46 protein-coding genes (1 of these 46 only partly in view) are annotated in these 57,671 nt (G+C 37.2%); 25 read left to right on the top strand and 21 right to left on the bottom strand.

What is annotated here, in order from left to right; genetic code table 11:
• Window position 1 precedes the first annotated feature (1 nt).
• On the top strand, window positions 2–472 hold the full coding sequence (locus tag RAH34_RS11595; RefSeq protein ID WP_306596253.1) for a hypothetical protein: 471 nt from the start codon (window positions 2–4) through the stop codon (window positions 470–472).
• 22 nt (window positions 473–494) lie between these two features.
• On the top strand, window positions 495–1,349 hold the full coding sequence (locus RAH34_RS11590; protein ID WP_114821902.1) for a nucleoside phosphorylase: 855 nt from the start codon (window positions 495–497) through the stop codon (window positions 1,347–1,349).
• Window positions 1,350–1,643: 294 nt separating this feature from the next.
• Here RAH34_RS11590 and RAH34_RS11585 read toward each other — a convergent pair whose 3' ends face one another.
• Window positions 1,644–2,405: an NAD-binding protein gene (locus tag RAH34_RS11585; RefSeq protein ID WP_306596252.1), complete on the bottom strand. Its 762-nt coding sequence runs from the start codon at window positions 2,403–2,405 to the stop codon at window positions 1,644–1,646.
• A 51-nt stretch (window positions 2,406–2,456) separates the two neighbouring features.
• Window positions 2,457–3,014, bottom strand: a complete 558-nt coding sequence (locus RAH34_RS11580) for a DNA-3-methyladenine glycosylase I (RefSeq protein ID WP_306596251.1) — start codon at window positions 3,012–3,014, stop codon at window positions 2,457–2,459.
• A 139-nt stretch (window positions 3,015–3,153) separates the two neighbouring features.
• Here RAH34_RS11580 and RAH34_RS11575 point away from each other — a divergent pair, with 139 nt between their 5' ends.
• Window positions 3,154–3,453, top strand: a complete 300-nt coding sequence (locus RAH34_RS11575; RefSeq protein WP_114821904.1) for a hypothetical protein — start codon at window positions 3,154–3,156, stop codon at window positions 3,451–3,453.
• A 120-nt stretch (window positions 3,454–3,573) separates the two neighbouring features.
• Window positions 3,574–4,383 (top strand): enoyl-ACP reductase, encoded by an 810-nt coding sequence (locus RAH34_RS11570; protein ID WP_062670284.1) that lies wholly within the window; start codon window positions 3,574–3,576, stop codon window positions 4,381–4,383.
• Window positions 4,384–4,559: 176 nt separating this feature from the next.
• Here the strand turns inward: RAH34_RS11570 and RAH34_RS11565 are convergent, their stop codons facing one another.
• The 6 genes from RAH34_RS11565 to RAH34_RS11540 all read right to left on the bottom strand — a co-directional run bounded on the left by RAH34_RS11565 (window position 4,560) and on the right by RAH34_RS11540 (window position 15,103).
• On the bottom strand, window positions 4,560–5,999 hold the full coding sequence (locus RAH34_RS11565; RefSeq protein ID WP_306596250.1) for a glycoside hydrolase family 30 protein: 1,440 nt from the start codon (window positions 5,997–5,999) through the stop codon (window positions 4,560–4,562).
• Window positions 6,000–6,041: 42 nt separating this feature from the next.
• On the bottom strand, window positions 6,042–6,851 hold the full coding sequence (locus tag RAH34_RS11560; protein ID WP_306596249.1) for a glycoside hydrolase family 16 protein: 810 nt from the start codon (window positions 6,849–6,851) through the stop codon (window positions 6,042–6,044).
• 99 nt (window positions 6,852–6,950) lie between these two features.
• Entirely contained in the window at window positions 6,951–9,173 is a 2,223-nt protein-coding gene (locus RAH34_RS11555; protein WP_306596248.1) for a glycoside hydrolase family 3 N-terminal domain-containing protein, read from the bottom strand.
• 9 nt (window positions 9,174–9,182) lie between these two features.
• The gene (locus RAH34_RS11550; RefSeq protein ID WP_306596247.1) at window positions 9,183–10,607 is read right to left on the bottom strand and encodes a glycoside hydrolase family 30 beta sandwich domain-containing protein; all 1,425 of its coding nucleotides are present in this window, start codon (window positions 10,605–10,607) and stop codon (window positions 9,183–9,185) included.
• Window positions 10,608–10,610: 3 nt separating this feature from the next.
• Window positions 10,611–12,170, bottom strand: coding sequence for a RagB/SusD family nutrient uptake outer membrane protein (locus RAH34_RS11545; RefSeq protein WP_306596246.1), 1,560 nt, complete (start codon window positions 12,168–12,170; stop codon window positions 10,611–10,613).
• Window positions 12,171–12,181: 11 nt separating this feature from the next.
• On the bottom strand, window positions 12,182–15,103 hold the full coding sequence (locus tag RAH34_RS11540; protein WP_306596245.1) for a TonB-dependent receptor: 2,922 nt from the start codon (window positions 15,101–15,103) through the stop codon (window positions 12,182–12,184).
• A gap of 176 nt (window positions 15,104–15,279) precedes the next feature.
• On the opposite strand from RAH34_RS11540, the gene RAH34_RS11535 reads away from it, so the two are divergent.
• From RAH34_RS11535 to RAH34_RS11500, 8 genes are all read left to right on the top strand, one after another.
• The gene (locus RAH34_RS11535) at window positions 15,280–16,464 is read left to right on the top strand and encodes a sugar MFS transporter (protein WP_373427984.1); all 1,185 of its coding nucleotides are present in this window, start codon (window positions 15,280–15,282) and stop codon (window positions 16,462–16,464) included.
• A 16-nt stretch (window positions 16,465–16,480) separates the two neighbouring features.
• Window positions 16,481–17,269, top strand: a complete 789-nt coding sequence (locus tag RAH34_RS11530; protein ID WP_114821911.1) for an NUDIX domain-containing protein — start codon at window positions 16,481–16,483, stop codon at window positions 17,267–17,269.
• 128 nt (window positions 17,270–17,397) lie between these two features.
• Window positions 17,398–18,576 carry an acyl-CoA dehydrogenase family protein gene (locus RAH34_RS11525; RefSeq protein WP_114821912.1) on the top strand — a complete coding sequence of 393 codons (1,179 nt, stop codon included), beginning with the start codon at window positions 17,398–17,400 and terminating at the stop codon, window positions 18,574–18,576.
• Window positions 18,577–18,735: 159 nt separating this feature from the next.
• Window positions 18,736–20,694, top strand: coding sequence for a T9SS type A sorting domain-containing protein (locus RAH34_RS11520; RefSeq protein WP_306596244.1), 1,959 nt, complete (start codon window positions 18,736–18,738; stop codon window positions 20,692–20,694).
• A 294-nt stretch (window positions 20,695–20,988) separates the two neighbouring features.
• Entirely contained in the window at window positions 20,989–23,784 is a 2,796-nt protein-coding gene (locus RAH34_RS11515) for a TonB-dependent siderophore receptor (protein WP_306596243.1), read from the top strand.
• Between the two features lie 21 nt (window positions 23,785–23,805).
• On the top strand, window positions 23,806–25,026 hold the full coding sequence (locus RAH34_RS11510; protein ID WP_306596242.1) for a DUF4876 domain-containing protein: 1,221 nt from the start codon (window positions 23,806–23,808) through the stop codon (window positions 25,024–25,026).
• 1 nt (window position 25,027) lies between these two features.
• The gene (locus tag RAH34_RS11505) at window positions 25,028–26,542 is read left to right on the top strand and encodes a DUF6850 family outer membrane beta-barrel protein (RefSeq protein WP_306596241.1); all 1,515 of its coding nucleotides are present in this window, start codon (window positions 25,028–25,030) and stop codon (window positions 26,540–26,542) included.
• Between the two features lie 7 nt (window positions 26,543–26,549).
• The gene (locus tag RAH34_RS11500; RefSeq protein ID WP_373427985.1) at window positions 26,550–27,698 is read left to right on the top strand and encodes a cytochrome-c peroxidase; all 1,149 of its coding nucleotides are present in this window, start codon (window positions 26,550–26,552) and stop codon (window positions 27,696–27,698) included.
• Window positions 27,699–27,786: 88 nt separating this feature from the next.
• Here RAH34_RS11500 and RAH34_RS11495 read toward each other — a convergent pair whose 3' ends face one another.
• The 6 genes from RAH34_RS11495 to RAH34_RS11470 form a co-directional block, all read right to left on the bottom strand.
• Window positions 27,787–30,150, bottom strand: a complete 2,364-nt coding sequence (locus RAH34_RS11495) for a patatin-like phospholipase family protein (protein WP_306596240.1) — start codon at window positions 30,148–30,150, stop codon at window positions 27,787–27,789.
• Window positions 30,151–30,319: 169 nt separating this feature from the next.
• The gene (locus tag RAH34_RS11490; RefSeq protein ID WP_306596239.1) at window positions 30,320–33,007 is read right to left on the bottom strand and encodes a PD-(D/E)XK nuclease family protein; all 2,688 of its coding nucleotides are present in this window, start codon (window positions 33,005–33,007) and stop codon (window positions 30,320–30,322) included.
• Window positions 33,004–33,540, bottom strand: a complete 537-nt coding sequence (locus RAH34_RS11485) for a DUF922 domain-containing protein (RefSeq protein WP_306596238.1) — start codon at window positions 33,538–33,540, stop codon at window positions 33,004–33,006. Before RAH34_RS11485 ends, RAH34_RS11490 begins: the two co-directional genes overlap by 4 nt.
• Window positions 33,540–33,944: a hypothetical protein gene (locus tag RAH34_RS11480; protein WP_306596237.1), complete on the bottom strand. Its 405-nt coding sequence runs from the start codon at window positions 33,942–33,944 to the stop codon at window positions 33,540–33,542. The genes RAH34_RS11485 and RAH34_RS11480 overlap by 1 nt, the downstream gene beginning before the upstream one ends.
• 62 nt (window positions 33,945–34,006) lie before the next feature.
• Window positions 34,007–34,642 (bottom strand): 16S rRNA (guanine(527)-N(7))-methyltransferase RsmG, encoded by a 636-nt coding sequence (gene rsmG, locus RAH34_RS11475; protein ID WP_306596236.1) that lies wholly within the window; start codon window positions 34,640–34,642, stop codon window positions 34,007–34,009.
• A 98-nt stretch (window positions 34,643–34,740) separates the two neighbouring features.
• Window positions 34,741–36,078 carry a M20/M25/M40 family metallo-hydrolase gene (locus RAH34_RS11470; RefSeq protein WP_306596235.1) on the bottom strand — a complete coding sequence of 446 codons (1,338 nt, stop codon included), beginning with the start codon at window positions 36,076–36,078 and terminating at the stop codon, window positions 34,741–34,743.
• Between the two features lie 312 nt (window positions 36,079–36,390).
• Between RAH34_RS11470 and RAH34_RS11465 the strand changes: the two genes are divergently transcribed.
• From RAH34_RS11465 to RAH34_RS11445, 5 genes are all read left to right on the top strand, one after another.
• Window positions 36,391–37,584, top strand: coding sequence for a pyridoxal phosphate-dependent aminotransferase (locus RAH34_RS11465; RefSeq protein ID WP_306596234.1), 1,194 nt, complete (start codon window positions 36,391–36,393; stop codon window positions 37,582–37,584).
• Window positions 37,585–37,617: 33 nt separating this feature from the next.
• Complete coding sequence (locus tag RAH34_RS11460) at window positions 37,618–40,557, top strand: pitrilysin family protein (protein ID WP_306596233.1); 2,940 nt, start codon at window positions 37,618–37,620, stop codon at window positions 40,555–40,557.
• Between the two features lie 148 nt (window positions 40,558–40,705).
• Window positions 40,706–41,338: a peroxiredoxin gene (locus RAH34_RS11455; RefSeq protein ID WP_034698496.1), complete on the top strand. Its 633-nt coding sequence runs from the start codon at window positions 40,706–40,708 to the stop codon at window positions 41,336–41,338.
• Window positions 41,339–41,450: 112 nt separating this feature from the next.
• Window positions 41,451–41,759, top strand: a complete 309-nt coding sequence (locus RAH34_RS11450; RefSeq protein WP_034698499.1) for a thioredoxin family protein — start codon at window positions 41,451–41,453, stop codon at window positions 41,757–41,759.
• The gene (locus RAH34_RS11445) at window positions 41,759–42,007 is read left to right on the top strand and encodes a hypothetical protein (RefSeq protein ID WP_002980002.1); all 249 of its coding nucleotides are present in this window, start codon (window positions 41,759–41,761) and stop codon (window positions 42,005–42,007) included. The genes RAH34_RS11450 and RAH34_RS11445 overlap by 1 nt, the downstream gene beginning before the upstream one ends.
• A gap of 1,366 nt (window positions 42,008–43,373) precedes the next feature.
• On the opposite strand, the gene RAH34_RS11440 is transcribed toward RAH34_RS11445, so the two are convergent.
• The 3 genes from RAH34_RS11440 to RAH34_RS11430 are packed head-to-tail and all read right to left on the bottom strand — an operon-like array spanning window position 43,374 to window position 45,620.
• Window positions 43,374–44,063, bottom strand: coding sequence for a Bax inhibitor-1 family protein (locus tag RAH34_RS11440; protein WP_306596232.1), 690 nt, complete (start codon window positions 44,061–44,063; stop codon window positions 43,374–43,376).
• A gap of 37 nt (window positions 44,064–44,100) precedes the next feature.
• Window positions 44,101–44,538, bottom strand: coding sequence for a peptidylprolyl isomerase (locus RAH34_RS11435; protein ID WP_306596231.1), 438 nt, complete (start codon window positions 44,536–44,538; stop codon window positions 44,101–44,103).
• Window positions 44,539–44,585: 47 nt separating this feature from the next.
• Entirely contained in the window at window positions 44,586–45,620 is a 1,035-nt protein-coding gene (locus tag RAH34_RS11430) for an acyl-CoA reductase (protein WP_306596230.1), read from the bottom strand.
• A 59-nt stretch (window positions 45,621–45,679) separates the two neighbouring features.
• Here RAH34_RS11430 and RAH34_RS11425 point away from each other — a divergent pair, with 59 nt between their 5' ends.
• The 8 genes from RAH34_RS11425 to RAH34_RS11390 all read left to right on the top strand — a co-directional run bounded on the left by RAH34_RS11425 (window position 45,680) and on the right by RAH34_RS11390 (window position 55,091).
• Window positions 45,680–46,030, top strand: a complete 351-nt coding sequence (locus RAH34_RS11425; protein WP_034698512.1) for a 4Fe-4S binding protein — start codon at window positions 45,680–45,682, stop codon at window positions 46,028–46,030.
• Window positions 46,031–46,137: 107 nt separating this feature from the next.
• Window positions 46,138–47,202: a 3-phosphoserine/phosphohydroxythreonine transaminase gene (gene serC / locus RAH34_RS11420; RefSeq protein ID WP_306596229.1), complete on the top strand. Its 1,065-nt coding sequence runs from the start codon at window positions 46,138–46,140 to the stop codon at window positions 47,200–47,202.
• Window positions 47,203–47,310: 108 nt separating this feature from the next.
• Window positions 47,311–48,276 carry a D-2-hydroxyacid dehydrogenase gene (locus tag RAH34_RS11415; RefSeq protein WP_306596228.1) on the top strand — a complete coding sequence of 322 codons (966 nt, stop codon included), beginning with the start codon at window positions 47,311–47,313 and terminating at the stop codon, window positions 48,274–48,276.
• 2 nt (window positions 48,277–48,278) lie between these two features.
• Window positions 48,279–49,523 (top strand): DUF1015 domain-containing protein, encoded by a 1,245-nt coding sequence (locus tag RAH34_RS11410; protein ID WP_114821931.1) that lies wholly within the window; start codon window positions 48,279–48,281, stop codon window positions 49,521–49,523.
• A 54-nt stretch (window positions 49,524–49,577) separates the two neighbouring features.
• On the top strand, window positions 49,578–50,981 hold the full coding sequence (locus RAH34_RS11405; protein WP_306596227.1) for a M28 family peptidase: 1,404 nt from the start codon (window positions 49,578–49,580) through the stop codon (window positions 50,979–50,981).
• 2 nt (window positions 50,982–50,983) lie between these two features.
• On the top strand, window positions 50,984–52,342 hold the full coding sequence (locus RAH34_RS11400) for a M28 family peptidase (RefSeq protein WP_114821933.1): 1,359 nt from the start codon (window positions 50,984–50,986) through the stop codon (window positions 52,340–52,342).
• A gap of 3 nt (window positions 52,343–52,345) precedes the next feature.
• A complete protein-coding gene (locus tag RAH34_RS11395) occupies window positions 52,346–53,704 on the top strand; it encodes a M28 family peptidase (protein WP_306596226.1) in 1,359 nt (452 codons plus the stop codon).
• Between the two features lie 1,156 nt (window positions 53,705–54,860).
• Window positions 54,861–55,091 (top strand): hypothetical protein, encoded by a 231-nt coding sequence (locus tag RAH34_RS11390; protein ID WP_147367550.1) that lies wholly within the window; start codon window positions 54,861–54,863, stop codon window positions 55,089–55,091.
• Window positions 55,092–55,261: 170 nt separating this feature from the next.
• On the opposite strand, the gene RAH34_RS11385 is transcribed toward RAH34_RS11390, so the two are convergent.
• From RAH34_RS11385 to RAH34_RS11370, 4 genes are all read right to left on the bottom strand, one after another.
• Window positions 55,262–55,483: a hypothetical protein gene (locus RAH34_RS11385; RefSeq protein ID WP_306596225.1), complete on the bottom strand. Its 222-nt coding sequence runs from the start codon at window positions 55,481–55,483 to the stop codon at window positions 55,262–55,264.
• 147 nt (window positions 55,484–55,630) lie between these two features.
• Window positions 55,631–56,206: a hypothetical protein gene (locus RAH34_RS11380; RefSeq protein WP_306596224.1), complete on the bottom strand. Its 576-nt coding sequence runs from the start codon at window positions 56,204–56,206 to the stop codon at window positions 55,631–55,633.
• A gap of 170 nt (window positions 56,207–56,376) precedes the next feature.
• Window positions 56,377–57,414: a peptidylprolyl isomerase gene (locus RAH34_RS11375; RefSeq protein WP_306596303.1), complete on the bottom strand. Its 1,038-nt coding sequence runs from the start codon at window positions 57,412–57,414 to the stop codon at window positions 56,377–56,379.
• An 81-nt stretch (window positions 57,415–57,495) separates the two neighbouring features.
• Window positions 57,496–57,671, bottom strand: the 3' portion of a protein-coding gene (locus RAH34_RS11370; RefSeq protein ID WP_306596223.1) for an FKBP-type peptidyl-prolyl cis-trans isomerase. It continues 337 nt past the right edge of the window; only the last 176 of its 513 coding nucleotides appear in the window; its start codon lies off the right edge, out of view; it ends in the stop codon at window positions 57,496–57,498.

The following is a 57,671-nucleotide window of genomic DNA, read 5'->3' as shown; positions in this document are numbered from 1 at the left end:
TATGGTTTGCTGTTATGGCAAGTTTCCTTTCTATGATGGCATTTTCCCAGAAAAAAAGCAGCCGGAAAAGACATCCGGAAAGCCTCAGGAAATGGCTGTATATGCAGAGAAAAGAGGATCTGATTATTATTTGGTCCGCCTGGAAAAAGATAAAAATATTCCCAATGTCTATGTACATTCCAATGGAGTAACCAAGCCTTATAAAAACTATTCTGATCTGAAAGATATTGTTACAGAGTTCCCCGGAATGATGACTTCCAACAATTCAACAAAGGAAGAACTGCTTTCTATTCTTAAAAAGGATGATCACTTCTACGAAATCACTTCACAGAGGAAAGACCCTAAAAACATTGAAAAGACAGTTATTACGGTGTATGAGGTAATGAACGGCCAGAAAAGAATTGTAAAAGAATACAATGACATTTACGGGGTGATGGCATCTCCTTATAAAGAAGCCATTATGATTAATTAAAAAAACAAAAAATATACATATTATGCTAAACAAACTTGCTGCCTCAGAACTTGTTCTGAATGAAGACGGAAGTGTATACCACCTGAATCTTTTACCTGAAGATATTGCTGACAAAATCATTCTTGTAGGTGATCCTGACAGAGTGGCAAAAGTTTCAAAATACTTTGATACTGTAGAAATCAAAAAAAATAAAAGAGAATTCTATACGCATACAGGAACACTTCGTGGAGAAAGAATCACCGTAATGTCTACCGGGATCGGAACTGAAAACATCGATATCGTGATGAACGAACTGGATGCTTTGGTGAACATTGATCTTCAAAACAAAGCATTCAAGACTGAGCACAAAGCGCTTGAGCTTTTCCGTATGGGAACTTGCGGAAGTGTAAACCCTGATGTACAGGTTGACAATATGCTGGTAACGCAGAATGTTGTAGGTTTAGACGGATTGATGCACTTCTACCAGGACTACAACTTCGAAAATGAGTTTTCTAAAAGCTTCATGGAAAAATTCCCTTACGAAAGAATCAAGCCGATGCTTTATTTCTCAGACTGGGCGGAAGAAATGGGAGCATACTACAAAGATGCCAAATACCACGGAAATACAGCTACATTCCCGGGATTCTATGCTCCACAGGGAAGACAGCTTCGTTTAAAAGCGGTAGATGATCAATTCCTTGAAACATTGAATGATCTTGGAATTACCAATTTCGAGATGGAAACTTCTGCCATCTATGCTCTTTCAAAATTATTAGGACACAAAGCCATTACGGTGAATAACGTGATTGCCAACAGAAGACGTGGAGAATTCTCTGCAGACCACCACGCTTCCGAGAAAAACCTTATTGAATGGGTATTGGAAAGAATTATTAAGTAATTATTTATTGATAATAAAGATAAAACCTCCGGAAGCAGATTCCGGAGGTTTTTTTATTAGATTTTGGCTGAAGCCGATGGAATTTTATCTTTTTTGAAAACGGGCTAAAGCCCGTTGCTATTGAATTGTATCTTGCTGAAAATATTGATTCTTTCACGATGAATAAACTTACCACTCACCTTTCTCATTCTGTAGAGATCCAAATATAGAAGTTGAAAAACAGTGTCGGGATTCCTACGGAATGACAAAGGTGGTAAAGGAAATTCTGTAATTAAAATGAAACAAATACCATAGTTATAAATGAAATGTTCTCGGATCCGGATACTGAAATACGTAATCCAGTTCTGAGACCAGCTTTGAAGACAGAACCTTCTTCCCTTTCACCTCAAATACTTCATCATCTTCAATATTTTTCTGTGCGTTAATCACCTGGCTTTTTGCCGGATGAATGGGGGCGGTAACATTATATAGTTTTGATTCACTTTTCTGTTCAATCATTTCTGAGATAATCCCGCTGATATCAGCATAATGAATATGATTTACAGCGTGATCCAGATTGCTCACATTATAGTTTTTCAGAAGTCTGTTATCTCCCATCAAACCGCCAAGTCTCAGAATATTGAGCTGCGGAAACTTATTTCTAAGCATTCTTTCCCCTGATACGTTCACTAATGGAACATCTTCCTCTGTAAATTCTTTGGCAATATCGGGGTAAACACCTGTAGAACTCATCAGAAACATCTGCCCTTTAAAATCACCGATAAAGGCTGACAAATTCTGAATTCTGTTATACAAAGAACTTACACAACAACTTTTTTCAGAAACAGGGATTGTAATAATCAAAGCGTCCATATTATTTATTTCTTCCCATTGAGAAAGAGGCTCTGCCAGCTGATAATCCGGAAAAGAAGCTATCACAGCATGTATTCCTTTTGCACTCAGCTGATTTACCTTGTTTTCGGTGGTTGTTGTCGCTGATAAAGTGTATTTTTCAGATAAGAAAGCAGCAAGTCTTTCTCCCAGCCAGCCATAACCTATGATTCCTATTTTCTTCATATTTCAACAGAGGTTTCATTTTTTTGATGATACAAAAATATCAATAAGTTATCATTTTCTGATAAAGCAGCTTTTTAAATGATCATTGACCATTCCTGTAGCCTGCATATGGGCATAAATAACTGTAGAACCAACAAATTTGAATCCTCTTTTTTTGAGGTCTTTGGAGATCAGATCAGAAATCTCTGTTGTCGCGGGAACGTCAGACAATTTTTCAGGTTTGTTATCGATGGGCTTTCCGTCTACAAAACCCCAGATATAGCTGGAAAAGCTTCCAAATTCTTTCTGAATATCTATAAATCTTTGAGCATTGGTAACTGCTGCCATAATTTTAAGTCTGTTTCTGATAATTCCCGGATTATCCATCAATTCCTCAATCTTTTTGTCAGAATATGCTGCTACTTTTTTATAATCAAAATGATCAAAAGCGTTTCTGAAATTTTCTCTTTTGGATAAAATCGTATACCAGCTTAATCCGGCCTGAAAACTCTCAAGAATCAGGAATTCAAATATTGTTTCATCATCATAAACAGGTGTTCCCCACTCTGTATCATGATACTTTCTATAGAGGTCATCTTTTTCACACCAGCCACAGCGGATAGTTTCCATAATTATCATATTTTATAGGTTAAAGTTACTACTGATTTTGAAAAATATAACAAAACATTATGAAAAGTTTAACAATGACCTTCAGTTTTAGGAATGGTTATTGTTTAATTACTTATACCAAATTAAAATTTATACTATTATGAACAATTCAGAGTACAACAAAGCGGAAAATGCAGTAAACAATGTAGAAAATTCTTTACAGAATGCAACGGACAAAGCCAAATGGAAAATCGATGAATTGGCAGATAAGGCTAAAGATTATATCAATGAGAAGAGGAATAATGATCAGGAAGCGAGCCAGGAAGACTGGCTGGACAGGGTAAAAGCTAATGTATCCGATGCCTGGGAGGATATTAAGGATAAAGCAGATGAAGCATGGGAAAAAACCAAAGATGCAGCGGAGGATGTAAAGGCAGAATGGAATAAGAAAACCAATTAGTAATTCAGTCATATAAATATTTTCAATAAAATGGAGTCTTAAATTGATAAGGCTCCATTTTTTATTATGCCATAAGCACAATTATTGTTACATTTGTAGTATAATAAACATTAAAAAATTATGTCATACGGTTTACTTAAAGGCAAAAAGGGAATTATTTTTGGAGCCCTTAATGAACAATCTATCGCATGGAAAGTTGCTGAAAGATGCCATGAGGAAGGTGCTGAATTCATTTTATCTAACGCTCCTATTGCTTTGAGAATGGGAGAACTTAATGGTTTAGCAGAAAAAACAGGTTCTGAAGTAATAGGTGCTGATGCTACTTCTATAGAAGATCTTGAAAAACTTTTTGATGCCGCTGTTGCAAAATTTGGAAAAATCGACTTTATCCTTCACTCTATCGGAATGTCTATCAACGTAAGAAAAGGAAAACACTATACAGAAATGAATTACGACTGGTTGGAAAAAGGCTGGGATATTTCCGCTGTTTCTTTCCATAAAGTAATGCGTGTAGCTTGGGAAAAAGACTGTATGAACGAATGGGGAAGTATTTTGGCCCTTACTTATATTGCAGCTCAGAGAACATTCCCGGACTACAATGATATGTCTGATAACAAAGCATATCTGGAAAGTATTGCAAGAACTTTCGGAAACTATTGGGGCGAAAGAAAAGTACGTGTAAATACAGTTTCTCAGTCTCCAACAATGACTACTGCCGGTAGTGGTGTGAAAGGTTTCGGAGGATTCCTTGGATATGCAGAAGATATGTCTCCACTAGGAAATGCTACAGCTCTTGAATGTGCAGACTACTGCGTAACTTTATTCTCTGATCTTACGAAGAAAGTAACGATGCAGAACCTTTTCCATGATGGAGGTTTCAGCAGCTCAGGAGTTACTCAGAGAGTAATCAGCAAGTATGATGCTGAATAATCATCATTCCTGAAAAAATAGCGAACCGACAAAGTTTCGCTCACAATAAATAAAACTCATGAAAAACTTCATGAGTTTTTTGTTTGTATCACCTTGATAATTATCCTTATAAATAAATCCGGCGGCCTCTTCGAGGCCGCCGGAACTGTCAAAAATAATATTAAATTAATATGAATTTATAAAATTACGGTCTGTATAGAGTGTGCGGGCGCATTCAGCTTGGCAGCCATTCCTTCTATCCATAGATTGGTTTCAATATCATTGTCTGAATCGTTCATGATAACGGTTACCAACTGTCCGTTTTCATTCATAAATGCGGAAGACGTCAAAGCTGCTCTGTTGGAAGAACTTCCAATTCTCTGGGCATTCGGCTTAATGTATTTAGAGACATGTCCTATATAATAGTATTCATACGTATAGAACACCTCTCCTGTTTTGGTGTCAGCAATAATTGGGGCAAAGCAGAAATTTCCTTTGTGATTAGGTCCTCCGGTTTCATCCAATAGAATATTCCAGTCAGTCCATAAAGCATTTCCTTTATTGAAGTCGTTCAGCATATTTTTGCTGTACAGTTCTCCGAGGCTTACATCATATATTTTATCCATATTGAACTGTTCTTTGCATCCTTCGGTAAAAGCCAGGAATTTATCCGGAAAAGCTCTGTGTGTTTCTGCTAAGTTGTCAAAAAGCTGGGTTTTGTTATTCCATGTTTCGTACCAGTGATAACCGATACCATGGGCGTATTTTGAGGTTTCCGGATCACTTAAAGTGGTGGTTGCTCTCTGATAGATCAAGTCTCTGTTGTGGTCCCAGATCATTACTTTTTTATCTTTATATCCGTTTTTCCAAAGCGTTGGGCCAAGGTTCTTTTTCAGGAACTCTCCTTCTTCTTCAGCAGTATAAATACATGATTCCCAGCTTTGGGTAGCCATAGGCTCGTTCTGAACGGTTAATCCCCAGATATTAATTCCTCTTTTTTCATATTCTTTGATGAATTTGATATAATAATCTGCCCAGGTCTGGTAGTATTGATTTTCCAATCTTCCGCCTTTATACAAGCTTTTATTTGATTTCATCCATGCTGGCGGGCTCCATGGAGAGAAATAAAAGGTAAAATTATTCCCAATGGCTTTCTGAGCTTCTTTAATCATCGGGATTTTATACTTTTCATCATGAGCAACATTAAAGGTCTTTAACGAAGTATCATTATCTTCTACATAAGTATAAGAATCACTGGAAAAGTCACATGAATTCATATTGGTACGAACAACAGTGTATCCCAATCCGTTTTTTCCGAAATAAGCATCCAGAATTTCTTTCTGCTTATTCTTTGGCATTTTATAAAAAGTCTCTGCTGAGGCATCTGTAATCGCCCCGCCAATTCCTATCAGTTTCTGATATTTAAAGTTGGGAGCTACAAAAATACAGGCATCCGTTTCTTTAGGCTGTCCGAATTGCACAAATTCAACCGCTCCTTTATCCACCATCTTCTCATTCACTTTCGAGTTGGTAAGGACCACTTTAGCTGTTTTTCCTGCATTTTTTTTCCAATAATTCTGAGCATTGATATTGATGGCAATGCCTACTACAAAACAACTTACAATTAGTTTTCTCATGATTTTTTTTCTGTTTCCGGACCCATTCGGTCCTCATTTTCATTATTTATTTTGATAAACTCTTACATAATCTATATAATACTTCTGTGGAAAAACCGTATCATCAATGCCTTCTTTTCCACCCCAAAATCCTCCTACGGCAAGATTTAAAATGATAAAGTAAGGTCTGTCGAAAGGCCATGCTTCATTCTTTCTCTCTTTATTTTCGTAGGTGAAAAATTTCTTATCATCTATATAAACATCTATTTTTTCCGGTGTCCAGTCTGCTTTATAGACATGGAACTTTTCGCTTGCATCCTTCACAAACAAGGTATCTGTTTTCTGCGTTCCCTGGATATGATTATATTTTTTGGTATGAACGGATGCATGAATATAGCCTTGGTGATAGCCCACATGTTCCATGATATCCAGTTCACCATCATCCGGCCATTTCTTCATATTTTCACTCATCATCCAGATAGCAGGCCAGGTTCCACGGCCTTTAGGAAGTTTTGCCCTGACTTCTACTGTACCATATTGAAAAGCAAATTTTCCTTTGGTTAAAAGTCTTGCAGAGGTATACTTATTGTTTTCCCAATTTTCTTTTTTAGCTTCAATAATGAGATTTCCTTTTTCCATTCTGGCATTCTCAAGTCTGTTTTTGGTATAAAACTGAGCTTCTTCATTTCCAAAACCGCTTCCTCCGGTATCATAATTCCATTTTAATGAATCCGGAAGTCCTTTGCCATTAAATTCATCATTCCAGATCAGTGTTCTGCGGGAATCTGGCTTGTTTGAAGCACAGTTGAAAGCAGAAAGAAAGAATATTCCTATTACACAGGTACTTATTGTATTTCTGAATTTGATTCTCATGTGTATTAAGTTTTGGCTAAAGCCGTTCTTTTTATATTTTCATAAGTGGGCTTCCTTCGTCCATACTCAGGATTATAACCCACTCCTATTGAATTTAATTTATTTCGTCCAGGTAATTCTTTTGGTCTGAACATGTTGAGAATCCGTACCGATCATAATATCAAATTCCCCGCCTTCCCAGTCAAAATTCAAGTTATCATCAAAGAATTTCAAATCTTCCGGTGTTAATTTAAAATCGATCTTCTTACTTTCTCCTTTTTTGATGAATATTTTCTGGAAGCCTTTCAGTTCTTTTACGGGTCTTACTACTTTTCCAAACAAATCTCTGATATACAGCTGTACCACTTCTTCCCCGTCATATTTTCCTGCATTGGAAACAGTAACACTGATGTTCAGCGTCTGATTTCCTGTAAGGTTTGTGGAACTTAGAACCATATCAGAATATTTAAAATCAGTATAGCTTAAGCCATATCCAAACGGATATTTCGGATCATTATCAAGATCTATATAGGCTGAAACATAGTTTCTGTCTGTATTATTTTTTGCCGGTCTTCCTGTATTATAATGATTGTAATAGACAGGAATCTGACCTTCAGTTCTCGGAAACGTCATTGGAAGTTTCCCTCCTGGATTCACCGTGCCGAACATAACATCTGCAATAGAGTTCCCCGCTTCTGTTCCCAGCCACCATGTATACATAATGGCAGGAATATTATCTGATGCCCAGTTGAAAATTAAAGGTCTTCCTGCATTGATCATAAGAATGATGGGTTTACCTGTTTTGGCAATTTCTTTTAACAAATCTTCCTGAACACCTGTAAATCCGATATTACTTCTGCTTTTTGCTTCTCCGCTCATCGCATGGCCTTCTCCCAGCGTCATGATGACAACATCTGCTTTTTTTGCCGTTTCTATGGCTTCAGCAAACTGGCCTTTATCCTGATCATCCACATTGCAGCCTTTTGCATATAATAAGGTAGAATTTTTATCCAGCTGGTTTTTAATTCCGTCAAATTGCGAAACAATTCTTTGATTATCATCTTTGAAAGCAACAGACCAGAAACCGTGATTAGCTACTGTTTCTTTACCAAAAGGGCCAATCAGAGCCACTGTTTTTGTCGTTTTTGAAAGCGGGAGAATATTTCCCTGGTTTTTAAGAAGAACGATACTTTTTGATCCGAATTCTCTCCCAAATTTTCTGTTTTCCTGATTATCGGTCTGTTCTTTCTGTCTTTTCTCATTACTGAACCTGTAAGGATCATCGAAAAGACCCATTTCGAATTTCTTGGTTAAAATTCTTCCCGTTGCGTCATCTACGAGTTTAGGATCTACTTTTCCTTCTTTAACCAATTTGGGAAGTTCTGCCATATAAACACGGCTTTCCATATCCATATCGCTTCCGCCCTGTATTGCTTTTTCAGCAGCTTCGGCACCATCTTTAGCATAACCATGAGGAACCATTTCTCCGATGCTTCCCCAATCTGACACTACAAAACCTTTATAATTCCATTTTCCTTTTAAGAGGTTTCTCTGTATATATTGGTTGGCCGTTGCAGGAATTCCGTTAATATCATTGAAAGAATTCATGAAAGTGGCAACTCCTGCTTCCGCTGCCGCTTTGAATGGTGGAAGATACGTTTCATTCAATTGTCTGAGACTCATATCTACAGAATTGTAATCTCTTCCGCCTACAGCGGCTCCGTAGGCTGCAAAGTGTTTTGCACAGGCCATTACCGCATCAAGACTTCCCAAGCCTCGGCCCTGAAATCCTTTAATTCTGGCTAAACCTATTTTTGTTCCAAGATAAGTGTCTTCTCCTGAACCTTCCATTACTCTTCCCCATCTTGGATCTCTGGCAATGTCTACCATAGGAGCAAACGTCCAGTGAATACCGTAAGCGGCAGCTTCTGTTGCTGCAATTCTTTCTGACTTTTCGATCATAGCCAGATCCCAACTCGCTGCCTGTCCAAGATTGACAGGGAATGTGGTACGATAGCCATGGATAACGTCCTGCCCGAACAATAAAGGAATTTTCAGTCTGGACTGCATCGCCAGCTTTTGAAAAGCTCTGGTTTCTTCAGAACCTGCTACATTCAGCATGGAACCTACTTTTCCTTTTTTAATTTCTTCTAAAACAGCAGCTGAATTGGAGTGCTGTGGTCCTGTGGCATATTCAAAGCCGCTATATTGTACCATCTGTCCAACCTTTTCTTCCAAAGTCATTTTAGACAATAGCTCTGCTACTTTCTGATCAATGGTCTTTTGTCCGTAAGCATTCAATCCCAATGCAGAAAATGCCAGTAAGAAATAAACTCTTTTCATAGTATCCGATTAAAAAATATAGGTTGCTGTAGAACGTCCTGAAATTGTTACTGCAGCGGATTTGCCGGCAAATTTAATATTAAAATTCTCATCTGCCTGATTATCGTTCTGTACAATTAAAACTATTTTCCCAAATTGAGTCTTAAAAGCAGCCGTTGAAAGTTTATCCGTCTGCGTGGAAGCGATGCGCTGAGAACCTGCAGGAATAAATTTTGAAGCGTGTGCAATAATATAGTAGGACACATTTCTGGTGAAATTTTCACTGTCGGAAACCGTTATGGCTCCTTTACATTCTGTACATCCGCCATCTGTATGAGGGGCAAATTTCGGATCGTTGGCAAGATTCCATTCCAGCGCAATTTTACTCCAGTTTCTCATAGATCCGATGATCACATTTTTTGTATGCCAGTTCAGATCTTCGGTAAAAGTTCCTTTGGAACCTGTCCATTGCTCGGTAAAATATAAGTTTTTATCAGGAAAAGCATCATGTACTGTACTTAAAGCAGAAATATCTCCTTCGTACAGATGAAAAGCAGATCCATCTATATATTGATTGGCTTCAGAATCTTTTAAAATATCAATCGCATACTCAGGTTTGTTGCAATTGTGATCATACACGACAATTTTAGTAGTGATTCCGTTGGCTTTAAAAACCGGACCAAGATGGTTCTTAATAAAATCTCCCTGCTGCTCAGACGGCATATACAAACTTGGATTATTTCCAGGATGTAATGGTTCATTCTGAGGAGTTACAGCATCAATGATGATGCCTTCTTTTTTCATTCCCTGGATGTATTTTACAAAATATTGAGCATACGTCCCATAGAATTCAGGTTTTAAACTTCCTCCTTTTGATTTGCCGTTGTCTTTCATCCAAACCGGAGCAGACCATGGGGCAGCAATGATTTTAATAGAAGGATTGATTGACAGAATCTCTTTCAGCATTCCAATCAAAGCTTTGTCTTTTGAAAGACTGAATTTTGAAAGCGAAGGATCAATCTGCCCTTCAGGAAGATCATCATATGAAAACACTTCACCATCAAGATCAGATGCGCCTATGCTTACTCTTAAATAACTGATGGATATTGAATTTTTATCATTTCCAAAAAGTTCGTGAAGCAGCGCTTTTCTTTTGGAAGGTGACAACCGGTTGATTACCTCAACACTTCCTCCTGTTAATGTATAGCCAAAGCCATCAACATATTGAAACTTTTGAGTATCGTCAATTTCAATATTCTGAAAGCTGTTGGCATTGTTTACAAATTTAACGGAAGTCTGCTGTTGTAATTTTACACTTTCATCCCCTTTGGTAAGCCAGTACTGCACTTCGTTTCCTTTATTGGATGTCACTGACGTACATGATAAAGGAAAAAGGGCCACACCACTAAGTAGTGCGGCACCTCTAAAGAAACTATATAAGTTGTGAAACTTCATATTTTAGTAACCAGGATTTTGTTTTAAAACTGTATTCGGCAATTCGTTGAACGGAATGGGAAGAATTTCATTTTTATTAGCTTTAAATCCTTTGAAAGCAAGCTTAGAAGGCGCATCTCCCCATCTGACAAGGTCGAACCATCGGTGTCCTTCTCCTGCAAGCTCTCTTCTTCTTTCATCTTTAATAGCCTGTAAAGAAACCGGAACTGATGCTAAACCGACTCTTGTTCTTACTGCATCTAATAAAGCCTGAGCTCTTGCTCCTGAAGCTCCTAAAGCTTCAGCTTCCATCAGATAAGTATCTGCTAATCTTATTGCAATATAATTCTGTCTGAAATTAAGTTCTGCCGGACCTGGAAGTGAGGTTTTTAAAGCATTTGTAGGTAAATATTTATTAAGGAAATATCCGGTATCTGCAAAAGCAGGCCCATACATGACTTTACCTTCCGCTACCAGTTTTTTAGCATTAAAAACAGTCACATTCAGTCTTGGATCTCCCTGCATAAAATTGACATAATTCTCTGTTACGGTATTAAATGCCCAGCCAGAATAGATATCTGGTGCATCATTATTTGGAATGCTTTTTAATGAATAAGAACGAGGACCCACCATCACATTGATAGAATTTCCTTCATCTCTACCCTGCCCCCAGAATCCCCAATCAGAGCTTCCTTTGTTGGTATGCATTATTTCAAGAATAGATTCTGATAAAAATTTATATTTATTTGGATCCGGATCAGATTCCAAAGCAACTTTAAATAAATCTGCATAATCTGCCACGAGTTTGTATCCATACTGACTGGTTCCTCCAGGTGTACCGTTTACCTGGGCAAATTGTGCAGCGGCTTCTGGCATTTTTTTATCATAAAGATAAATTTTACCTAATATAGCTCTGGCTGTTCCCTGTGTAATTCGTCCTTTATCACTGATGGCAGGTGTCATCATCAGATCTGGAATAGAAGCAACCACATCATTTTCTATTTGTGCATAAACATCACCTGGTTTTGCCTGTGGTATATGCCAATAATCATCTGAAACAGTTATACTTTTAAGAATCAAAGGGATATTGCCAAACATTCTTACGAGCTCAAAATAATATAAAGAGCGAAGAACTCTGGCTTCTGCAATATATCTCTTCTTAAGATCCTCATTCATATTTGCCCCAGGAACTTTTTCTATTACAAGATTAGCCCGTGCAACTCCCTGATAGTAATCTTTCCAGTAGCTGGCTGGCATTGTATTCGGGTTGATCATATAATTATTCATTCCCTGAATACCTGCTCCATCACTAGAGCTTCCTCCACCGGAATAAAAGTCATCAGATCCTGCATTAAAGAAAGTAACGGTATTTTCAAATCCTGCAGAATATTTCCTTAAAACATCATATACGGAAATCAGTGCACTAAAAGACTGCTGTTCATTTTTAAAATATGAATCAGTACTAAATGCCCCGGAATTCTCTACTTCATCCAGATAGGAATCACTACAACCGATATTGGTAAAACTCAGACCTGTCAGAAACGCAACGGCAAGTCCTTTATATATAAAATTCTTATTTTTCATTTTGTTGGTCATTAAAATTGAATATTAGCTCCTATAAGGAATGTTCTTGCTTGTGGATAGTAAGCTCTGTCTACACCGATAATATCCTGCTCAGAATTATTTCTTCCCGCAATTTCAGGGTCATATCCTGTATATTTTGTAAAAGTAACCAGGTTCTCTCCTGTGATGTACAGTCTTACCTTGCTCATTCCAAAACGTTTTGTAACATCCTGAGGAATAGTATATCCTAGCTGAACAATTTTGAGACGCACATAATCTCCTTTCTGAAGGTAGTAGTTAGACATCCATGAATAGTTGTGGTTAGAATCAGTGCGGGTAAGTCTTGGATTATCATTGGTAGATCCCTCACCTGTCCATCTGTCTAAGATTCTTGTCTGGTAGTTGGCATCAGGCAAATCCAATCTTCTCAGCCCCTGGAAAATCTTGTTACCAGCCTGTCCTTGCGCAAACATCATCAGATCAAAATTCTTATAGCTCATATTCACGGTAAGTCCAAAAGTATATTTTGGTATAGAGCTTCCTAAGTTTACTTTATCATTGTCATCAATTTTACCATCTCCATTATTATCCTGCCAGATAAAGTCTCCTGGTTTTGCATCCGGTAATAATTTTACACCATTGGCATTTACATAATTATCAATTTGTGCCTGATTCTGGAAAACTCCGCTATATGTTTGTCCGTAAAATGATCCGTAAGGCTGCCCTACTGCTACTCTGGATACTGCTCCCATAGTCTGGAAAGAAGCCAGGTTGAAGTATTCAATATCATCTTCTAGTCTAAGAACTTTGTTCTTTATTGTAGCAAAGTTACCATTCACCGAGATGCTGAAATCCTGCCAATTCTTTTTGTACCCCAATTCAAGCTCTATCCCGGTATTCTCCATATCCCCTACGTTTGACCAAGGTAAATTAGGAACTCCCACATAACCTGGGATATTGATTTGTCTAAGAATATCGGTTGTTTTCTTTTTGTACCAGTCTGCGGTAAGGGTAAAATTATTGAATAATTTCAAATCCGCAGCAATATTCAGCTGGCTGGTTTGCTCCCATTTCAGGTTTGGATTTTCAAGCGTACTTGGTGCATAACCAATGATGATATTATTACTGGAGTTGGTATAATTACTTCCGGAAACCATGAAACTTGCATATCTGAAGTTATCCATTTCATCATTTCCTAATACTCCATAACCTCCTCTTAATTTTAAGTTATTTACTACTTTATTCTCCGGCCAGAAGTTTTCCTTATGTACATTCCATCCCAAGGACATCGATGGGAAAGTTCCCCAATGCTGGTTGGTAGCAAATTTTGAAGAACCATCTCTACGAATCGTTCCTGTGAATAAATATTTGTCTGCATAATCATAAATAATTCTACCGAAATAAGAAGCTTTACGGGTTTCAATTCCATCCCATCCTTTCGCAACAATATTATCCGGAGAAGTATCGAAGTTGAAGGAAGCATCCTGCCAGTTATCAATAGGCAGGTTACTATAAGTCAAACTGGTTCCCCCTGCAATATTGTATCGGTAAACTCCCTGACCCACCATAATGTTGATATTATGATCACCAAATTTATTCTGGTATGTCAGCGTATTTTCCATACTCCACTCGAATTTATTTTCCTCCACCTTATTCAAACTGTTGAAGTTGGTATTATTGAAGTTAGGACTTAAATAATATTTCGGTGTAAAGGAGCGGCTTCCCCAATAGGATTTCTTACCATTTAAACTTGTTTTGAAGGTGAAGTGATCAAGAAACTTAAGCTCTGCAAAAACATTCCCCACAAAATCATCAGACCAGTTATAATTGCCTTGTTGTATGTGACGGAAAGCCTGCGGATTGGTCATCTCGTTATTTACATATGGAGAAATTCCGTAAGGACGTCCCTCAGAATCACGAATGATATAAGGATTACTATAACCACTTGGTTCTACCATAGACCAATCTGTTACAACAACCGGAGTGATAGGGTCCAGGTTAACGGCTGAAGCCAGAGGCCCACCAAATTCTTCGTTTGCACTTACTCCCTGAGATTTCACATGGGTATAGGCAAAGGTTTGCCCTATGGTCAGGTAATCCGTAACTTTATGGGTTGAGTTGAATCTCGCGTTGATTCTCTTGTAGTAAGAAATATCACTCAATACAATACCAGACTGATCAAAATATCCGAATGATGTATAGTAGGTGGATTTTTCATTACCACCCGTAATGCTTACTTCATGAGATGATTTTTCACCTGTTCCGAAAATAGCATCCTGCCAGTTGGTTCCTTTTCCAAATGATTCAGGATTAGAAAATCTGGGTGCTTGTCCATCATTAACGAAACCTTCATTGATAATTTTAGCATATTGTGTGGCATCTAGGAGATCCAGTTTTTTAGAAGCATTGGAAAAACCGTAAAACCCATTATAGGAAAGGGTCAGTTTTCCTTTTTTTCCTTTTTTGGTTGTAACCAGGATTACCCCTTTTGCAGCAGAGACTCCGTAGATCGCGGATGAAGCACCATCTTTTAAGACTTCAATACTTTCTATATCCGACTGGTTAAGCCATCCGATATTATCCACCACAATACCGTCTACTACCCATAACGGACTGTTACTTCCCGCTCCAAAACTGGTAATTCCTCTTACACGTACAGTAGCAGCAGCACCGGGCTGTCCTGAATTGGTAACAACAGAAACACCAGCTGCCCTTCCTTGTAAAACCTGTTCCGGCTTACCAGATGGAATATTCTCTATGTCGCTCGCTTTAATACTCGCAATAGCTCCTGTCACGTTACTCTTTTTCTGAGTACCGTAACCGATGACTACTACTTCGTCTATTTTGTTTTCTTTCGCAAGTGTGTCCTTCGCCTTGGTGGTCTGGGCACTGAAGTTGGCCGTAAAATAGAGGACGGCAACCACTCCTACGCTTCTTGATATTCTTACATTCATATACAGTTATTGTTTAATTCTCAAATTGAGACAATAAAAATATATTTTTTTTTAATTAATTAACATTCTATTCATAAATATTTTAATTTTTCTTTTATTTTTCAGGGTTAGAAGCCCTATCTTCGCATCAATATTTCATAAAACATCATAAAAAATTAATAAAGTTATCTCCCAAAATGATCGTCAAGCCCTCCAAAATTTCTCTCCCGTTAAAACTTACCTTTCTCATTTTTTCAATGGTTTTAAACTGCATGGGCCTTGTGATTCTGCAGTTGTCAGAAGAGAAAATCACCTATGGAGAACTGGGGCTTTTAGAATCTTTTAAAGATCTGCCCATTGCCTTTATTTCACTTTTTGCCGTGAGCTTTATCAACAAAACCGGTCCTAAAAAAGCATTGATTCTGGCCCTGGCTATTGTCGGATTCTGTTCCTGTCTTCTTCCTTTTGTAAAGGTCTTCTGGTTTTATAAACTATGGTTTGCTATTATAGGAGCCTGTTTCGCTATTGGTAAAATCTGTGTTTTTGGGATTATAAGAAATAATATTTCAGATGAAAAATCCCTCGCAAAGACAATGAATAATGTAGAAGCCTCTTTTATGATCGGAATTTTCGTTGTGAATACAGGTTTTGGATGGGTAATTTCCAGCCAGTATTCGGAATTCTGGAAGTTTGGTTTCTTGCTGATTGCTTTATTATCAGTATTTACCATTTTTCTGCTTTCAAAGATAGAAATAGTAGAGTCAAAGCCTATGGAAAGCAAAAGTATTCTCTCAGAACTATCAGGATTTACCTCACCTGCAGTAGCTTTGTTTTTAGGAGTGGTCTTTTTTATCGTCTTTGTAGAACAAGGATTCAATTCATGGCTTCCTTCTTTTTATAAAAACCACCTGAAAGTCAATTCTTTTTTTGCGCTTCAGGCCACTTCTTTTCTATCCATTTTTTCTTATGCCGGACGAACGGTTACTGCCAATATTATCAAAAGGTTTTCATTACCCAGGTATTATATTACTTGTATGGCATTTATTATTACTTTACTGATCATTATACTGGGGATACAGTATTTTGATTCCGAAGATTCGAGATTCTTACTTTTTTTATTTCCGGTTATTGGCTTGTTCCTTTCGCCCCTCTACCCAGTGATCAACTCAAGAATGATTGCGCAGGTAGATAAAGATAAGATCAATCTTTTCACCTCTCTTATTGTTATTTTTTCTTCTCTGGGCAGCTCTGTAAGCTCTATTATAATGGCTGTTCTGTTTGAAAAGCAATTGTTGAATTATTATCCATTATACATCTTATCTTCTGTAATTCTGCTTTTTGTGATTAGTTTTATATATTTTACTGTCACAAATAGAAAATAGTTTTATTTTTACTCCCATGAAAATTAAAGACACAAAAAGTAAAGAAACGCTACAGGAACTCATTGACACGAAAGATTTCGTAGCGCATATTTCCGTTGACTGCACCATATTCGGCTTTCATAATAACATTCTGAAAGTTTTGCTTTTAAAATATCATGACCTGGATCTGTGGTCACTTCCTGGTGGTTTTGTTTTCAATGACGAAGACCTTCGGGAAGCTGCTGAAAGGGTTTTGTTTGAAAGAACCCATCTTAAAGGATTATTTCTTAAACAGTTTCACACTTTTGGAAGAATAGATCGTACAGAAAACAATGTACATCAGATTCTCCTTAAAAATAAAGGAATAACCGTTCCTGAAGATCACTGGATTTTCCAGCGATTCGTTACAGTAGGATACTGCAGCCTTATCGATTTTTCACTGACTGACACTTTCCCTGATGCTTTCAATGAAAGCTGTGAATGGTTTGAGGTCAACAATCTGCCTAAAATGGCATTCGACCATGACAGAATTATAGAGACAGGCCTTGAATACCTGAGAATGAATATCAATACAGAGGTTGCAGCCAGTAACCTGCTTCCGGAAAAATTTACCATGAAAGATCTTCAGGCTCTTTATGAAACTATTTTAGGACAGAAATTCAGAAGAAATAATTTTCAGCGAAAGATTTTAAGTTTAAATATTCTGGACAGAATGGAAAAACTGTATGACGGCTCGGCCAATAAAGCCCCTTATCTGTATAAATTTAAAACTAAAGTTCATAATTCTACCAATCAGTATCCTATCTCTAATGATGAGGAGTCATAAAAATATAAATTTAACTAAAATCATAAACAAAGTAGCAGTAGCCCTCTGAAAATCAATAGCAAAACAAGTTTTTAAAAAAATTTTCAAGACATCACGAAAAATGTTACTTTTAACCAAATCAAAAAATCATGTCATATTATCCTCTTACAAGCATCCCTGATTATTATGGAATTGATGCTTTACTTACTGAAGAACATAAACTCATCCGCCAATCTGTAAGAGACTGGGTGGAAAGTTTTGTAATGCCGCAGATAGATCAGGCCGCTCAAAATCATACAGATATTCCTAATCTTATGAGAGAATTGGGGAAAATCGGAGCGTTAGGACCTTATATCCCGGTTGAGTATGGCGGTTCAGGATTAGACCAGATTTCTTATGGTCTGATTATGCAGGAGTTGGAAAGAGGAGATTCTGCAGTACGTTCTGCAGCTTCGGTACAAAGTTCATTGGTGATGTTCCCTATCAACGAATTCGGTTCTGAGGAGCAAAAAAAGAAATATCTTCCGAAACTTGCTGCCGGAGAAATGATCGGATCTTTTGGATTGACTGAACCTAATCATGGTTCCGATCCGGGTTCTATGGAAACTTATTTTAAAGATATGGGAGATCATTATCTTTTAAATGGGGCTAAAATGTGGATCACCAACTCTCCTTTATGCGACATCGCTGTAGTATGGGCAAAAAATGAGGAAGGAAAAGTACAGGGATTAATCGTTGAAAGAGGAATGGAGGGTTTCACCACTCCTGAAACTCACAATAAATGGAGCTTGAGAGCTTCCAAAACCGGAGAACTGGTATTTAATGATGTAAAAGTTCCGAAAGAAAACCTTCTTCCTGGAGTTACAGGATTAAAAGGACCTTTATCTTGTCTGAACTCTGCTAGATATGGAATTTCATGGGGAGTCATTGGTGCTGCCATTGACTGTTACTGTACTGCAGTTCAGTATTCCAAAGAAAGAAAACAGTTTGGAAAACCAATTGGTTCGTACCAGCTTCAGCAGAAAAAACTGGCCGAATTCCTGACAGAGATTACAAAAGCTCAGTTATTATGTCTTCAGCTAGGAAATCTTAAAAATGCCCACAAAGCAACGCCTGCTCAGATCTCTATGGCTAAGCGTAACAACGTACATATGGCCATTGAAATCGCCAGAGAATCCAGACAGATCCTTGGAGGTATGGGAATCATGGGTGAATTCCCAATGATGAGACACGCTGCAAATCTTGAGTCTGTAATTACTTATGAAGGAACGCATGATGTTCACTTGCTAATCACCGGATTGGATATTACAGGAATCAACGCTTTCTAAAAAAGATAAAAATATAAATAGAGAGTCTGGCCAATGGTCAGACTCTTTTATTTTACTCACTTTGCAGAGAATTTATATTCAATGAATAATTATTGATATCATAAAGTTTTTGTTATTTTATTAAAATTATTACTTTAATACCACACAAAAACAAACAATATGAGAAAAATTACAACTTTTTTATTAACTCTTACCGCTTCACTTTACTTCGCACAGCAGGCTGGTGATGTTGTAAGTGCCGAACAGAAACTGGATTTAACTCCTCAGGGAGTCATTAATTTTATCGCCGGTAATCTGGGTGATCAGAATACTCCGGAATTTGCCAACTACCTGAACAGCTTCAATCTTGGGCTGAAAGGTTACAAAATCACTTATTACACCAAAAATGAAAACAATGTTCTTGTAAAAGCTACAGGACTATTGATGTACCCTAACGTACCCTTCAAACTCTCAACAGTAGTATCCGATCACGGAACAACAGACAGCAGGCATAATGTTCCTTCTAATTTCAAAGGAGCTTTAACCGCTGGATTTGTTGTTGAGCTTTCCTATGTACTCAACGGATATATTTTGATGGCACCCGATTACGTTGGGATGGGAACTGGGGACGGAACTCACCCTTATGTAGATTACGCCACAGAAGCAGGTGCCACCATAGATTTTATAACCGCCGCGAATAAAGTATTGGCACAGCTGAATATTAAACGTTATGACGAATATTTCTTAGCCGGATATTCTCAGGGCGCTCATGCTGCGATGTCTACCTTAAAAAGATTAAGCATTTCAAATCCCAATAATATAAAATTTAAATATGCCTACATGGGTGACGGGCCGTATGATTTCTCAGGAGTAACTTTAAATAAAGGAGTTCTGGAAAAAGATATCTACCCTTTCACCTCATTCCTGGCCAATGTCCTTCATACCTGCAACAATACGGGATATAAAACCTATAATAATGACATCTCAGAAGTTATTTCTGCAGAATATCTCGATAAATACAACTATCATGTCGTTCAGGATAACGGCGGACTTTTGTGGGGCCCTGTTATATGGAGAAAGCTGTTTACCACCAACTTCGTCAATGATGTCACCAACAATCCAAACAATAAGCTCAGGCTGTGTATGAAACCTAAGGATGTCTATGACTGGTATAATAAAACACCTATGACATTAGGCCATTCAACCATAGATTTAGCGATCCCGCCTGAAAATACTTCTAAAACCATTGATGTTCAGCGTGGCTATTATCCATGGTGGGATCTGAATAAGTATAAACTGGATTCTTTTTATTGGGGACCACTGGGCCATGTGGGAGGAATTCTTCCCTTTACATTAGCTTCCAATGCTAAATTCAATACGTTGAGAAGCGGTGGGCTTCTAAATGAATGGGCAATTGCAGGATCAATTTTCGGTAAACAATCAGCTGAGAAAATATCTGAAAAACCTTCCCTTCTTTCTTCACAGATCAAACCGGATTTAGGCAACATGCAACTTGTTGAAATTACAGATTTCAATAAAGAAAAAGCCCAGAGCAGAACGGCCGGTAACCAAAATTTATCAACTTTAAAAGACGGAGTTTATTTATTGAAAGTATCAGAAAACAATGAAAATAAAATTATTCCATACATCAAAAGCACACCTCAGGAAGTTACCGAAAACGAAATTGTACAATCTGTGAGTGCATCGGTTTTGCAATTAAAAGTAGATCAGGAAGAACTTACTGCAGTGAATATTTTTGATGAAAACAAAACCCTGATCAGAAGTATTTCCCAAAAACAATATCGTGAAACCGGAGGAATCAACGTTCAGGAGCTGGAAAACAAAAACTATACGTTTGAAGTGGTTACTCCTTACTACAATCTTCAGTTCAGTAAAGCGGTGGGAGGAACAATATCATCAGAAAACAGCACTGATATCTATGTTCAAAGACAGCAAATTGTAGCTAAATCCGGCAATGAAATTAAAAGCATTAGTATTTACAGCATTTCCGGTGCTCTGATTGTTCAGCAGGAAGTAAACAAACCAGTATTTGAATCCAGAAATCTGGAATCGGGAATATATCTGGTGCAGATAACTCTTTCTAATGGAAAAACCATTAATAAAAAAGTAAAACTATAAATCAATCACTCCTCTATATCTTTATTTCAAGTTAATTTTTGGCACTTCAGCAATGAAGTGCTTTTTTAAGGATGAATAACTCCACTAAAAATAATTGGAGATAAATTTCATCTAAAAACATTTAAAATTACGTAATCCATTATTGTTTATCAGTTTACAGCATCCATTTTAAACTTTCATCAAAAATTATATCAAAATAACATAAATGATTCTTGTCATTTATTTTGAATTATTCTAAATAAAATTAGTAAACTTACATTGAGGACGCTACTTTTGCCGAAAGAATAATGCCAGATGGTACATCATGACTCCCGCTTTCCTTTGAGGCTTCGATTTTTCAGTTTTCTTATTTTTATCATTACGATGACAGCCGTAAAGGCACAAAACCTCCAATTCACCATCACTTTTGAAATAAAGAGTCTTGATTCAAACTTAATCAATGGCTCTGAAATCAGGATCTACAATGAAGAAAATTCCTATTCAGTTTCTACGAATGAAAAAGGAATAGCAGTAATTCCATTGATTCCCGGAAAATATAAAACAGAAGTCTGGAAAAATGAAATCCTTGAATATTCCGGTAAAATATCTATATCGAAGACAGAAACATTTATTTTATCCGTTCAGGAGAAACTCAACACGATCGAAGAAGTGGTGATTACCGCCAAAGAAGGAAAAGGCCTTACCTCTTCCTCCATTATTAATCAGCGGGCTATGCAGCATTTGCAGCCGTCAAGCTTTTCCGATCTTCTGGAACTTTTCCCAGGGGGAAGATCCAATGATCCGGTTCTTAATCAGGCCAACAAAATCAGTCTCCGTGAAACCGGAAGGCCTGGTACTGATTACAACACTTCTTCCATGGGAACTACCTTTCTGGTGGATGGTGCTCCTTTAAACTCTAATGCTAATCTTCAGTATTCCTATGATTTTTTAGATAAAACCAATAACGGACTGAAGCGAAGGCTTACTGTAAACAGTGGTGTCGATATGCGAACCATTTCTACAGATCAGATTGAAAGTGTGGAAGTGCTCCGTGGAATTCCTTCCGTAGTCTATGGAAATCTGACTTCAGGAATTGTAAAAATCACCAACAAATCCGGATATACAAGATGGAAAGCAAGATTCAAAGCAGATGGTTACAGCAAACTCTTTGCAGTGAGCAAAGGTTTTGAAAATAAAGAAAAAGATCTGAAAATCAATACAGGACTGGATTATCTGAATGCAAAGACCGATCCAAGAGACCGCTTGGAAAGCTATAAAAGAATCACCGCCCATCTTGGTATCATTAAAGAAAAAAAATATGATCATGGAACGGCAAAATGGCAAAGCAATCTCAGCTACACAGGCTCATTGGACGGTTCAAAATCTGATCCGGATATCGATTTATCTGAACTCAACTCTTATGAAGTGAATACTCATTTTCTGAGCCTTTCCAATGTATTCAATTATACTAAAAACGAACCGTCATTCTACCGCTCCACTGAAATTCAGGCAACGGTTAACCAAAGATTTGACAAAATAAAACAAACCAAGTTTATCCAGCTTGAAAATGCAACGGCCTTTCCTTTGTCTACAACTGCGGGAGAATATGACGGTTACTATCCTGAACCACGCTATATTTCAAATTATACAGTAGACGGAAAGCCTCTTGATCTTTTTGTCAAAATGATTAATAATTTTCAGCTTAGCTCTCAATCGATGACGCATGAGTTCAATGCCGGATTCGACTGGCAAATGAGTAAAAACTGGGGGAAAGGACAATTATTTGACATCTACAGACCTATTGATCCTAAGGCTACCTTCAGACCGCGTGCGTATCGTGATATTCCTGCTTACATGACTTCTGCATTGTTTCTGGAGTCTATCAACTCATTGAATGCGGGTAAACACAAGCTTACACTTGCCCTAGGATTAAGAGGAAACACCATGATGAATTTACCTTCTTCTTTCAAGATGAACGGAAAGTGGTATGCAGATCCCAGAGCCAATTTTCAATGGGAACTTCCCTCTTTTGAGTTGATGCACAAAAAGACAGCCATAGCTTTAACCTTAGGATATGGTAAGCAAAGTCTGTTTCCCGACCTCAATCTCTTATATCCAGAGCTTATTTATAAAGATATCCAACAGTTAAATTATTTTCACAACAATCCAAACTACAGAAGAATCAATTATAAAACATTGATTTATAATCCGCAAAATCCAAACTTAGAACCGGCTATGAATGAAAAATTTGAAGCAAGAGTAGATTTCAGCCTCGGCGCACATCAGCTGTCTGTGACGGTTTTCAAAGAAAATATGCGTAATGCATTCCGTTCTATGAATGAATATGCTCTGTATCAGTATAAAAAATATGATACTTCAGGGCTGAATCATGATGCCATCACTTCCCCGCCGGACGTGAATACACTTCCCTATCATACAGTGAATGAAAACTTTCTCTATACGACTCAGCGAAATGGCAGCAAAGTAGATAAAGAAGGGATTGAATTTCAATATTCTTCCAACAGAATTCCCGTGATCAACACAAGGTTTACATTAAACGGAGCCTGGTTCCGGACAAAATATGGAAACAGTCTGCCCGTATACAGAGGACGAGATTTACTGATCAACGGAAGACCTTACCCTTATCTTGGATTATATGAAGGGATGGAACCCAATTCGGTGAATGAAGTTTTGAATACCAATCTGATGCTGGATACTTATATTCCCCGTCTGGATCTTGTTTTTTCTTCATCATTCCAGTTTTCCTGGTATTCTACGAGACAAATTCTTCCTATGAGCGGAATTCCAAGTCATTATGTTGATCAGAATGGCACTGTTCTCCCCTATAATCCGGATTCAGTAAAAGGAACTCTTCTGGAAAGCCTGATCATTGCTCAGAATGAGGATGTATACAATGCCACCAGAAGACCTATGGAAATGAATCTCAATCTGAAAGTAACCAAAAGCTTCAGAAATAAATCAGTGATCGTTTCCATGTTTGCGAACCGATTATTCAGTTATTATACGCCTTACAATATCAACGGATTTACCATCAACAGAAAAGGAGCTTATGATCCTTATTTCGGAATGGAAATCAATTTCAACTTATAAACAATTTTAATTCAATAAATTATGTTAAAACATGTATTAAGAACACTGTTCGTATTGTGTGCAGCTTTCGCCATTACAGCCTGTTCTTCAGATTCCAATGAAATTTCGGAAGCAAAAACCTCATTAAAGCTGGAACTTAAAGTAGTTCCTGACCATATTCAGGTTAAAGAATATAAAAATATTACGATCAGCTTCAAAGAGTTAAACTCCGGATTTACGATTACTCAGGAACTTAAAAATAACAACATTTTGCAGGTTGTTCTTCCTTCAGGAACGTATAACATTACTGCCGAAGGAAGCATTGTATACGGTGACAGCTCCGGATCGGTAGAATCTAAAGTTGCCGGTGTACAAAACGGAATCGTTATCAATGGTAATGAAACCAGCAAAACGCTGGATCTCTCTTTGAAATCAGGTAACAGCAGTGATCTGATCTTAGAAGAAGTCTTCTTTACCGGAACAAAAACACCACAGGGAGCCATGTATTTCGGTGATCAGTATTTTAAAATCACCAATAATACAGATAAGACCTTGTATGCAGACGGTATGCTACTAATCCAATCCAGTTTTATGACCAATGAAAAACAGGATTACAGCCCGAATATCATAGGAACTACTCTATCTGCAGGTGCTATCATCAGAATTCCGGGAAATGGAACAATGTATCCCGTAAAAGCCGGAGAATCTATTATTATTGCAGAAGATGCTATTAATCATAAAGATTTTAATCCTTCTTCTATTAATCTATCCAATGCCAATTTCCAGATTTTCAAGGAAGACTCAGATGATATCGACAATCCTTCTGTTCCGAAAATGGTGAATGTTTTTGATAAAATGGTGATTCATACCCAAGGATATTACGCGTATGCATTGGCACGTATGCCTCAGGGAATGACTAATGAAGCTTTGGTTGCTCAAAACTCTTATACTTACACGTATAACCTTACCATTAACGGTGATGTATATCCTATGGACGGAACCGCGGTTAAAATCCCCAATGAATGGATTACAGATGCCATTAATTTAAGTGTACAGGATTCATTCCAATGGCTGGTAACGTCACCTTCTTTGGATATGGGATGGACTTCCGTAACTACTTTTGACGGAGATAAAAACCGTTTCGGAAAAGCTGTCCGCAGAAAAGTGACAGGAAAAACAATAGATGGTAAAAATATCCTTAAAGATACCAACAACTCCACTACAGACTTTGAACATGGTGTAAAGCCATCTTTATTCAATTAAAATGAAATATTTTCTTTCCATATCGATCCTGCTCTTCTCCTTTTCAGGGATAAAAATGCATGCCCAGATCAATGACACTATCACAGAGAAAGTACGCGAAGAATACAGCTTTCAAAGGCTTATCAAAAGCAGTCTTACCCTCAATCCAGCCAGTTATGCAGGAGCAAGGAAGCACAGCATCACAACCTTTACTATATTGACAGAAAAAAGCAACACTCCCAATCAGCTGCAGCAAAAAGGAAAAGGAAAAAACTTATGGGGCGCAGAAGTGTACAGCTTACAGAAGCTTGATGATAAAACATCAGTCTGGGGAAATGCTTCTTACACACAAGGGAAAAATAAGCAGGTGATATGGAATGAAAATTCAGATTATGACCTGATCTACCCTTATGTAGCTGCAGACAGCGTGGGTGGTGATATGAAATTTGAAAACTATAGTTTTTCAGGAGGGTATTCTAAAAAAATCAATACCTATACTCTAGGGATTACAGGAAGTTACCAGGCAACATTGAATTACAGAGATGCAGATCCACGACCGAAAAATACTGCCGCTCATTTTTCTCTGGCAATGGGAGCTGATAAGCTTATGTTCCAGAAATTCAGAGTCGGAGCTCATGTACATGCTGAAAAATATACTCAAAAACATTATCTGAGCTTTGTCAGCAATCAGGGATATCCTATGATTTATAATATGAGCGGACTGGGAAATTACAATGAACTGCTTTCCGGAAAGCTTCGTCAGGCCTATTACGAAGGCTGGTCTTACGGAGGAGGTTTACAGATCTTTGAAGCAGACAACAGAAACTGGTATCTGAATATTGGTCTTAAAAAGTTTAATCTTGATAAATTATTGACAGAGTACGCAGATCTGAATGCCTCAAAAATTGATGAACAGCAGTTTACCTTTTCGGCTGGAAAATTCTTTGATTCGGGGAAAACAGTCTGGGGAATTTCTGCAGAAGGAAACAGTACGGAAAGAAGAGGAACAGAAAACCTCTTTCTGAACGAGAACTCAAGAAATTATATACAGATTGGAAGTGTGGAAAAATACAACCATAAGATCAATACTATTATTTTCAAAGGACTTATACAGATGGGCAACGAAAAGGCAAAATCGTCTCTGCTTCCCTTCTTTGGATGGATTCAGGAGAAAGAAAAGTACAGTAGCCCACTATCAAGAATAGAATTAAGTAAGCTTATGTATGGAGCGGATTATCAATGGCTGAAAACATTCGAAAATCTACAGACACTGTCTGTTATAGCCGGACTTTCAGCAACCAATGTCTATCAAAAAGAGGCGCTTTTCAATAATTCCGGAAAACCGTCCATCAATACGATGCTTCAGGAAAACTATGCCTTCCAGTCTTCGGATTTCTGGCAGGCAAAACTTGATATTCATTTTCATTTTAACTTCCCTGTCGTGAAAAATGCTTTCGTAGGAGGCAAGATGATTTACAGTAATTTTAACAATGGCAGCAATACTTTGTTTGCTATCAGTATAGGAAGTATTTTTTAAACATATGATGATAAAATTTTCAGATATTAAATTAGCCGTTGTTCTTGGAGGAATTTCCTTGTTTTTTATGCAATACACCCTCCAAAAGTACAAGGTAGATTATGGAGAGGCTGTAGAACAATATAAAAAGCCCATAAAATACTGGCCCAAACCTGCAGTAGATGCAGAAGTCAACTGGAAAGAATTTGAAGCCATAGAATGGGATTCCAATTATTATGACACACAGGAACTTCCTGAAGTAATGCTTGGGAAAAAACTGTTTTTTGATCCTAAACTGTCACAATCCAGCCAGGTATCCTGCAGCAGCTGTCATAACCCGGAACTGGGTTGGGCAGACGGTCAGGAAGTGGCGCTGGGAACCGATCATTTGCAGGGAAAAAGAAATACACCCTCTCTTTTCAATATTGCAGACCGCCAGTCCTATTTCTGGGACGGAAGAGCCAAAACATTGGAAGAACAGCTTGTAGGACCTATTTCGGCTCATAACGAAATGAATATGAAACCGGAAAAGCTGGCCGGAAAACTTTCAAAATTTAAAGAATATAAAAAGCTTTTCAAAGAAGTCTATCAAACTGATAAGATTACCTTTGATAAAATCGCCAAAGCACTGTCTACTTTTCAAAGGACCATCAGAAGCCAGCCCAGCAAACTGGATAAGTTTATCAAAGGGGATTATAAAGCCATGAGTGATCAAGAAATCTACGGAATGCATCTGTTCCGTACCAAGGCAAGGTGCATGAACTGTCACTACGGAAAAAATCTTACAGACGAATCTTTCCACAACATAGGACTCACCTATTACAAACGGGAATATGAAGATCTTGGCCTCTATCATATCACTAAGAATTCTGATGATACAGGTAAATTTAAAACTCCTTCCCTGAGAGATCTTGATTACACTGCCCCATGGATGCATAACGGACTGATGGATGATATGCACGGCATTGTCAGTTTATACAACAGCGGCATGCAGATGATTAACCCTACTCCGGAAGAAAAGAAAGCCGATCCTAACTTTCCGGTTACGGATCATCTGATAAAACCTTTACATCTGAATGAGCAGGAAATAGATGCTATTGTAGCATTTTTAAAAAGCATGTCCGGAAGTTATTACAAAATGCCAAGACCGGAAATCCCAAGAAAACAGATTAAATAATTGATTCTATAAACAGTAAATCCTTTTATCTGAATAGTACTTTAGATAAAAGGATTTTTACTATCTTCTAAATTGATAAAAGTTTTGTTTAAAATTTGAAGCCGATACTGAAATAGATCCTTGAAAAATCAAGCTGGCTGTTTCTGGAAATATTCAGACCAATAGGACCAATGAGAGATTCATAGCCAAGGTTTAAACCGTACCCAAACATATCAAAACTGTCATTAAAAGGAGAAAGCTCTTCACTTACCTTTCCATAACTGAACGAAGGAGTAAGGTATAGTCTTTTCATAATTCTGTACTGAAATGCCACCGAAGCCTTAGCCACCGAAGTCATCGGAAGCTCTTTCTGACGAAGCCCGTTGAATTCTGGGCTTAGTAGATCATAATTATATTCGCTTCCTCCCAGATTATATTTTTGATTCAAAAACAGATAGGGAACCTGATCTTCTTTCTTTGATCCAAAGCTTGTCCCCAGAAACACATTAGCTTTTACCGTCAGTCTTCTTGTGATGGGATGGAAAAAGTTCTCATTTAAGGTGAATGAAACAAGGTTTTTAGGTTCGGAATAGTAAGATTCTTTCGGGTTAAGGATCTGATACAGGAGAGGCTGTACAACGTTCAGATCATAAAGTTCATACTGATCTCCATAATAAAATCTTGTACTTACCTGCAGATGATTCCCCCTTGTTGTAAAATATCTTTTATTAAGATTGTTCTGCTCAAACTTAAGGAAAGTATTAAAATTACTATGGTTATACAGTTTTTTACTGTAATTATCTACTTTCGACTGGTCTACTTTATCCAGTAAGCTGTACATTCTTTCCGTACTGAATTCCGTTCCCAATGACAGATAGGCGTTTGGATTAATATTGTAATTCAGAGCAATCTTTCCGGTTATATTGCGGTACATGTGGTTAGGAAAACGGTCTCCTCCATCTTCACTGATATCATACAACCTGAAGTTCAGGTCATTACTCTTCAGATGAACCATCTTAGCTTCCAGATCCAGCCATAAACGTTCTCCGCTATCCAGGAACTGCTGGTAAGCAAGTTTCGCTTTGAAACGTTCGGAAATATCTACTGTTGCGAGAAACCTGGATCTGTTCAGGAGAATATTTCTGTATGTATAATTGACAATAATTCCTACAGACTGTTCTGTATCATAGTGCAACGCGAGTTTAAATGCCCCTTTTTTCGCTCTTTTCACAAATACATTCATCACAAGACCATCATTCACATTCGTGTAGGTATAATACACTTTAACGTACTGACGCATCCCAAAAACGCGGTCTATAGCTTCATTAACGGTTTTTGCATCGTAATACTTCCCTTCCGTAAGCCCCATCTGTTTTTTCAGTACTTCGATTTCAGCCGTATCAGTAATAGGCGTTCCGTCTTCTTCGTTAAAAGCGAATTTTGTGGTAGGCAGTTTTACCTCTTCAATCATCGTATGCTCATATGTAATTCCGGCTTTTCGCTGCGCTTCTGCCAGAGCTACAAACTCAGGAAGATGTTTTCTCGCTTCAATCTCTCCTATTTTGATAATCTTTCTGTATCTGGCAAAATCCTTCGTGGTAATCTCTCCCAAAGGATCTACAAAGTCTACAAGAATATTGGAGAATTCTTTTTGATGCTTAAAGTCTTCCACGGAACGGATGGCATGAGTCTGATAAATCATCTTCATCGGGTTTTCAATCTCCTTTTTCGTAAAAAGCCTGAATCCGGTATAGCCTCCAATAACAAAATCAGCACCCATCTCACGAACTTCATTAGCTGGATAATTACGGTCCAAACCGCCATCTACCAAAAGCTTTCCATCGATATAAACAGGAGCAAACGCTGCAGGAATGGCCAGTGTAGAACGAATAGCCAACGGTAATGATCCTTCTTTCTGCATTACCAGACCTCCGTTTTCAATATCGGAAGAAGTAAGCCGCACAGGAATTCTCAGTTTGCTGAAATCATTAATATGTTTGGCATTGAAAGTAAGGGTATTAAGAACTTCTCCCATGTACTGCCCTTCAATATAAGAACTTGGAAGAGTGGGAAATCCTTTGACAACAGGAAACTCAAGGATATACTTATCGTATTCGTCTTTTTCACTGATATTGACTTTATTATAAGGAATTTTATTACTTAAAATCCTGTTCCAGTCCATTTTATAGATCGTATGTTTCAGCTGGTCTGCATTATATCCCATTGCATATAAGCCTCCCAGAATTCCTCCCATACTGGTTCCAGTGATATAATCTACTTTAATTCCCAATGAATCAATCATTTTCAGAATTCCGATATGGGCAAACCCTTTTGCACCGCCACCACTGAGGGCAAGACCAAATTTGGTATCCTTCGTTACATTCTGAAGGGCCATATTCAGAGAATCATTCTTTTGCTGAGATTGGACAATAAGAGAAAAAGCAATAGCTAAAAATATCAGGATCTTTTTCATTGGTGCTGCTTAATGTATCTGATTTAAACTTTAAAAGTTTTTAATAAGTAGTAAAGATACACAAAAAGTTACCTGATTTTAACACTGCATGGTATGAAGTAAACAATTCTAACCCAGCTTATTTATTAAGAATAAACAGAGAGAAAAAATCTACTAAGACTAAAAATTTTTAATATGTTTTTATCGTTTCCACGAAATTGATATCCGGATTCAGGATTTCAAGAATAAGACTTTTAACTGATTTCATCGCATCATCAATATTTCCTTTATCAAACTGTAAGGAAACCATTCCCTTCTTAGCATCTGCAAAGCTCCATATTCCTGTTTCAATCGGGAATCCCCAAAACTCAGGAAGATGCTGAACAACGTAATGATAGATACAAAGCTGAAGTGCCTGTTTTCTGTCGCTGTTATGAAAATATTCATCTACATTATCCTGATCAATCTTTACATTGAGGTTTTTAATTTTCGCTGTTTTGTAATCAATAATTCTTAGAGTACCATTCAGCTTGTCAATCCGGTCAATGAATCCGAAGAAAGAAATTTTATCATTTCCATCAAGAGGAAAATCTATATTTTCGAACCTTCTTTCAATATCAATAATCTCCAGTTTATTGCCCTGCCTTATGAGTTCAAGATCATGATTCAATACATTTTCAATCACCTTTTTAGCAATAGCCTTATGGATATAATTCATCCCTTTTTCATAGAATTCCGGCTGGTGTTTCAGTTTTTCAATAGCAATATTGATATATTCATCTACTGCTTTAACTGAATTCTTTAAATCACTTTCTTTTAAAACCTTACCCTTCAATACCTCATACACTTCTTGAAGTGAATAATGAACCAGATTTCCATAATTTTTTATCGACAGTTCTTCTTCAATTTCATCCGTTTCCGAAGTGTTTAAAATCTTGGAAAGGTAAAAATCAATCGGATTGTAAAGATAACTCGTCAGGTGGGAAGCAGATACTTTTTCCTTCCATTTTTGAAGACGCTCCTGCACAATTTGTGTCTTGGAAATTTCTATCGGTTTGGTGGCGATAGGTTCAGAAGAATTTTCAATAATGAGATGTTCGATCTCATGAGAACTTTCCATTTCGATCTGGGTAATGAAACGGCTCTTCTCTCCGGTATTGACTCCGGAACTTAAGGCATTGTATAGTAAATGTACATTCTTCGCATCCTGAATCAGTCTGTAAAAGTGATAGGCATAAATGCTGTCATTTTCAAGAAAAGTATGAAGATCAAAGAACCTTCGGATATCAAAAGGAATATAGGTATTCTGAGAGTTTCCAAGCGGAAGTTTTCCTTCGTTAACTGAAAGCAGAATAACGTTTTCAAAGTTCAGAAGACGCGTTTCCAGTAATCCCATGATCTGAAGCCCTCTCAGAGGCTCTCCCTGAAAGTCAATACTCTCAGAATTGATATGCTGATTGATCAGAATTTCCAGCGTTTCCATTTTGATCTCAATATTGTAGGGAGTCAGCTGGTTTTTGATAATTCTGAATGCGTTTTCAAAGTGAGAGACATTCTCATACTGAATATCGTCTATGTCAAGCCATTTTACCTGCTGGCAGAATTCAATAAGCATATCCAGATAACCGTTGGTACCTGTTGCTTTCTGAAGAAGGCCATAATAAGACAGCCCGCTCAGCAGTTCATGTAAAAGTTTCCTGGAAATATAAACGATATTCCGCTCTTCTACTTTAGCTTTAAACTCATTGATAATCTGTTCATCTTCTACAGATTTCGGCAGTTCTTCCAAAATAGGGAAAACATCTCTGTAATAATAAGACAGTTTGTTTTTTTCCAATTGTTTCTGCAGGTAGAAAAGACGTTTAACCGCATTGGAGAAAGATAAGTTTTTCAACGGGAATCCCATTGTAATATTCAAATTATCAACGCCATGCATCACATCAAGACTGGCGGGAAGAAGATTTTCATCCAGCAGCACTACCGCCGTATTGGAGTAAGTTTTATTATTGATCTCTTTAAAGATCTCAGGCAGTACTTTAGTCTGGGTCACATTCCCTGACACTTCGTATACCTTAATTTTTTTAGGTTGATTAAAATCGTCTTCTATCCATTGGAAAGCTCTGTTATCATCAAATTCTTTCCAGGTTTTATGATTTCTCAGAAATTTTCCGGCCTCCTGTCTTTCATCATTGAAATAATAGCGGTCTGCCTGAAAGAAACACTGCGCTTTATTCCACTGCAAAAGGCTTCTTACAAGCTTTTCTTCTACGGGAGTAAAGGCATTGAAACCACAAAAAACAAATTCTTCTTTGGTGTTTTTAGCAAAATCAACAATCCTGGCTTTAGCCGCCTCGTGAATCATTCCGGAAGTTGCCCAGTTTCTCTCCTGCAGTCTCTCCTTGAGCACAGGAAGAAAAACGTTCATATTCTGCCAGAAATTAAGAAACTTCTTTCTCGGGACATCATCATCCTCTCCAAGGTCCTGAGCCCATTCTTTGATCCTTTCCTCATCAAACATATACTGCAGAACTGCCTGATCACTATCCGAAAATTTGAGAATATCATCCCAATCTTTCTGTAAGGTGGGAAACCACTTCAGAAAATCGGAAAAATCATCTCTGGGGATAAGATTCAGGCTTCGGTACACATCAAAAGAGAAAAGCCACAGCGGAATTCCCTGAATAGTCTGATGGTCCGCTATTTTATTGATAAGCTCCTCGATGGTAAAAAAGTTGGGAAGAAACCCTGAATAGTTATTTTCCTCCAGAATCTGCCTGATAAACACAATGGGACGTTTTCCGGGCAGAATGATATTAAACGCAGAAAGGTCAGTGTTTTGTGCCAGCAGTTCGTGAATGATCTTATTGAGGAATTTCAAAGGGTTCTATAGCTTTTTAAATTGTCAAGTTGTTCAGAAATTGACTGATTATATTCGGTTTGTTTTTCTTTATCGATTCCATGGCGGGTTTCCCTGTCATAGGCCATCTGGAAGTTTTTATAATCAACGGATATCCCGTCATAAATAGATTGGAAATATTTATTATAATCTCCGGAATTTTTAATTCTCTCCGCAACTGCTTTTCTGAATTTTCGCACAAATAATTCTGCAATATCAAAATGCTTTTGCTCATGAAGAAGAATATAGTCATCCATTTTTTTAACATCTTTCCATGATTTATCTTCATGAAAAAGTGTTTTAATGGTAATTGTAACCGGCGCCTTCGGATTCGAAGATTTTTCAGCATAAAACTCCCAGCCACAATGGGTGTAAGCCGCTACATCAGGATTCTTTTTCTTGTTAACCGGGCTTTTAAAGTTCTCCCATGTTAATTTTTTGCCTTCTTCCCAGATAATTTTCTGTCCGGATACAGCCTGCGCTGCCAATAAACATAATACAAAAGTCAATCTCATTATTCCACTACAATTGTTTTGGTAATCCAGTTATTTCCTCCATTCCAGAATTTAAAAGTATAAGTTCCTTTTCTCTGAGGGCTGAAGTTGATTTTATTTGCACCCACGTAATTCCCTTGCGTACAAGGTCCGTTGGTGATATATTTGTAAGAAGTAACTGTTCTTTCCAGATTGGTATTGTAAACATAATCATATCCGTAAAAACCCTCACAATGAGACGGATAAGTGGAATACGTTTTGATGCTCTGTACAGCAAAAACATCCATGGTATCATTGACAATTTTGACACTGTCTATCTTGATTTTACCAATAGATTCAATGGTATGATAGTCATCATCATTACACGAAACCAGAAGCATGCTTAACACGAATACTGAAAATCCAATATTTAAAAGTTTTTTCATAACCTTTACTTTTCTGATTATTAACAAATATTAGCAAAAATTATTCCTTATTTACATAAAAATCAGGAATTAAAATTACCTTTTGATACATAAACTACTTTCTTCGTATCAAAAAACTCTTCATCAAAATAGTGTTTAAGATTGAAAATTTCACATTTAAGTCCGGCAAGTTCTTCTGCGAGATCGCCTCCTTTCAAATATAAAATTCCGTTATGTTTAGGGTTAAACTGTTCTTTTTCAAATTTCCCTTTCAGCCATCTTAAAAATTCCGGCATTTGAGTTACCGCTCTGCTGACTACAAAATGGAATTTTTCTTTAAGCTTTTCTGCTCTTCCATGGATAGCTGTTACATTGGTCAATCCTACTCCATCTGCTACAGCCTGTACCACACTGATTTTCTTCCCAATAGAATCTATCAGAGTAAATTCTACCTCAGGAAAGAGGATCGCTAAAGGGATACCTGGAAAACCACCTCCTGTTCCAATATCCAAAACTTTGGTTCCCGGTGCAAATTCCATCACTTTTGCAATTCCCAGCGAGTGCAGAATATGCTTTTCATACAGTGATTCCATATCTTTTCTGGAAATTACATTGATCTTTTCATTCCATTCATTATACAGATTTTCCAGTTTTCCGAACTGTTCTTTCTGTTTTTCAGTAAGATCCGGGAAATATTTTAATAGTAACGATGCAGACATGTGAATTATTATAAAACGCAAAAATAAGTTTTATTTCTCTTGTATTCAAATCTACTTTTCCTGATCCGGCTGTAAATTCTGGTTTCCAGCACAATCCATCACTTTGCAATTCCTGGTATAACAGGGACACTCAGATTTCCTGACGGGCTTACGCTCTGTACAGCAAAAATATAATTGTCTTTCGAAAGCGGAATTTTCATAGAAAGTCCAGTGGTAAATATTTTTTTCTGCCATACCGCACTGTCCGTTTCTCTTGCCAGCACATAATATCCTGCGGGGATTCCGGATTTTGGTTTTTCCCAATGTAAAGTTGTTGAATTTGTCAGCTCTTTCACATCCATTTCAACTTTCTCCGGTTTCGAGGTAGATTTTGCAAGACTTGCCAACACGGCAACATTGGCTGCGACATTCTTTTTCAGGTATTTAAAATCTATAAACTCGGGAAGATCACCATACTGCTTATTGTTTTCAATTCTTATGTCCTGATGCTGATGATCGTAATTTTCATAATATTCAGTCAGTCTAACAGAAGGAAATCCGTTATTCACAAAGCTGGTATGATCTCCTCCACGCAAAAATCTGTCATTCCTATAGATCAGTTTAATTTCCAATCCTTTCACATATTGTTCTGTAATTTCTTTGATATAACGAGCCAGCTGCCTGGATTCACTATCATTTTCAAAACCAAGATTTCTGATTGTCATTGCTTTTTTATCCAGATCTTTGTAAGGCAGACCTTCGCTGAATACACGAAGCATACGGGTATTGATTTCTCCCGTTTCTCCTGCTTTGGGATTACCGATCATATCATTGTTCAGAACCGCTTCCAGCTGTCCATTTTCTCTTTTAATTTTCCCGGCCAATTGCTTGGAGCCTAACAAAGATTGTTCTTCTCCCGAAAAGGCCACAAAAATGATAGATGCCGGAAACGAAGATTTGCTCAGTATTCTGGCAGATTCTATCACAGCACTTACTCCACTCCCGTCATCATTGGCACCAGGCGCTTTGGAAGTTCTGTTCATCACATCCGTTACCCTGGAATCCAGATGTCCTCCGATCAGAAAAATTCTCTTGTCATTCGGATCTGTTCCTTTCAGAAAAGCAACAGCATTTCCAAGATTTACAGGTTGGTCAATTCGTTTTCCATCCGGCTGAACGTCTTCGTGCTGCAGATACACTTCCATTCTTCCACCCGAATTTTTAGCATAATCATTGAATTTTTTGATCACCCAATTCCTTGCTGCACCTATTCCATGCTTAGAATCATCTATCGAACTCAAGGTATGCCGGGTTTCAAAACTCACCAACTTTCCGATATATGATTTTAATGAATCTTCATTCACCTGCGAGACATATTTTTTCACTTCGTCATCTTTTAACTGCTTCTGAGAAAAAACAGTACAGGAAATCAGTAATAAAAAAACGGAATATTTCATAGGACGGATCTTAGATTGTTTAAAGATACAAAACCCTACGCTGTAAAATCATTCCTTATAAGAATTTATTCCAATCTCTTTCAATAGATTTAGTGCCATTTTCAACATTTCCCGCATTGAATATCTTCTTCGCCGAATTAAGTTTTTTTGTTAAAATAAGATTAAAATCAGTCTTATACATCAAAAGAAAAGATTTTTATAACCTAAAAGAAGATTTGACTAAAACCTGACAAAAATCTTTAAAGTCCCCCTACTTTTATTACCTACACACCACGTTTTTATTATATATTTGTTAAAATTCAAAAAAATACAATGGATAAACTTTCAGATAGAGTAAAAAGATTAGGATACTCCCAGACATTTGTAATGTCTAACAAAGCCAGAGAAATGAAAGCCAGCGGAATAGATGTAATTAGCTTAACTCTTGGCGAACCGGATTTCGATGTTCCGGACAATATCAAACAGGCAGCATTCGATGCCATCAATCAAAATTACAGCCACTATTCTCCTGTTCCGGGATTCCTGGAACTGCGTGAGGCTATTGCATATAAATTAAAAAGAGATAATAACCTGGAATACAAACCTACCCAGATTTGTGTTTCCAATGGAGCTAAGCAGGCTATTATCAATGTTCTTGCAGCTATTATCAATGACGGTGATGAAGTTTTGCTTCCTGCACCTTATTGGGTAAGCTATGATGAAATGGTAAAAATGATGGGTGGAACTTCTGTAATGCTTCCTACCTCTTATGTTACCGATTTCAAAGTGACTGCCGAACAACTTGAAGAAGCAATTACAGAGAAAACCAAAGCTGTACTTTTCAGCTCACCATGTAATCCGTCAGGAGGATATTATACGTATGACGAATTAAAATCAATCGCCAAAGTAATTGCCAAATACCCTCAGATAACGATTATTTCTGATGAGATTTACGAATATATCAATTATGAAACGAAAACCACTTCAATTGCTCAGTTTCCCGAAGTATATGAACAGACAGCCGTAATCAACGGAATGTCAAAAGCATTCGCGATGACCGGATGGAGAATCGGGTATTCTGCATGTCCTGAGTGGCTGGCAAAAGCTTGTGAAAAAGTACAGGGACAGATGACCAGCGGAGCCAATACCGTAGCACAGAGAGCTTCTATTGTTGCCCTGAAAACAGATCCTTCCGAATACAGATATATGATTGATGCTTTCAAAAAAAGAAGAGATCTTGTCTACGAACTGATCAAAGAAATCCCAGGATTCAAAGTGGTACTTCCAAAGGCTGCCTTTTATTTCTTCCCGGATATTTCGTATTATATCGGAAAAACTCTTAATGGTACCGAAATTAAAAACTCTGATGACTTTGCCATGTTCATCCTGGAAAATGCTCATGTCGGATGTGTAGGCGGATTCTCTTTTGGAAGTCCGGAATGTATCAGATTCTCTTATGCCGCTTCTGAAGAAGATTTAAGAGAGGCAATGAAACGAATTAAAGACTTATTGGAGAAATTCAATTAACAAACTAATAACCCCAAATAAAACACGACAGCAATGAATCTGTTAAAAAAACTAACCATCGCGACAAGTATTGCCGCTGCAAGTTTCGCAGGATATGCTTTTGGCCAGGATTTCCAGTGGAAAGAAGCTACTTCCAATGGCTACAAGTATAAATATGTAACCAATGACCCAACTTCCGCAAGGTATTACACTTTGAAAAACGGATTAACGGTTATTCTGAGTCCTACCAATAAAGACCCGAGAATACAAACGTATATTGCAACAAAAGCCGGAAGCAAAACCGATCCTGCAGACCACACAGGTCTTGCCCACTATCTGGAGCACATGCTTTTCAAAGGAACCAACCAGTTTGGATCTAAAGACTGGGCAAAAGAAAAACCTCTTTTGGACCAGATTGACGCTCTTTACGAAAAGTACAACCAAACCAAGGATGAAGCCAAAAGAAAAGAAATCTACAAAGAAATTGACAGGGTTTCCGGAGAAGCGGCAAAATTTGCAATCGCAAATGAATATGATAAAATGATGGCCGGTATGGGAGCTGACGGTACCAATGCCTTCACTTCTTTTGAACAAACAGTGTACACGGAAGATGTGCCTGCGAATGTTCTTGACAAATTCCTTGCTGTACAGGCAGAAAGATTCAGGGAACCGGTTCTGAGACTTTTCCACACGGAGCTTGAAGCGGTATATGAAGAAAAAAACAGATCTCTTGATGATGACGGAGATAAAGTTTTCGATACCATGTTTGCCAACCTTTTCCCTAACAACAATTATGGAAAGCAAACCACCATCGGAACCATTGAACACCTGAAAAACCCTTCTCTGCATGCTATCAGAGAATATTATAACAATTATTACGTTCCGAATAACATGGGAATCATCATGTCCGGAGATTTTAATCCGGATGAAGTGATTGCAAAAATTGATAAGGCGTTCTCCTATATGAAGCCTAAAGCCATTCCTGAATATAAAGTAGGACAGGAAAAACCTATTACCGCTCCGGTTGTAAAAGAAGTGGTAGGACCGAATCCTGAAAATGTAATGCTTGGTTTCAGATTTCCGGGAGCTTCTACCAAAGATGCCAGAATGCTGAACCTTGTTGGAAATATGCTTACTAATGGACAAGCCGGGTTAATCGACCTTGATCTGGTAAAAAAACAGAAATTACTGGGTGCGTACGCTGGGTCTTATGCATTGAAAGATTATTCCGTTTTACTTTTACAGGGTAAACCCACTGAAGGACAATCTCTGGATGAAGTAAAAAACCTTCTACTTCAGGAAATTGATAAATTAAGAAAAGGTGATTTTTCTGATGATCTTATCCAGTCTATCGTCAACAACGAGAAGAAAGGTATTATTCAGAAAGATGAAAAATATTCGTCAAGAGCAAGTATCCTGATGGATGAATTCACTTCGGATATTGACCACAAAACATCGCTGGAATATGTGGACGAAATTTCAAAACTGACGAAAAAAGATATCATGGATTTTGTATCCAAATATCTTCAGAACAATAACTACGTTGCCGTTTACAAAAGAAAAGGAGAAGACAAGAGCATTGTAAAAGTTGACAAACCAACTATTACACCGGTTTCCGTGAACAGAGAAGACCAGTCTCCTTTCCTTAAGAAGATTGATGAAATGCCTGAAAACCCTATCGCTCCGGTATGGTTGAATTATGACAAAGACATCGCTAAAAACAAATTAGCTGCTGTAGATGTACTTTCTGTAAAAAATACGGACAATGCTTTATTCAGAATGTATTATCACTTTGATTCAGGAAAATGGAACAACAAAATCCTTCCATTGGCAGCAGAATATCTTCAGTATTTAGGAACGAAAGACAAATCTTCTGAAATCATCAGTAAGGAATTCTACAAACTTGCTTCAAGCTTCAATGTAAGTGCAGGAAACGAAGAAACTTACGTGTCACTGGAAGGTCTGAATGAAAACTTTGATAAAACCATTTCTTTATTTGAAGATTTAATCAAAAACTGCCAGGCAGACCAGGCTGCTCTTGATGCTTACAAAGTTAGGTTGAAGAAAGCCAGAGCGAACGCAAAACAGAATAAAGGAGTCATCATGTCCGGGTTGAGAAGTTATGCTCAATATGGCCCTCAGAATCCTTTCAACAACGTACTAAGCGATGCTGAACTTGATGCATTAAAAGCAGAAGACTTAATTAATGTTCTTCATGATTTGTTCAATTTCAAGCACAAAGTATTGTATTATGGACCAAAATCAGGAAATGATGTGGTAGCAGCTTTGAAACCTGTCCACAAACTTCCTGCCACCCTGAAAGATCTTCCTAAGTCTAAAACTTTCGCTCAGATTCCAACTGATAAAAACAAGGTTTTATTTGCTCATTATGATATGGTACAGGCAGAAGTATTCTGGGTAAGAAATTCTGATCCGTACAATGCATCCACTACTCCGACGGTAAGTTTATTCAACAACTATTTCGGAGGCGGAATGGGATCTATTGTATTCCAGACGATCAGAGAATCAAAAGCACTGGCTTATTCTACCTATTCTTATTTTGCCCTTCCAAGTAAGAAAACAGACAAAGACATGGTGATGGCTTATGTAGGAACGCAGGCAGACAAATTCAATGAGTCTACAACAGCTATGAATGAGCTTTTGACTACTCTTCCGAAATCTGAGCAGTTATTCGAAACAGCGAAAAGCGGATTGAAAAAATCAATTGCTTCTGAAAGAATTACTCAGGATGGAATCATCTTCTCTTATCTGAAATCTCAAAAGCTTGGAAACAACTTTGATATGAGAAAAAATGTTTACGAACAGGCACCAAAACTGTCTTTCACAGACATCAACTCATTCCATGATAAGGAAATGAAAAACAAGAACTACACCTACTGCCTTGTGGCTTCTCAAGACAATGTGAATGAGGCCGATATGCAGAAATTAGGCGAAGTAAAAAAACTTAATTTAACTGAAATATTTGGTTATTAAAATAAACAAAAAGCCCTGATATCAGGGCTTTTTTATTTAACAACACACCAAAAACAATTATAGATTTTATTTATCGATTTTAGTTTGTTCGATAGATGAATCTTTCATATATTTGCATAAGAAATTTAAATATAAAAACAGAAAAATTATGTCTTTAGTAGGAAAAAAATTCCCAAATTTAACAATTGACGCAATGTCTGAAATGGGTGACGATTTAAGAATCAACATCCTTGATGAAGCAGTAAACAACCAGCAAAAAGTTCTTTTATTCTGGTACCCTAAAGATTTCACTTTCGTATGCCCTACTGAGCTTCACGCTTTCCAGGAGGCTTTAGGTGAATTCGAAAAAAGAAACACTAAAGTAATCGGTGCATCTTGTGATACTAACGAAGTACACTTCGCTTGGTTGAACACACCAAAAGATAACGGAGGAATTGAAGGAGTAACTTACCCACTTTTAGCTGATACTCACAGACAATTGGCTAACACATTGGGAATTGTTGATCAGGACTTCGAATATGACGAAGATGGAAATGAAGTTTTCACAGGTTCTAACGTAACTTACAGAGCAACTTACCTTATCGACGAAACTGGAAAAATCTTCCACGAAGCGGTAAACGATATGCCTCTGGGAAGAAACGTAAAAGAATTCTTAAGATTAATCGACGCTTACACCCACGTACAAAAGCACGGTGAAGTATGCCCTGCAAACTGGGAAGAAGGAAAAGATGCTATGAAAGCTGACAGAACTTCTACAGCAGAATACTTAGCGAAGAACTAATATAATGTGTTAATTTGAAAATGAGATAATTGGAGAATTATCAAAAATTATCTCATTTTCTTTTTACAAAGCATTGACACATTTTCAAATTAACAAATTTCAAATTACAATCATGTACACAGAATTAACCGAAGATACATTACAAAATATAGTGAACGACAATGAAAAAGTAGTGGTTCAATATGGCGCAACATGGTGCGGAAACTGCAGAATCATGAAGCCGAAATTCAAAAAATTAGCCTCTGAAAATGATTCTATTCCATTTTTATATGTTGATGCTGAAAAGCTTCCTGAAAGCAGAAAATTAGCAAAAGTAGATAACTTACCGACTTTCGCCATCTTTAAAAACGGAGAATTGGTCAACCAGGTTCAATCTAACCAGGCAGAAAGTTTAATTAACCTTTTTAATGAATTAGCATAATGAAATTACCCGTAATCAGACAGTTTTATCAGAATCAGACTCCTGAAAATCTTGAAAAGACTTTAGAAGTACTGGAAAGCTTCTGCGAATTCAGAGGAACAAGTGAAGAAGATCTGAATGTTGCAGGAGAATTGATCACCAACATCTGTGGAGCTCTGGAAGTTCACGCTAATGTACAAAACGGAATGAGCGAGAAAGATGCTTTAAACTCTTTTGCTCAGAAGGTTTTAGGATCAATTGACAAATAAATTCTTTCGGTTATTTTTAACCAAAAGAATGTAAAAACACAAACTATACAATACCCGAGGTTTTCCTCATTACTATACTTTTTTCTATTCTTTAAGAATCTTTTCTTTCAACTTAAAATGTACTTCAAAGGACTTTAACCGGTCACATGAGGCTGGAAGTTGTATGAAAAATTGTAAAGGATAACCCATTAAAATCCCGGTGATATTTTCATCAGGATTTTTTTGGTTTTTGGTTTAAAACACTAATAACACAAATGTTTTTCAAAAATTTCACAAATATTAAAATTCGTTTAAAAAAAAAATATACGCAATCATCCGTGTCAATCTGTGGAATCAGTGGGATACATATAAATTTCGGCTAAAGCCATTGGAAAAGATTCATTTAAAATAAACGGGCTAAAGCCCGTTCCTATTGATATTATTGAATTCGTGTTATTCGTGAAATCATTAGTGGCATTTGTGTTTAATTGTAAAAACCACAAGTAACACAAATGTTTTTCACAAATTTCACAAATATTAAAATTCGTTTTTAAAAAAAAATATACGCAATCATCCGTGTCAATCTGTGGAATCAGTGGGATACATATAAGTTTCGGCTAAAGCCATTGGAAAAGATTCATTTAAAATAAACGGGCTAAAGCCCGTTTCCTAATTGATATTATTAAATTGTGTTTATTCGTGAAAACATTAGTGACATTTGTGTTTAATTTTTTAAAAACCACAAGTAACACAAATATTCCATCACAAATAACACAAATAAATTACACACAATCATCTGTGTCAATCTCTGGAATCCGTGGTATACTTATAAGTTTCGGCTAAAGCCCTTGAAACGTAACCATAAAATATAAAATGAGCTAAAGCCCATTCCTATTGATATTATTGAATTCGTGTTATTCGTGAAATCATTAGTGACGTTTGTGTTTAATTTTTTTTAACCACAAGTAACACAAATATTCCATCACAAATAACACAAATAAATTACACACAATTATCTGTTTTAATCTCTGGAATCCGTGGGATACTTATAAGTTTCGGCTGAAGCCCTTGAAAGGTAACCATAAAATATAAAATGGGCTAAGGCCCATTCCTATTGATATTATTGAATTCGTGTTATTCGTGAAAACATTAGTGACATTTGTGTTTAATTTTTTTAAACCACAAGTAACACAAATAAATTACACGCAATCATCCGTGCCAACCTGTGAAATCTGTGGTTAAAAACAAACTAAAACCATTCCTATTGAATTCGTGTTATCCGTGAAATCATTAGTGACATTTGTGTTTAAATTTTGCATTTAAATAATAAAAAAATCCCGATGAAGAATCACCGGGACTATATTTTAAAGCTAAGACAACTTATCAATTAGCTTCTTCTATTCATCAAAATACTCAGAATATACCAGAATAAAAGCATAATCGAAGCAAAAAGCTGTAATGCCGCTCCTACATACTGATTAGTTCCAAATGAATCTTTTAATTTACTTGTCTGATAAAGAATAGTAACAGATGCTAAAAGCACCATACCTACCGAGAACCACAATCCAAGGTTAAAACCGAAGATCATTCCCGCTACAATCAGTCCTATGGAAATAAATCCACCGATTACAATGAAGTTTCTCAGGAAGGAAAAATCTCTTTTAGAAGTGAATGCTACCGCAGAAATACCTGCAAACATAGCAACCGTTAATGTAGCAGCCTGAAAAATTATGTTAGCTCCGCCTTCAATTCCGGTTGCAATAAAAAGAAGTGGTAAGAAGATAATCGCTTCCAGTAAAATATAAAAACCTAATCCCATATATTGGGTAGATTTACTCTGTGAAAGTGACCACTTGGAAGCTAAAACAGAAGCCAACCAGAAAACCCCGATAATCAGCAGCCAGATGTATCTTTGACCGAACATCATGGCAATTAATTCTACCGGAACAGTTTTTAATAGTATCGTTTCAACTCCAATAAATGCAAGAATCGATAAAGCAACATGCAAATACGTCTTCTTGTAAAAATTCGCCTTCTCCACGTCCGAAGAATGAGCGACTAAAACATCTGTCATCATAGTTAATATTTTTTTAGTTAATCGAAAACAATTTCATCTATTTCGCAGGCAAAACACCCAGGATTTTTCCATCATCTTCAAATACTGCTGTAATGGCCTCTTTCGAAGATGATTCTCCTGCATACTTATATTTAATACTTGGATGATTAGTACCGTCCATCGTTTTATAATACCCCGCTTTTAAAATTTCAAGCTTTTTATTGGGATCAATGCCGGCTTTGACCTTTTTAAGCACATCATCCGTAACAATTTCCTTTACCTTATCAGAAAGCAATCCATTAATGGCTGTACGGTCAGAAGCCTGCAAAGCCTCAACAAACTTAAGGAAGTTATCATTGTATACACTAACCTTCTCCTTACTTATACTGGCCTGCTGTTCTTTTTTGGGACTGTTTTCAACCTTTGCACCTGTTATCTTCTGTGCAAAAATCAGCTGTCCGCCCACAAGAGCAAGTCCCAGCAATAATTTTTTCATAATATTCATTTTTGTTCTGGTGAAATAAGTGATGGAAGATACGAAAATCAGACCAGTTCTAAAAATTTCATTGTATCTACATTATCTGCATACGTATCAAGGCCTGGATTTTGAGCTTCACCAAAAGAAATAGCATTCAGTTCCAGCTCTTCCTTTGCTACTACACACTGAATATTTTCTTCATTTTCTGCGATAAAACTTTTCACTTCATCCAACGATTCATATCTGCTGAAATTGATTACAGAAAGCGGACTGAAGAGTTTGTCATCCTCTTTCAGCATTACAAAATTATTATCCCAGAATTTATCCTGATTTAAAAGATAAACCGCTCTGTTATAATCATAATTATTCGCATATTTATTATGATTGATAATATCCTGAAAGCCTAAGAAGTTTTCAAACAACCTGTCAATTACAAAATCCTGCGGAATGAAAATTCTCGTCACATTTCTGCATCCTAATCCAAAATACTGGAAGATGTCTTTTGCCAGAAGCTGCAGTTCCTCATTCGTTTCATCCCCTTTCAACACTGCAACAGAAGTTCTGTTCTTACGGATAATATTTAAATGATTTTTAAAATAATATTCCAGATATCTTGCTGTATTATTACTTCCTGTAGCAATAACGGCATCAAAATTTTCTAATTTTTCAACAAATTCAAACGCTACATTCTCATTGGAAAACTCATTCCACTTCTTTAATAAAAACGGAATCACGTACTTATCCTTTGAAGACAGCTTAATGACAGGAATGTGATTGCTTAAAACAACAGACATGACATCATGAAACCCTACCAAAGGAATATTTCCAGCTAAAATAAGTCCAACTCTTTTAGAAACTTTAGAGATTGAATAATTTCCAAGCCAGTTTTTGATGTTTTCTTCAGTCAGAAGATCTGTCCATTGCTGCAAAGCAAATTTCTGATTATCAATAGTAAACCATGGATTTTCTATTTCTGATCTTTTTAATAATAATTCAATATCAGAATCATCTTCATTGTGATCTTCCGGTTTCTTCGCTAAAAACGCTTTTATATAACCACTTAATTTAATAAGTCCTAAAACTTGATTTTCGGTATTCATAATTACTTTAAAATTGGGTAAAATTTTGTAATTTTGTGCAAATTTAAAAAAAATTAGCGATGGCTATTAAAATAACTGATGAATGCATTAACTGTGGGGCTTGCGAACCGGAATGCCCAAACAATGCAATATATGAAGGAGCTGTAGATTGGAAAGCTTCTGACGGTACGGCTCTTCAAGGTACAATTACGATGCCGTCGGGACTTACTGTAGATGCCAATTCACCACAGGAACCTGTAAGTGATGATGTGTACTTCATTGTAACAGATAAATGTACAGAATGTAAAGGATTCCACGAAGAACCTCAGTGTGCAGCGGTATGCCCTGTAGACTGCTGTGTGCCGGATGAAGATCATGTAGAATCTGAAGAAGCTCTTCTTAATAAAAAAGCATTCTTACACGGCGAATAAAAAATTCCGTCTCATCATCTGTGAGGCGGTTTTTTTAACCCAAAATCCAATTAAATCAAAATAAAGCAGAAGGATATTCATTCCCAAAGCACCCAAAAAATAAAAATATGAACAAAAAGCACAACTTCAGCGCAGGACCATGTATTTTACCACAGGAGGTATTTGAAAAATCAGCACAGGCTATCCTTGATTTTAACGGTATTGGATTGTCTCTTCTTGAAATTTCTCACAGAAGTAAGGATTTCGTTGCGGTAATGGACGAAGCGCGTGCCATTGTAAAAAGATTGATGAATCTTGGTGATGATTATGAAGTACTTTATTTAGGTGGTGGTGCCAGCCTGCAGTTTGCAATGGTTCCTTACAACCTGATGAAAGTAGGAGGAAAAGCAGCTTACCTGGATACAGGAACATGGGCAGCCGGAGCTATTAAAGAAGCAAAAAAAGTAGGAACAGTGGATGTAGTAGGTTCTTCAAAAGAAGAAAACTATTCTTTTATTCCTAAAGATTATACGGTAGGTGCAGAATACGATTATTTCCACTGTACTTCCAACAACACCATTTATGGAACTCAAATGAAATCTTTCCCTGAAGTGGATACACTGATGGTATGTGATATGAGTTCTGATATTTTCTCAAGACAACTTGATTTCTCTAAATTTGACCTTATCTATGCCGGAGCTCAGAAAAATATGGGACCTGCTGGTGTTACTCTAGTGGTCATCAAAAAAGAAATCCTTGGTAAAACAGGAAGAGAAAACATGTTCTCTATCCTGGATTATTCTCAGCACATTGCTAAAGAATCTATGTACAATACACCACCGGTATTTCCTGTATACGCTTCTTTGCTTACCCTTCAGTATCTTGAAAGAAACGGAGGTATTGCTGCTGCAGAACAAAGAAACGAAGCTAAAGCTAAGCTTTTATACGACGAAATCGACAGCAATCCGTTATTCGAAACTTTCTGTGTAAAAGAAGACCGTTCACTCATGAATGTTTCCTTTAAAATTACAGACGAAAGCAAGAAAGAAGAGTTCGACAATGCATGGAAAGCAGCAGGAATCAGCGGGTTAAACGGACACAGAAGCCTGGGCGGATACAGAGCTAGTTTATACAATGCCTTACCTATCGAAAGTGTACAGGTTTTGGTGGATGTAATGAAGTCAATAAAATAGCTTATATTAGGCGACCGAAAAATAAAAGGATATCAGACAAAAGATGTCAGATAACAGAACTCAAAATCTAACCTCTGACATCTTCAATCTAACATCATACAATAACTCATGAAAGTTTTAGCAAACGACGGAATTTCAAAAGCAGGAGAAAATACTCTAAAAGAAGCCGGAATTGAAATTCTGGACAATAGAGTGGCTCAGGATCACGTTATTAATTTTATCAACGATAATAATGTGGACGTTCTTCTGGTAAGAAGTGCAACGAAAGTAAGACAGGATCTGATTGATGCATGCCCGGGCCTTAAGGTTATCGGAAGAGGCGGTATCGGAATGGACAATATTGATGTAGAATATGCCAAAAGTAAAGGCATCAAAGTCATCAATACGCCTACAGCATCTTCAAAATCAGTTGCAGAACTGGTTTTCGGACACTTTATTTCATTGGCAAGATTCCTTCACGAATCGAACAGATTGATGCCTCTGGAAGGAGAAACTCATTTCAACGCCATGAAAAAGTCATTCAGCAATGCGTATGAACTTTCAGGAAAAACATTGGGAGTAATCGGCTTTGGAAGCATTGGTCAGGAAGTTATAAAGATTGGAATTGCTTTAGGAATGAATGTAACCGTTCTTACAAGAAGCCCGAAGACAGAAGTTCTTACGCTGAACTTCTTCAACGGACAGTCTGTGAACTTTGAAATCACTTCCACCAATGATATGGATGCATTCCTTAAAGATGCAGATTTCATCAGTATCAATACGCCGAAAACGAATGAGTATATTATAGACACCCCTCAGTTTGAGAAAATGAAAGATGGGGTCTATATTGTAAATACTGCAAGAGGAGGTGTCATCAACGAAGTGACCCTTATCGATTTTATCGAGTCAGGAAAAGTAGCCGGAGCGGCACTGGATGTTTTTGAAAACGAACCCAACCCGGAACTGCCTTTACTGATGAACCCTGCATTATCACTTTCCCCTCACGTAGGCGGCAATACAGTAGATGCGCAGGAGAAAATCGGTATCGAACTTGCAGAACAAATTATTAAGCTACAAAAAGAAACTATAAGATAAATATGCCTGTTTTTAAACCTTTCCGTGGAATAAGACCTCATAGAGACTTTGAGAGTACTTTCCCTACCCATCCACTGGATAATTTCACCCAGGAAGAGATCGCAGAGAAGGCTCAAGTTGAAAATACTTACATCAATATGATTAAACCTTATGTTGTAAGTAAATCTAAAGATATTGACCGGAACCTTCGAAAGATCCGTTCTACATTTGAAGAACTTCTGGAAGAAAAGAAATTGGTCCAGGATAATTCAGCCTACTATCTTTATGAGCAGATCTATCCCAACAAACAGATGTTCAGAGGACTTCTGGGATTGGCAAGTATTGAAGATTTCTGGAATGGGAAAATCAAAAGACACGAAAGTACCATTCCTCAAAAAAAGGAAAAACTGGCTCATTACCTTGAAAAAGTAAACCTACAGGCTGAACCTGTACTTCTTACCTATCCTGCCAATTCAAAAATTGAATTGCTGATGAATCATGAGGAAAAAAATGTTCCTATCTTCAATCATGTCGATTCTATGGGGATCAGACATAAAATCTGGAGAATAGATAACCGCCTTAAACTACAGCAGTTTAAAGAAGTGATTGATCAGATTGATTCGTTTTATATTGCTGACGGACACCACAGAATCGGTTCCACCGCAATCAATGCAAAATATCATAAGGAGAAAAACAAAAAGCATAATGGTACGGAGCATTACAACTTTGTATACAGTTTCATTGTTTCCAACCAGTCGATAAAGATTCATGATTACAACAGAATCTTGCATGACCTGAATGGTATTTCTCCGGCAGATTTCCTGAAAGAACTTGAGAAATATTTCCTTATTCACGAAAAAGGAGAAGCATCATACTACCCTTCTCAAAAATTCCATATTTCAATGTATATGGATGGGAAGTTCTACTCTCTTCACGTGAAACACGATCTTCGTTCCAAAGAAATGTCTCTGGATAATCTTGATCACCATCTTTTGGATAAATATATTTTCAAAAACATTCTGAAAATTGAAGATCCGGACAGCTCTGAACTTATTTCTTATGTAAAAGGAACTTCCAATATCAATGGAATCAATCTTTTAAAAGAAAAAGTAGACAACGGTGAAGGTAAAGTTGGTTTTGGAATTTATCCTGTAAGTTTTAATGACATGATTAAAATTTCAGACTTAAAATTAAGCATGCCTCCGAAATGTACATTTATTGAGCCAAAATTGATTACAGCCCTCTTAATGTACGATATGAAACCTTAATAAATTACTATTTTTTCCCTACTTTTATCAACGGAAAAGATAAGTAAATAATAAATGAAAAAAATATTCATTATACTTCCACTCTTTTTGAGTGGATTTTTATTTTCTCAGAAAAAACCACAAAAGGGCCCTGCAAAAAAAGGTACTGTTGCCAGATTCAATTATCATGATGAATTCAGAAAAATTTCAGATGAAATTATGACAAACGGTACTGCTTACGATAATCTCGGAGAACTCACCAAAAGAATCGGTCCGCGTTTCAGTGCAACTCCCGGTTATACCAAAGCCGTAGAATGGGCTGAAAAAAAATTCAAGGAAATTGGGATTAATATGATCTGGAGGCAGGAAGCCAAAGCTCCGGTCTGGATCAGAGGAAAAGAATCCTTACAGATCAAAGCAGGAAATGGAGATTGGAAAAATATCAGAATGCTTTCTTTCGGAAATTCTGAAGGAACAGGCGGAAAAGACCTGGTAGGTGAAATCGTTTTAATCAATTCCACATCAGAACTTAATACCATGTCACTGGGGCAGTTAAAAGACAAAATAGTTTTTGTGAATGTTCCTATGGACCCGAAAATTATCAATACCAGTGACTCTTATTTACAGAGTGCAAAATCAAAATTAATTTCCGCTTCTGTGATTGCTAAAACAGGAGCAAAAGCATTAATTATAAGATCACTGACCACTGCTAGTGACGATACTCCTCATGCCAAAATGATTTACTACGAACCAGATGATAAAATTAAAATTCCGGCTTTATCAATTGGAGTAAGATCTGCAGATGAGCTGGAAAAAACATTGAAAAAACAGAAAGTGACTGCGAAAATCAACATGACTGCAGAATCAAAAGGTGACACTACCAATCCCAATATCATTGCTGAAATTGGAGGCAAAAAAGATTCAAAAGTAATTGTTTTAGGGGCTCAGCTGGATTCGTGGGACATTGGTGAAGGTGCAGTAGATGACGGAACAGGGGTTGTGCAGTGTATTGAAGTGTTAAGAACCCTGAAAGCACTTGGATATGAAAACAACCATACGATCCGCGTAGTTTTGTATGCCAACAGTGAAAACGGAGGCCAGGGCCGTGAGATGTATGCTGCGTACGTAAAAAAGAAAGACGAAAAACATATATTTGCTTTAGGAACCGATGCCGGAGGCTATTCTCCCCGAGGGTTTTCCCTGGATATGTCTCCTCAAAGAAGAAGACTCGTGTATCCGTGGAAAGAATATTTTCTTCCTTATGGCGTTTATGATTTTGACCAGACAGAAGCCATTCAGGATATTTCACCTTTAAAAAAACTGGATATCCCTCTAGCAGAGCTTGTAGTAGATACCCAGAGATATTTTGATTATCACCACTCAGAACTGGATACTTTTGACAAAGTGAACAAAAGAGAACTTCTTCTCGGAGCTGTCGCCATCACACAGATGATTTTTATGGTTGATAAAAACTGGTAACAATGAAAAAGATAGCAGGAACAACATTATTACTTTTCGGTATGGCCGTTTTGGGCCAGACTAAAGATGATTCCATCCAATTCAAAAGAATTTCCACTGAAATTCTGAACAACGGTCAAGGATACAATGAACTGAGAGAACTTACCAAAACAATAGGCAACCGTTTAAGCGGTTCCGAAGCCTACGAGAAATCCGTACAATGGGCTGCCCAAAAGCTTCGTGATGCAGGAGCCGATAAAGTGTGGCTTCAGGAAGTGATGATCCCGGTTTGGGTAAGAGGAAAAGAATCCTTGCACATCAAAACATCCAACGGAAAATGGAAAAGTATCAAAATGCTTTCCCTTGGAAACTCTGAGGGAACGGGCGGAAAAGATGTTTCCGGAGAAATCATCATGGTAAAATCACTGGAAGAATATGATCAACTTCCCGCTGAAAAAGTGAAAGATAAAATTGTGTTTTTCAACTATCCTTTTAATCAGGGAAATGTACAGACATTCATTTCTTATCGTGATGCAAATCCCTACAGAAGAACTGCCGCTTCATTAACGGCTAAAAAAGGAGGAAAATTTGCCATTGTCAGGTCTCTTTCCTCTGCTTTCGATGATGTTCCACACACAGGAAACATGCGTTATGACGAAAATATTTCCAAAATACCAGCCGTAACAATCGGAAATACATCAGCTGATGAACTTGAAACAGTATTAAAAAATCAGAAAGTCACCGCAAAGCTTAATTCCAACTGCGGGATGAAGGGAGAAAAGCTTTCCCATTCTGTGATTGGAGAAATTACCGGTAAAAAAGACCAAAGTGTTATTGTTGTTGGTGGACATTTAGATTCATGGGATGTTGGAGAAGGTGCTCATGATGACGGAGCCGGCATTGTTCAAAGTATTGAGGTCTTAAGAACCTTTAAAAAATTAGGTATTCAGAATAATCATACCATTCGCGCCGTTTGTTTTGCCAACGAAGAAAATGGCACAAAAGGCGGAAAACAATATGGTAAAGTTGCCAAAGAAAACAACGAAAAACATCTATTTGCTATAGAATCGGATGCAGGAGGATTTTCACCACGGGGAATTTCCCTGGAAATGAACGAGCCTCAAAGAAACCAGATCAAAAGCTGGATAAATCTTTTTTTACCTTATGGCGCTTACAATTTTGAAGGTAAATATTCCGGATCAGATATCGCCTCACTTCATGAAATGGGAGTTCCCACTGCTGAACTGGTTCCGGATCCGCAACGCTATTTCGATATCCACCATACCGAAGAAGACACTTTTGAAAAAGTCAACCGAAGAGAGCTATTGCTTGGTTCTGCGGTGATGACACAACTTATTTATATGATTGATAAAAATTGGTAAACAATGAAAAAGATATTAGGAACTTCATTATTGCTTTTTGGAATGGTCGCTTTCGGCCAGTCTAAAGAAGATTCTATCCAGTTCAGAAAAATCTCAACAGAAATTCTGAACAACGGAAAAGGATACACAGAGCTTAGAGAGCTTACAAAAAACATAGGCCACCGTTTAAGCGGTTCTGAAGCCTATGAAAAGTCTGTAAAGTGGGCTGAACAAAAACTTCGTGATGCAGGCGCTGATAAAGTATGGCTTCAGGAGGTCATGATTCCGGTCTGGGAAAGAGGAAAAGAATCTCTGAACATCCGGACTTCCAACGGAAAATGGAAAAGCCTTAAAATGCTTTCTCTTGGAAATTCTGAAGGAACCGGAGGAAAAGATGTTTCAGGAGAAATCATCATGGTAAAATCTATGGAAGAATATGACAAGCTTCCGGCTGAAAAAGTGAAAGATAGAATTGTATTCTTCAATTATGCGTTCAGCCAGTCATTTGTAGAGACTTTCAAAGCCTATGGTGATGCCGCCAAATACAGAACGACTGCCGCTTCTTTAACCGCTAAAAAAGGAGGAAAATTCGCCATCGTAAGATCACTGTCCTCTGCTTTTGACGACGTGCCTCACACCGGAGCAATGCGTTATGAAGACAAAGTTTCCAAAATACCGGCAGTTGCTATCGGAAGCACAACTGCAGATGAACTGGAAGCTTTACTGAAAAACCAGAAAGTTATGGCAAAACTCAATTCCAACTGTGGAATGAAAGGAGAAAAACTCTCCCATTCTGTGATCGGAGAAATTACAGGTAAAAAAGATCAAAGTGTTATCGTTGTAGGTGGACACCTTGATTCCTGGGATGTAGGTGAAGGCGCTCATGATGACGGAGCCGGAATTGTACAGAGTATTGAAGTATTAAGAACCTTTAAAAAATTAGGTATTCCAAACAACCACACCATCAGAGTGGTTTGCTTCGCTAATGAAGAAAACGGCGTAAAAGGCGGAATTCAATATGGTAAAACCGTAAAAGAGAAAAACGAAAAACATCTTTTTGCCATTGAAACAGATGCCGGAGGTTTTGCACCAAGAGGTATTGCCCTGGATATGGATGATGCGAAAAGAAATCAGATTAAAAGCTGGTCGAATTTATTTCTTCCCTACGGAGTTTACAATTTTGAAGAGCGGTTTTCAGGAACAGATCTTTATCCGCTTCACGATATGGGAATTCCAGCTGCTGAGCTGATGCCGGATTCTCAGCGATATTTCGATATTCACCACACAGAAGAAGATACTTTTGAAAAGGTGAACCGAAGAGAGCTTTTATTGGGAGCTACCGCTTTAACCCAGATTATTTATATGATCGATAAAAACTGGTAAAATATGAAACCGTCTTTTAAAGGCGGTTTTTTTTTATTTTAATAGTAATGACTCATTAGCTCATAATGAATTTCACCGTATTCCATTAGTGACATTTGTGAAAAGATATTGGTGGTATTTGTGGTTCTTACGATTAAACACAAATGTCACTAATGTTTTCACGAATAACACGAATTCAATAGGAATGGGATTTAGCCGAAACTTAAGATTTTTATAACCACGGATTTCACAGATTGACACGGAAGATTGCGTATATATATTTGTGCTATTTGTGAGGGAATATTGGTGTTACTTGTGGTTTTAAAATTAAACACAAATTACACGAATGATTTCACGAATAACACAAATTTAATAATATCAATAGAAATGGGCCGAAACTTATATGTATCCCACAGATTCCACAGATTGACACGGATGATTGCGTATATTTTTTGGTGTTATTTGTGAAATCATTGGTGTTATTAGTGTTGTAAACTTTAACTCAAAAAAATCCTCATGATATCATCATCTTACGATCAGTAATTACCCATTCAATGATCTTTAAAATCTTTCTGATTCATTTTTAAAATATTCTGGAATGGTATCAATTTACAGAATTATAATTTCTCCGAAATATTTTCTGCGTAATAAATTATTCCTTGCCAAAAACAGAAAATTTTTCTTCGTTTAAGGAAATAACAGATGAAAACACGCTTCACTACAGGTCTCGCTAATCCCGTGAAACAATGTGTTAATCGTAAAAGCAGAACTTTGGCATGAAATTAGCATGTAAGTTATTGAGAAAAAATTAAAAAAACACTAAGGATGAGAAAAGAGGTTTTCTGTGGATTTTCAGTTTTTCCACTGATTCAAGTTCATATCTAGTATATGAATCCTTTTTTTTCTACGATGCCGTAAAAGATACGGGCTCGTGATTAATTAACCCCGTTAGTTTTTCACAGCAGTTTTGCACCCGTATCTGACTGGTATCACAATAAGCAAGAATCTTTATTGATTCGAAAAAACAAAAATATCCCGGACTTTCAGCCCGGTGTTATGATATAAATAAATGGCAAAGTCATCGTGAACCTTAGCCCAGTAAAAGAATGTATTCTTTTTACCGTGATGAGTGCGCCTTTATCCTATTAAGTAATGTATAACCCTTAAAATGTTAGTAATGATGAGAGCCTTTTTTGAAATGATTTTTAAGAGAAATGAAGATGCTGCAAAATTGCATATATGGAGCCTAATGCTGGTGTTAAGTTTTGCTGCATTTTCTGTATTGGTATACGCCTTAGAACCAAGCTTTAACAGCTTAATTATATACCTGACGGCGTTTGCCGCTTATATCGGGTTTGGCCTTGTATTCATCAGTTCCTTAGCCGGAACGAGTATGAAGAAAAGATAACAGAACATATAACTTTCAATTTATTTTTACTGAAAAAACCGTCCTGTTTGGGGCGGTTTTTTGCTTACAGTCCTACTCCATTATTATATCATCAGTATTTCCAGCAAAAAAAAGCCACTCCTTCCGGAGCAGCTCTGGCGATAACAAAGTTATCTTAACATCGTAAAAACTTATTCTTTAAATAGATCCTTCATCATTTCTTCAAGGATCTTTTTGGTTTCTTCTTCAATCATTTTTCCTGACTTTTCAACCAGTTCTTCTCTGAAAGGTTCACAGCAGGCTTTTATTCCGAAACCTTCGTCTGTTTTTACAAATTCCGGATGCATGCCATGTTCTTCGCATACTTCGGATTCTATTTCTGTCTTTATCTGGTCGTAATTCAGGTTAAACATATTCTTTTATTTTGTTCTTTTAAGTGCATGATAAAGATAGAAGTAATAAAGCCTTGCCGAAATCCGTATTTCTACGGTATTTACACAAACAAAAAACCGACTTTTTCAAGACGGCTATTTTAATATAAAAAATTAATACTTTCAACTTTAAAACTTATCCAGAATTTTCTTAGGTAAAATTTTCACAAGTTCTTTTTTATATTCCTTTTCAAGCATCACAAATTTCCATGCCTTTTTATCTTTTGAAACCGCACAGGCTTTCATACTGGCATTGATGAGATATGCACCTTCGTTGGCCAGGTACTTCACATTATTTGCACCATATTTGGCTGTTAAAGCACTGGTCATTTTCTTTTTCATCTCATCGTTTAAGGAACTGACATTACATTTCAGTTTCAAAATATAAGGGGTAATAGAAAAATATTCACCGGTAATGAGTTCAGGTTTCTCAATATTTCCAAAATTTACATCCTGTACTTCAATTTTCATGAATGGATTATTGTAAGTCATATTCAAAATCTGCGTCATCTGCTCTTTTGAAACTATGGTGAAGAATTTTGGATAGATACAGCTTACTGCCTGCTCTATCTGTTTAGATTGAATACTGTTGACAAAATAAGTAAGTGATTTTTTTATCGTTGGGTCATCAGGATTGGTCTTAGTCTGTGAAAAAGTCATAGATGACAGCAGAACAAACAGAAACAGAAGTGATTTGGTTTTCATGGTTGAATGGTTATTATAAATTTGAAAATTACTTTTACCGGAAAAGCTGTTAATCTTTCCAGCTACTAAAATGTGTCGTAGCCTGTATGCCAATAGTTACAGAATGTATTTGAGACCCATAAAAAAAGCCATCCTTTCGGACGGCTTTTGATACTATTTTGAAGATTCAATTATTTTACTTTTACAAGCTCAACATCGAAAACTAACCAGGAATTTGGCGGGATCACTCCTCCTGCTCCTCTTTCTCCGTAAGCCATTGCTGGCGGGATCAATAATGTAGCAGTTTCACCTTCTTTCAATAACAGGATACCTTCATCCCATCCTTTGATTACTCTTCCCATTCCGATTGGAATTTCGATTGGTTCGTTTCTCTTGAATGAAGAATCAAATTCAGTTCCATCTACCAATTTACCTGCATAGTGTACAGATACGTTGTCACCAGCTTTTGGAGCTTTACCATCAGCTGTTTTTGTGATTTTATAATAAAGACCAGATTCAGTTTTTTGCATACCAGCTTTCAGGTTTTCAACCAACTTCTCCTGGTTAGCTTTGAACTCTTCTTCTCTTTTCTTTTTTTCAGCTTCTTCTTTAGCAATGAAAGCTTTGTTGTTTTCCGCGATTTTAGCTTTTCCTTCGTTGAAAGTTTTAGCTGCATCGTAATGCTTATACTCATCACCTTTGCTGAAAACAGAAACTTTTTCTAAAACGATATCCGTTTTAGGTTTATCCTGAGCTCCTTTTTCAACGTTAGCAATAGCGTCAATTACCTCATTTCCTTTTACCACTTTTCCGAAGATCGTATGTCTTCCATCTAACCAAGGCGTAGCTACTTCTGTGATAAAGAACTGAGATCCGTTTGAATTAGGTCCGGAGTTCGCCATAGAAAGAATACCTTTCCCTGTGTGTTTAAGGTCGTTTCTTTCGTCTTCGAATTTATACCCAGGATCTCCCATTCCAGTTCCCTGAGGATCACCTCCCTGGATCATGAAATCTTTGATTACTCTGTGGAAAATAGTTCCGTCATAGTAAGGAACTCCTTTAGCCTTAGCTTTGTTGTCGATTTTCCCTTCTGCAAGACCGATAAAGTTGGCTACAGTTACTGGTGCTTTTTTGTCTTCAAATTTTACAATCAGGTTACCTTTTGTAGTTTGAAGATTGGCATAAAGTCCGTCATTAAGACCTTCGTAAGTTTCTTTGTCTACGTTCATTTTTTTATAAATTGGGGTACAACTCATCAGCGAAATACTTGCCGCTGCCAGAATTATATTCTTGTTAAACAATTTCATGTATTATAATGCTTTTAATTTTATGATTAATGGAATATCGTTGTCTATTTTTTTTTCGTCTCCGTACGTTCCGTAGGCCAAAGAAGACGGTACCAAAAGAGTTACTTCCTCTCCATCACGTATAAAACGCAAAGCGTTTTCCACTGCTCTCAGTTCATCAAAGTGCCCGAATCTGGCAT

The organism is Chryseobacterium sp. WLY505 (genome assembly GCF_030846215.1).
In the GTDB taxonomy this organism is placed as follows: Bacteria; Bacteroidota; Bacteroidia; order Flavobacteriales; family Weeksellaceae; genus Chryseobacterium.
The sequence above is the reverse complement of the archived record's forward strand: the minus strand, read 5'-3'. Positions and strand labels throughout refer to the sequence as shown.

Bases quoted from the DNA above. Each gene is read 5' to 3' on its own strand.
- RAH34_RS11550 (WP_306596247.1), bottom strand. From the start codon at position 10,607: ATGAAGTTTCACAACTTATATAGTTTCTTTAGAGGTGCCGCACTACTT.
- RAH34_RS11500 (WP_373427985.1), top strand. From the start codon at position 26,550: ATGATAAAATTTTCAGATATTAAATTAGCCGTTGTTCTTGGAGGAATT.
- RAH34_RS11415 (WP_306596228.1), top strand. From the start codon at position 47,311: ATGAAAGTTTTAGCAAACGACGGAATTTCAAAAGCAGGAGAAAATACT.
- RAH34_RS11565 (WP_306596250.1), bottom strand. From the start codon at position 5,999: ATGAGAAAACTAATTGTAAGTTGTTTTGTAGTAGGCATTGCCATCAAT.
- RAH34_RS11440 (WP_306596232.1), bottom strand. From the start codon at position 44,063: ATGATGACAGATGTTTTAGTCGCTCATTCTTCGGACGTGGAGAAGGCG.
- RAH34_RS11580 (WP_306596251.1), bottom strand. From the start codon at position 3,014: ATGGAAACTATCCGCTGTGGCTGGTGTGAAAAAGATGACCTCTATAGA.
- RAH34_RS11455 (WP_034698496.1), top strand. From the start codon at position 40,706: ATGTCTTTAGTAGGAAAAAAATTCCCAAATTTAACAATTGACGCAATG.
- RAH34_RS11505 (WP_306596241.1), top strand. From the start codon at position 25,028: ATGAAATATTTTCTTTCCATATCGATCCTGCTCTTCTCCTTTTCAGGG.
- RAH34_RS11375 (WP_306596303.1), bottom strand. From the start codon at position 57,414: ATGAACGTAGACAAAGAAACTTACGAAGGTCTTAATGACGGACTTTAT.
- RAH34_RS11595 (WP_306596253.1), top strand. From the start codon at position 2: ATGGTTTGCTGTTATGGCAAGTTTCCTTTCTATGATGGCATTTTCCCA.
- RAH34_RS11520 (WP_306596244.1), top strand. From the start codon at position 18,736: ATGAGAAAAATTACAACTTTTTTATTAACTCTTACCGCTTCACTTTAC.
- RAH34_RS11530 (WP_114821911.1), top strand. From the start codon at position 16,481: ATGAAAATTAAAGACACAAAAAGTAAAGAAACGCTACAGGAACTCATT.
- RAH34_RS11380 (WP_306596224.1), bottom strand. From the start codon at position 56,206: ATGAAAACCAAATCACTTCTGTTTCTGTTTGTTCTGCTGTCATCTATG.
- RAH34_RS11395 (WP_306596226.1), top strand. From the start codon at position 52,346: ATGAAAAAGATATTAGGAACTTCATTATTGCTTTTTGGAATGGTCGCT.
- RAH34_RS11480 (WP_306596237.1), bottom strand. From the start codon at position 33,944: ATGAAAAAACTTTTAAATATTGGATTTTCAGTATTCGTGTTAAGCATG.
- RAH34_RS11460 (WP_306596233.1), top strand. From the start codon at position 37,618: ATGAATCTGTTAAAAAAACTAACCATCGCGACAAGTATTGCCGCTGCA.
- RAH34_RS11560 (WP_306596249.1), bottom strand. From the start codon at position 6,851: ATGAGAATCAAATTCAGAAATACAATAAGTACCTGTGTAATAGGAATA.
- RAH34_RS11430 (WP_306596230.1), bottom strand. From the start codon at position 45,620: ATGAATACCGAAAATCAAGTTTTAGGACTTATTAAATTAAGTGGTTAT.
- RAH34_RS11425 (WP_034698512.1), top strand. From the start codon at position 45,680: ATGGCTATTAAAATAACTGATGAATGCATTAACTGTGGGGCTTGCGAA.
- RAH34_RS11450 (WP_034698499.1), top strand. From the start codon at position 41,451: ATGTACACAGAATTAACCGAAGATACATTACAAAATATAGTGAACGAC.
- RAH34_RS11555 (WP_306596248.1), bottom strand. From the start codon at position 9,173: ATGAAAAGAGTTTATTTCTTACTGGCATTTTCTGCATTGGGATTGAAT.
- RAH34_RS11385 (WP_306596225.1), bottom strand. From the start codon at position 55,483: ATGTTTAACCTGAATTACGACCAGATAAAGACAGAAATAGAATCCGAA.
- RAH34_RS11465 (WP_306596234.1), top strand. From the start codon at position 36,391: ATGGATAAACTTTCAGATAGAGTAAAAAGATTAGGATACTCCCAGACA.
- RAH34_RS11515 (WP_306596243.1), top strand. From the start codon at position 20,989: ATGGTACATCATGACTCCCGCTTTCCTTTGAGGCTTCGATTTTTCAGT.
- rsmG (WP_306596236.1), bottom strand. From the start codon at position 34,642: ATGTCTGCATCGTTACTATTAAAATATTTCCCGGATCTTACTGAAAAA.
- RAH34_RS11400 (WP_114821933.1), top strand. From the start codon at position 50,984: ATGAAAAAGATAGCAGGAACAACATTATTACTTTTCGGTATGGCCGTT.
- RAH34_RS11525 (WP_114821912.1), top strand. From the start codon at position 17,398: ATGTCATATTATCCTCTTACAAGCATCCCTGATTATTATGGAATTGAT.
- RAH34_RS11390 (WP_147367550.1), top strand. From the start codon at position 54,861: ATGATGAGAGCCTTTTTTGAAATGATTTTTAAGAGAAATGAAGATGCT.
- RAH34_RS11585 (WP_306596252.1), bottom strand. From the start codon at position 2,405: ATGAAGAAAATAGGAATCATAGGTTATGGCTGGCTGGGAGAAAGACTT.
- RAH34_RS11510 (WP_306596242.1), top strand. From the start codon at position 23,806: ATGTTAAAACATGTATTAAGAACACTGTTCGTATTGTGTGCAGCTTTC.
- RAH34_RS11570 (WP_062670284.1), top strand. From the start codon at position 3,574: ATGTCATACGGTTTACTTAAAGGCAAAAAGGGAATTATTTTTGGAGCC.
- RAH34_RS11590 (WP_114821902.1), top strand. From the start codon at position 495: ATGCTAAACAAACTTGCTGCCTCAGAACTTGTTCTGAATGAAGACGGA.
- RAH34_RS11445 (WP_002980002.1), top strand. From the start codon at position 41,759: ATGAAATTACCCGTAATCAGACAGTTTTATCAGAATCAGACTCCTGAA.
- RAH34_RS11545 (WP_306596246.1), bottom strand. From the start codon at position 12,170: ATGAAAAATAAGAATTTTATATATAAAGGACTTGCCGTTGCGTTTCTG.
- RAH34_RS11540 (WP_306596245.1), bottom strand. From the start codon at position 15,103: ATGAATGTAAGAATATCAAGAAGCGTAGGAGTGGTTGCCGTCCTCTAT.
- RAH34_RS11410 (WP_114821931.1), top strand. From the start codon at position 48,279: ATGCCTGTTTTTAAACCTTTCCGTGGAATAAGACCTCATAGAGACTTT.
- serC (WP_306596229.1), top strand. From the start codon at position 46,138: ATGAACAAAAAGCACAACTTCAGCGCAGGACCATGTATTTTACCACAG.
- RAH34_RS11405 (WP_306596227.1), top strand. From the start codon at position 49,578: ATGAAAAAAATATTCATTATACTTCCACTCTTTTTGAGTGGATTTTTA.
- RAH34_RS11575 (WP_114821904.1), top strand. From the start codon at position 3,154: ATGAACAATTCAGAGTACAACAAAGCGGAAAATGCAGTAAACAATGTA.
- RAH34_RS11485 (WP_306596238.1), bottom strand. From the start codon at position 33,540: ATGAGATTGACTTTTGTATTATGTTTATTGGCAGCGCAGGCTGTATCC.
- RAH34_RS11535 (WP_373427984.1), top strand. From the start codon at position 15,280: ATGATCGTCAAGCCCTCCAAAATTTCTCTCCCGTTAAAACTTACCTTT.
- RAH34_RS11495 (WP_306596240.1), bottom strand. From the start codon at position 30,150: ATGAAAAAGATCCTGATATTTTTAGCTATTGCTTTTTCTCTTATTGTC.
- RAH34_RS11435 (WP_306596231.1), bottom strand. From the start codon at position 44,538: ATGAAAAAATTATTGCTGGGACTTGCTCTTGTGGGCGGACAGCTGATT.
- RAH34_RS11470 (WP_306596235.1), bottom strand. From the start codon at position 36,078: ATGAAATATTCCGTTTTTTTATTACTGATTTCCTGTACTGTTTTTTCT.